This window comes from Neisseria perflava (genome assembly GCF_024170405.1).
GTDB lineage: Bacteria > Pseudomonadota > Gammaproteobacteria > Burkholderiales > Neisseriaceae > Neisseria > Neisseria perflava_B.
This window is the reverse complement of the sequence record NZ_JALJYC010000020.1, coordinates 1-50118: the sequence shown is the minus strand read 5'-3', so window position 1 is coordinate 50118 and position 50118 is coordinate 1. Positions and strand designations below refer to the sequence as shown.

The following is a 50118-nucleotide window of genomic DNA, read 5'->3' as shown; positions in this document are numbered from 1 at the left end:
TGGCGTTTTAACAACAGTGAAATAAAATCTCAAATTTCTATTTTGAAACAGTTAGTAAAAGGTAATTTGCTCTAATTATCTAGTACAGCCCCTAACCTTTTCCCACGGCACGGCCATGAACGGCGACATTACCTTATTCACATTATTTCTGCTCGGCTTTTTCGGCGGCGGACACTGCGTCGGCATGTGCGGCGGGCTCTCTAGTGCCTTCGCGCTGCAACTGCCGCCGCACATCAACCGATTCAGCCTGATTGTCTTGCTCAACCTCGGGCGTATCAGCAGCTATGTTTTGATTGGCGCACTGATGGGCTTGCTCGGACAAACGGGCATGCTGCTGGACAATACGCGCACGGTTCAGACGGCCTTGTTTACCTTTGCCAATATTCTCTTGCTGCTGCTGGGGCTGTATTTGGCCGGGCTTTCCAGCGCCGCCACCAAAATCGAGGCGCTGGGCAAACCGGTGTGGAAACGCTTGAATCCCTTGCTAAACAAATTATTGCCGATTAAATCCGTTCCGGCTTGCTTCGGCGTGGGTTTGCTGTGGGGCTGGCTGCCGTGCGGCTTGGTGTACAGCGCGTCGTTATACGCACTGGGCAGCGGCGGCGCACTCAAGGGTGGGTTGTATCTGCTGGCGTTTGCGCTGGGTACGTTGCCCAATCTGCTGGCAATGGGCTTTTTTGCGGCGCAGTTGAAAGGATTTTTGCAAAACCGCAAGGTCAGGTTGATCGCGGGATTATTGGTGGCGGCTTGGGCGCTGTGGCAGCTGTGGCGGATGTTTGGTTTGCACCATTGAGGGCGCGTTTTAGATTCTTGTAGAAATCACTGATTTTTTTGTATAAACGAAACTAATAAAGGCCGTCTGAAAATATTTCAGACGGCCTTGTCTATGATTATTCTGCATACATGCGCCATAGCAGGCGGATGGCGATAAACAGCAGCAGCAATCCGAAAGCGGTGGTCAGCTTTTTCGGCGGCAGTTTATGCGCCAGCTTCACGCCTAGGGGCGCAAACAAGACGGTGGCAATGCTCAAAATGACAACGGTGGGCAGATACCAAAAACCCCATGTTCCGGCGGGCAGGTCGTCGGTTTCCAAACCGGCAAGCAGATAGCCGATTGCACCGGTCACGGCAATCGGCCAAGTCAGGCCGGAAGACGTGCCAATGGCGCGGTGGACGGGAACATTGCAATACATCAGAAACGGTACCGACAGAGAACCGCCACCAATCCCAACCCAGCTGGAAATCATGCCGAACACGCCGCCGACGCCGGTTAATACCGTTCGGCCGGGTAAGGCGCGGGAGGGTTTGGGTTTGGCGTTGGTTAATACTTTAATTGCCATGATGACGGTAAAGGCGATAAAAAACAGCTGCAAACCTTGTTGCGGCAGATATTTCGATACCAGCGAGCCGAGGAGTGCGCCGCCAATCATGCCCGGCGCCATCAGGAGGACGACTTTCCAATCGACTGCCTGCTTTTTATGCTGCGCCCACATGCTGGATAGCGTGGTGAACATCATCACGGCAAAGGTTGTACCGATGGCCAAGTGCTGGTCGTAGGCGCTTTCCAAACCTTGCAGCTGCAAAATCCACAACATTGCCGGCACCAACACCAAGCCGCCGCCGACGCCGAACAAACCGGCAATCAGCCCCGACAGCGCCCCCACCGCCAGCATGGTCAAAATCACATCAGGCTGCCACATGTTTCAGACGGCCTTTCTACGCTTGCGGCGCCACCAGCGGCGTACTGCCATCACATAACCCGACAGGCTGTACCCGAAGAAAAATAAGAATAAAACCAGCGCCGGTTCCCAAGTTACCAGCAGCAGCACCAATACCGCCAACACCATGCCCATAAACGGCACTTTGCGCTGGATGTTGATTTCTTTGAAACTCCAAAACGGAATCTGCACAATCATCGACAAACCGGCAAACAGGGTAATGCCCAGCGCCCACCATTCGACATACGGAAAACGCTCGACACTGTGGTTAACCCAAATCAGGCCGACAATCAGTGCGGCGGCCGTCGGGCTGGGAATACCGATAAACCAGCGTTTATCCACCTTGCCGATAAGGGTGTTAAACAAAGCCAGGCGCAGCGCGGCGCAGGCGCAATAGATAAAGGCCACGGTATAACCGATTTTGCCAAATTGCCACAGCTGCCATTTGTAGGCAATCAGCGCGGGCGCTACGCCGAAGCTGACCATATCGGCCAAGCTGTCGAGCTGCTCGCCAAACGCGCTTTGGCTGTTGGTCAGGCGGGCGACGCGGCCGTCCATGCCATCGAGCAGCATGGAAATAAACACCGCAATTGCCGCCGTTTCGTAATGACCGTGCATGGATTGGGTAATGGCGTAAAACGCGCAAAACAGCGCGGCAATGGTAAACGAATTGGGCAGCAGATAAATGCTGTTGTGCCGCAGCGACGGGCGCGAACCCGGATTAGGTTGCGCATTCGGATTTTCAGGGGTGTGCATAAAACGTTCCTAAAAAGCGGCTGCCGACGGGCAGCGTGGATAATTGATTATACCTGCTTTGGGTCAAACCGTCTTGGTTGCGGCAAGGCCGTCTGAAAATGGGTTTGGTGGGCGGTAAAAATGCCGTCTGAAAATTTCAGACGGCATATACCCCAAGCGTTGGCTTGGCTTTGCGCCTGTTACGCCAAATCAAACAAATCCGCCTGCGCTTGCTCGCGGGTAACGCGCACGTCGGTTTCGCCGTCGGCAAAGGTAATGCTCAACTTCTGCCCCTGTTTTAAGGCTGCGGCCGAGCGCACCACCTGCCCGCGCGTGTTTTTGACCACGGCGAAACCGCGTTGCAAAATCTGCTGCGGCGACACAGCTTCCAGCAGGGCGGTTTGCTTTTCTAGGGTATGGCGGCGTTGTTGCAAAAGATTTTGGAACGACTGCGCCAAGGCCGTCTGAAATTGCGCCACTTCGCGCTTGGCTTGGCTGATGTCGGGGCGCAGGTGCTGCAAGACTTGTTGTTGCTGCTCAAGCTGTTGCGCGTGGAAGCGGCGGTTTTGCTGCATGGCAAAACGCAGGTTTTGGTTTAAGGTTTGCTGGTAAATGCGCTGTTCGCCCAGCTTTTGACGCGGGTGGCGGATTTGCCGTGCCAGCCAATCGACGCGCTGGCTGGCGTCGTAATAGCGCTGCTGTAACACCTCTTGCAGACGGCCTTGCACCTGCGAGAGCTTCGCCAGCGTTTCCATGCGGTTGGGGCTGACCAGCTCCGCCGCGCCGGTCGGTGTCGGCGCACGCACATCGGCGACAAAATCCGCCAGCGTAAAATCGGTTTCATGCCCCACGCCGCTGACCACCGGCATGGCGCAATGCTCGATGGCGCGTACCATCGGCGCTTCGTTAAACGCCCACAAATTCTCAATGCTGCCGCCGCCGCGACACACAATCAACACATCCGCCTCATTGCGCGCCGAGGCCGTCTGAATGGCTTGCGCAATCTGCAATTCGCTGCCTGCGCCCTGCACCGGCGTCGGATAGACGATAACCGGAATTTCCGGCGCACGCCGCCGCAAAGTTGTTACCACATCGCGCAAAGCCGCCGCCGCCAGGCTGGTAACAATGCCGATGGCGCGGGGACGCTCGGGCAGCGGCCGTTTGCGTTCCACCGCAAACACGCCCTCGGCCTGCAACTGCGCCTTCAGCCGCTCATACGCCTCATACAGCCGCCCCAAACCCATCAGCCGCACTTCGTTGACTGTAATCTGAAATTCGCCGCGCGCCTCGTAAATGCTGATTCTGCCCGATACCTCGATGTGATCGCCTTCTTTGAGTGGCGCGGCCAAACGCGAAGCCGTGCCCTTAAACATGGCGCAGCGCACCTGCGCACGGCTGTCTTTGAGCGAAAAATAATAATGCCCGCTGGCGGCGCGGGTCAGATTCGACACCTCGCCCGCCACCCACAGGCCGCTGAGGTGGTCTTCCAGCAGATTTTTAGCCAGCGCGTTGAGTTCGGAAACGGAAAGGGAAGAGGGGGAGAAAAGTTCGGTCATGATGGTTCGGTAAAAGTCGGAATATCGCGATTATAAAGGTTTTCAGACGGCCTTGGAGGTGGGCATATTTTCAGATAATGGTTTTAATGATATATTCATAATCCATTTTATGGCTATATTTTTATAAACAATACGGGGAGAAACCATGAAACATCTATTGATTGATTTTGAAAACGTCCAGCCCGATGCGGCGCAGTTTAACCAGTTGGATGAAAACGGCCATATTTGGCTGTTTTTAGGCGTATTGCAGCAAAAAACGCTACCGCTCGAGCTGTGCGAGGCTTTGTGCAGATTCGGCAAAAACGTGCATTTCGTGCGGATTGTCCGCAGCGGTAAAAATGCCTTGGATTTTTACCTGTCTTACTATTTGGGGCGGATTACCGAGCAGGATAAAGCGGCAGACATTTGCATATTGTCGCGGGACGGCGGCTATGATGTCTTGGTGGAGCATTTGACCCACAGCAAGCTGTGCCGTAGCGTTGCGCGGTATGCTGACATTCAGGAAATGAACGCGCTGGTTTCGGAGAAAAAAGCCGAAGCAGTTCAGGAAGAGAAGGGCGAAGCGGCGGCAACGCCCGTACCACTTTACCAAAGTACTGACTTCATCAACCGGTGTGCCCAAAAAGTGGTGCAAACATTTATCCAACCAAATGCTTTCCGCGCTGAATTGTGGCATAACTTTTACGGGCGGTTGTTCCGGCTGTTGCAAGAGGCGTTTGAAGAATTTGCGCATTTGGAATTGCCATACAAAAAAGAAGTGATTGAACAGGTATGGACGAAAATGGCCAATAAAGGCCTGATTTCCCGTGAAAACGGCGGATCACGCGTTTGCTATCATTTGGATGGCGACAGCATTTTAAAGCGCTTGAGCGAGACATTGGCGCAGGCAAAGCCTAAAAGCGTTACCGCAGCGCAGAATGTGGTGCGCTCGCAGGCGCGGATTTTTTGTTTGGAGGTAGAGGAATCTACCGTTCAGGATATTTTGGCCTATTGCCGCAAGCGAAATATCTTGCGCATTGAAAACGATAAAATCACGTATGCGCCGTTTCCGCAAAAAGAGGCGGCAGCGCCGGATAAAGCTGGGCAGAATAATGACGCGCAGGCGGTCAAACACGCCGCTGCTTTTTTCCAAAAATTTGCCAAAAACAAACCCGCCAGCCGCGAGCGCTTATTAAATTCCATGCAGAATTTTCTTAAAATAGACAAGACGCAGGCGGATAAAATGATTGACGCATTGGTGCGGCAAAATAAAATCAGTTTTAACCATACAGGCAAAGCGCAGTATCGTTTTTAGCGGACACGGAAACATTTTCAGACGGCCGTTTCTTGCATACAATAAGGCTTGATTGGGCATTTGCGTTGACACAACGAAAGAAGGATACCATGCAAATCAAGGCTTTCCCGGGTTATGAAGACCATCTTTACAGCTATCTGTCGGACGGCAGCGCAACAACGGCGGCGCATAAAGCCGCGCAAAGCAAAGCATTGCTGGATTTTACCCTGCCGCCGGGCATGAGCATGACCGATACGCTGATTGCGGGCGCAGAAGTCGGGCAAACGCTGAAATTGCGGATATTCAAACCCGCCGGTTTACCCGAATCTGCTCCATTTATTTTAGATATTCACGGCGGCGGCTTTGTGGCCGGTTCGCTGGATATTGATAATGCACGGTGTATTGCCTTGGCCGAACGGGTACCTGCGATTGTGGTTGCCGTTGAATACCGTTTGGCGGGAAAAGACGGCGTTCATTTTCCTGCGCCGCTGGAAGATTGCCATACCGCTTACCGCTATTTGCAGGCGCACGGGCATGAGTGGGGCGGCGACGGCAAGCGTATCGGCATACACGGCTCCAGCGCGGGCGGCAATTTGGCGGGCGGATTAGCGCTGTATCTGCGCGACAGAGGCGAGCAGCAACCGGCCTTAACGGTGATGAACTGCCCGACCGTGGATACCGCCATTGCCGAAAGCATGTCGTTCCAACAGCTTATCCGTTTCAAAATGGGCCCGGATGAAAAAGCGGCCGGTTCGGAAGCTGCTTATTTGGGCGGTTACAATGGGCAGCAGCCTTCATACTACGCCTTTCCCAAATTCTGTCACGATGTCGCCGGCTTGGGGGCAACCATGATTATCATGGCCGAATACGATACCTTGCGCGATTCTGCGCTGGAATACGGCCAACGGCTACTGCGGGCAGGCGTGCCGTGCGAGCTGTTTGTCGCGCCAAGAGTAGGGCATTGTTTTACCGCCGCGCCGCACCCCTATACCGATTTGGTACACGATATGATGGCTTGGTCGTTCCGCCGCGAATTCGGCATGTTGGACGGCTTGGTAAAAGAAACAACCGCAGCGCCGGAAGCCGACCATGCCTAAACTTCATGAAATCATCGAACGCCACTGGCAACAGCCCAATCACGTTTTAAGCTGTCTGTTGCGGCCTTTTTCCTGCCTGTTTGCCCGGATTGCCGCCAAACGGCGGCGCGATTTTTTGTCAGGCCGTCTGAAAAGCGAAAAATTGCCCGTGCCCGTGGTCGTGGTAGGCAATATCCATGCAGGCGGTACGGGCAAAACGCCAGTGGTGTCCGCGTTGGTGTCGGGCTTGCAGCAAAAAGGCATGAAGGTCGGCATTATCAGCCGGGGTTACGGGCGTGAAAGCAAAGATATACATGTTTTGACTGACCGCAGCACGGCGGCGCAGGCAGGGGACGAGCCTTTGCTGCTCTACCGCCAAACCGGTGCGCCCACCGCCGTGGGCAGCCGCCGCGCCGAAGCGGGCAGGGCGCTGCTGGCGGTGTTCCCCGACTTGGACATCATCGTCGCCGATGACGGTTTGCAGCATTACGCCTTACAGCGCGACTTGGAAATCGCCGTCTTTCCCGCCGCCGATACCGGACGGCAGGATTTGGATTTGCTGCCCAACGGCGGTTTGCGCGAACCTTTGTCGCGCTTGGCTTCGGTGGATGCAGTCGTTATCAGCGGCGGACGGGAAAACGCCGACGGCGCGTTTAGGTCGTCTGAAAACCTGTTTTACAGCAGCGTGGCGGCGGGGCAGATTTACCGTTTGAACCGGCCTGCCGAAAAATGGGATTCAGGCCGTCTGAATCATGCAAAGGCGACCATCGCCGCCGTCGCCGGTATCGCCAAGCCGGAGCGTTTTTTTAACACCTTGCGCGGCATGGGGCTGCCCTTGGCGCAAACCGTCGCACTGCCCGATCATGCCGATGTGAATCCGGAGGATTTTCCGCGTACTGACGCGGTCATTATTACCGAAAAAGACGCGGTAAAAATTTCAGACGGCCAAGATACGGAAAATGTGTGGGTGCTGCCTATTTGTGCGATAATCGAACCTGATTTGGCGGCGTTTGTGTTAGGCCGTCTGAAAAGCGGCATCAATACCCGAAACTGAAAGACCGAATATGGAAAAAAAATTCTTAGACATCCTCGTCTGCCCCGTTACCAAAGGCAAATTGGAATACCACCAAGACACGCAGGAATTGTGGAGCCGTCAGGCGAAATTGGCCTATCCCATCCGCGACGGCATTCCTTATATGTTGGAAAACGAAGCGCGCGCGCTGACTGAAGAGGAATTGCACGCATGACCGAATTCGTCGTATTGATTCCTGCCCGCCTGTCGTCTTCGCGCCTGCCGGGCAAGGCATTGGCCGACATCCACGGCAAGCCTATGGTGGTGCGCGTGGCGGAGCAGGCAGCCAAAAGCAAGGCGGCGCGTATCGTGGTGGCAACCGATCATGCCGATATTCAGACGGCCTGCGAAGCGCACGGCGTGGAAGTCGTGCTGACTTCTGATAAACACGAAAGCGGCAGCACCCGTCTGGCCGAAGCCGCCGCGAAGCTGAAACTGCCGCAACATCTGATTGTGGTCAACGTTCAGGGCGATGAGCCGCTAATTGATCCCGAACTCATCAACCGCACGGCGGAAACGCTGGTGGAAAACAATGTGCAGATGGCTACCGCCGCGCACGAATTGCATGATTTCGACGAGTTTATGAATCCGAATGTTGTCAAAGTCGTCTTGGATAAAAACCGCAACGCGCTGTATTTCAGCCGCGCTCCGATTGCCTATCCGCGCGATTCCATGCTCAAAGGCGAGCGCAAACTGCCCGAGGCTGCGCCGCTGCGCCATATCGGGATTTACGCCTACCGCGCCGGTTTCTTGCAACGCTACGCCGAAATGAGCGTGTCGCCCTTGGAAACCACCGAATCGCTGGAGCAGCTGCGCGTGTTGTGGCACGGCTTCCCGATTGCGGTGGAAATCACTGCCCAAGCCCCTGCCGCCGGTGTGGATACGCAGGAAGATTTGGATCGGGTACGGGCGGTGTTTCAAGCCAATTAGTCAAACTGTTTCCCATTAAACTTAACCACTCAAAGGAATGTTCATGAAAGTATTGTTATTAGGCGCACCGGGCGCAGGCAAAGGCACTCAGGCGCAATTTATTACCGCTGCGTTCGGTATTCCGCAAATTTCCACCGGCGACATGCTGCGTGCGGCGATTAAAGCCGGTACGCCGCTGGGTTTGGAAGCGAAAAAAATCATCGATGAAGGCGGCTTGGTGCGCGACGACATCATCATCGGTATGGTCAAAGAACGCATTGCGCAAGACGATTGCAAAGACGGCTTTTTGTTTGACGGTTTCCCGCGCACTTTGGCGCAAGCCGAAGCGATGGTGGAAGCGGGCGTGGACTTGGACGCCGTGGTGGAAATCGACGTGCCCGACAGCGTGATTGTTGACCGCATGAGCGGCCGCCGCGTGCACCTGCCTTCCGGCCGTACCTACCACATCAGCTACAATCCGCCCAAAGCGGAAGGTAAAGACGACGTAACCGGCGAAGATTTGATTCAGCGCGACGACGACAAAGAAGAAACCGTCAAAAAACGCTTGGCCGTGTATCACGACCAAACCGAAGTCTTGGTGGGTTTTTACAGCAAACTGACCGGCGAACACGCGCCCAAATACATCAAAGTGGACGGCACGCAAGCCGTTGACGCGGTGAAAGCTGAAGTATTGATGGCATTGGGCAAATAAGTTCCGGCTGATTCTCAGGCCGTCTGAAAAGGTGTGATAGAAATTTTCGGTTTCGTTTTAACACCTGTTCAGACGGCCTTTGTGTATGGCTTTTGCGCAAAAGCTGTTAAAATCAGGCCTAATGATAAACATGCGGCTGCGTGAGCGCACGGGTGTGGCAATGTGTGCCGCTGGCGTCTTGAAAACCCGTCAGAAAAACCCGTTAGGCCATCTGAAATACCGAATGGAAATGCGATGAACCCTTTGATTACCGACTTTCAAACTCCAGAGCAGCGCACGCCCGTGATTGTGGCGCTGGATTTTCCCAATGAGGCCGATACGCTGAAATTCGTGCGCACGCTCGATCCGGGCTTGTGCCAGCTCAAAATCGGCAAAGAGCTGTTTACCTCTACCGGCCGTAGATTGGCGGAAAGCCTGATTAATCAAGGTTTTAAGCTGTTTCTCGATTTGAAATACCATGATATTCCCAACACCGTGGCGCAGGCCTGCAAAGTGGCGGCCGACATGGGCGTATGGATGGTGGATTTGCACGCTTCAGGCGGCCGCCGTATGATGGAAGCCGCTGCCGAGGTGGTGGCTAATGCCGGCAACAAACCGCTGCTGATTGGCGTAACCGTGTTAACCAGTATGGAACAGAGCGAGCTGGCCGAAGTTGGCGTAACCGCCCCGATTGAAGAGCAGGTGTTGCGCTTGGCGACATTGGCGCAAAGCTCGGGTCTCGACGGCGTGGTCTGCTCCGCGCTGGAAGCCGCGCCGCTGCGCCGTGCTTTGGGCAGTGAATTTGTTTTGGTGACGCCGGGTATCCGCTTGGATATCGCCGGTAATAACGATGATCAGCGCCGCATTATGACCCCGGCGCAAGCGTTGGCGGCAGGTTCGACTTATTTGGTGATGGGGCGTCCGGTTACGCAAGCGGCCGACCCGATTGCGGTGTTGCGCGAAGTGAATGCGGTGGCGAACGCCTGATGTATGGTCATCTGCACCAAAGATAAATTTTCAGACGGCCTTGAATAAAGGAAACGGCTATGAACATCAGCAAAAAATGGTATAAACCGTTGCGGATTGTTTCCACTGTTTTTGCCATGTCGTTGTGTATGTCATTCAGCATGACGGCTGTGCGGCATGGTTTCGATTCGGCCTTTCTCGGCGAATGGTTGCGCAACTGGCGCGTGGCGGTGTTGATTGCGCTACCGACGGCTACGGTGATGGTCAGCTTGGTGGATGTATTGTTCAACCGCATTTTGCCGTTTAAATAAAGGCCGTCTGAAAATAATATGACGACAGCGGTTTTGCTGTTGCTAAAAATACTGAAAACAAAAGATAGAGAATATGTTTGCAAACCTGTCTTCTGAGGCTTTGAAAGCCCGTTTTGCCCAAGCTAAAGTATTGGTGGTCGGCGATGTCATGCTCGACCGCTATTGGTTTGGTGATGTTGCCCGCATTTCGCCGGAAGCGCCCGTACCCGTGGCGAAAATCAGCCAAATCGACCAACGTGCGGGCGGGGCGGCAAACGTGGCGCGTAATATCGCTTCATTGGGCGGTAAAGCGGGACTTTTGTCGGTAACGGGCAAAGACGAAGCGGCTGACGCGCTGGATAAATTGATGGCGCAAGACGGTGTGGCGGCTTATCTGATGCGCGATGCGGAAATCGCCACGACGGTCAAATTGCGCGTGGTGGCGCGTAACCAGCAGCTTATCCGTTTGGATTTTGAAGAGCTGCCGCATTATGAAGTGTTGGAGCAGGTCAAGGCGCAATACCGCGCCATTTTGCCCGATTACGATGTGGTGATTTTTTCCGATTACGGCAAAGGCGGGCTGACGCATATCGCGGATATGATTGACTGGGCGAAACACGCGGGCAAAGCTGTGCTGGTCGATCCCAAGGGCAGCGACTACGAAAAATACGCCGGTGCGACCCTGATTACCCCCAACCGCGCCGAGCTGAAAGAAGTTATCGGCAGTTGGAAAAGCGAAACGGAGTTGGCAGATAAAGCGCAATCGCTGCGCCGCCATTTGGATTTACACGCCATTTTGCTGACCCGCAGCGAAGAGGGCATGACCCTGTTTGGCGACGGCGAGCCACTGCACCAGCCGACCCGTGCGCAGGAAGTCTATGACGTGTCCGGCGCGGGCGATACCGTGATTGCCTGCATGGGCTTGGGTTTGGCGGTCGGTTTCGCCCCGTCGGAAGCCATGCACCTGGCCAATACCGCTGCCGGTGTGGTGGTGGCAAAAGTGGGTACGGCGGTCTGCTCGTTTGAGGAATTGGGAAAAGCCTTGGCAGAGCAATAAGTATTATCGTGTTATCACTTTTTCAGACGGCCACCATGCATAGAAGGCCGTCTGAACAAACAAAAAGGAAAAAGCATGACCATCATCGTGACCGGCGCAGCCGGCTTTATCGGCAGCAACATCGTCAAAGCCTTGAATGAGCGCGGCATTACCGACATTGTCGCCGTGGATAACCTCACCAAAGGCGAAAAATTCAAAAATCTGGCTGAGTGCGAAATCAGCCATTACCTCGACAAGCATGAATTTATCCGCCAAGTGCGCGCGCATATCCTGCCGTATGACGATATTCAAGCCGTGTTTCATGAAGGCGCGTGTTCCGACACCATGAACCACGACGGCCTGTATATGATGGACAACAACTACCAATACACGCTGGATTTGCTCGACTGGTGTCAGGATGAGCGCATTCCGTTTCTTTACGCCTCCAGCGCGGCGGTATACGGCAAGGGCAAAGTGTTTGAAGAAAAACGCGAATTGGAAAAACCGCTGAATGTCTATGGTTATTCCAAATTCCTGTTTGACCAAGTATTGCGCCGCCGCATGGCGCACGGCTTGACCGCGCAAGTGGTCGGTTTCCGCTATTTCAATGTGTACGGCCAAATGGAGCAGCACAAAGGCCGCATGGCGTCGGTGGCCTTCCACCATTTCAACCAATACCGCGAACACGGCTATGTCAACCTGTTTGGCGCGAACGGCGGCTACGGCAACGGCGAGCAGACCCGCGATTTTGTCAGCGTGGAAGACGTGGCCAAAGTGAACCTGTATTTCTTCGACAATCCGCAGTTATCCGGTATTTTCAATTTGGGTACCGGCCGCAGCCAGCAGTTTAACGACCTTGCCGCCGCCACCGTCAACGCCTGCCGCGCCGCCGAGGGCAAACCAGAAATGAGTTTGGAAGAGTTGGTAAAAGAAGAGCTGATTCGCTACATTCCCTTCCCCGACGCGCTTAAAGGCAAATACCAGAGCTTTACCCAAGCGGATATTACCAAGCTGCGCCAAGCAGGTTATACCGGTGAATTTTACGATGTGAAGCAGGGTGTCAGCCGTTATGTGAAATGGATGTTGGAGAATTTGGTGTAAGGTTTTTGAAACCCCCTAAAAAGGCCGTCTGAAAACGAATGCGCAATTTTGTTTTCAGACGGCCTTGTCAATAATGGCAACCCTCATACGGAGAAAGTGTAACCGGGTGTCATAGGGTAAGCACTTTTACGTCTCAAACAAAATGCCGTCTGAAAATTTCAGACGGCATTTTGTTTGCGTAAAGGCCGGATTATTTACCCAACACACCTTTCACAGTATTCACCACATGCTCAATGGTGAAGCCGAACAGTTCAAACAGTTGCTCTGCCGGAGCAGATTCGCCGAAACGGTCGATGCCGATAACCGCGCCGTTGCTGCCGACATATTTATACCAGCCGCCGGTAACGCCCGCTTCCACGGCGATTTTCGGCAGGTTGGCAGGCAATACGCTGGCTTGGTAATCCGGCGTTTGTTTGTCAAATACATTGGTGGACGGCATGGATACCACGTTGACGAACACGCCTTGTTCGGCCAATACGGTTTGCGCGTTCAAAGCCAGCTCGACTTCGGAGCCGGTGGCGATAATCACCGCTTGCACTTGGCCTTCTTTGGCGGCGCTGATGACGTAGCCGCCGCGTTTGATGTCGGCTAATTGCGCGTCGCTGCGTGGGATAAACGGCAGGTTTTGGCGGCTGAAAATCAGGCAGCTCGGATGGTCGGCTGCTTTGACCGCTTCAGACCAGGCTACCAGCGATTCGGCGGTGTCGCACGGGCGCCATACGGCCATGTTCGGAATCAGGCGCAGGGTGGAGGTTTGCTCGACCGGCTGGTGGGTCGAGCCGTCTTCGCCCAAGCCGATGGAGTCGTGGGTAAACACGAAAATTGGGTTGATTTTCATCAGCGCGGCCATGCGCAGGGCATTGCGCTCGTATTCGCTGAACATCAGGAAGGTTGCGCCGAAAGGTTTGACGCCACCATGCAGAGTCAGGCCGTTCATCATTGCGCCCATGGCAAATTCGCGCACGCCGTAGTGGATGTAATTGCCGCCGTGTTCGCGGGTAACGGAGACGCTGTTTGACCAGTCGGTCAGGTTGGAAGGCGTCAAATCGGCCGAGCCGCCAACAAATTCCGGCAATACTTTGGCCAAAACTTCAATGCTGTTTTGGCTGGCTTTGCGGGTGGCGATTTTTTCCGCTTTGGCGCACACTTCTTTTAAGGCTGTCTGAACATATTCATCGTAACCTTGCGGCAGTTCGCGGTTCATGCGGCGCACAAATTCGGCTGCTTCGCTTGGGAATTTGGCTTGGTATTGCGCAAACAATTCGTTCCATTCGGCTTCCAGTTTTGCACCTTTGGCTTTGGCGCTCCAAGCGTCGTAAATTTCCTGCGGAATTTCAAACGGGCCGTAATGCCAGTCTAAATGTTTGCGGGTGGCTTCCAGCTCTTCCACGCCCAACGGCGCACCGTGGGTTTTGTGGCTGCCTTCTTTGGTGGCGGCGCCTTTGCCGATTAAGGTTTTGCAGCAGATGATGGAAGGCTTGCCGGTTTCGGCTTTGGCTGCTTCGATGGCGGCTTGCAGCGCGGCGGTATCATGGCCGTTGACATTGGGAATAACATGCCAGCCGTAGCTTTCAAAGCGTTGCGGGATGTCTTCGGTAAACCAGCCGTCCACCTTGCCGTCGATGGAGATGTTGTTGTCGTCATACAAAACCACCAGTTTGCCCAAGCCCAGCGTACCGGCCAGTGAGCAGGCTTCGTGGGAAATGCCTTCCATCAGGCAGCCGTCGCCCAAGAAAACGTAGGTGTGGTGATCGACGATATTCAGGCCGTCTTTATTAAACTCTTCGGCGAGGATTTTTTCCGCCAAAGCCATGCCCACGGCATTGGCGATACCCTGACCCAAGGGGCCGGTGGTGGTTTCCACGCCGTCGGTGTAGCCGTATTCGGGATGGCCGGGGGTTTTGCTGTGCAGCTGACGGAATTGTTTCAAATCTTCAATCGACAGGTTGTAGCCGGTCAGGTGCAGCAGGCTGTACAGCAGGGCGGAGGCATGGCCGTTGGACAAAACGAAACGGTCGCGGTTGTAGAATTTCGGGTTGGCCGGATTGTGGTTGAGGAATTTTGTCCACAACACTTCCGCCATTTCAGCCATGCCCATCGGCGCACCGGGGTGGCCGGAGTTGGCTTTTTGAACGGCATCGGCGGAGAGGAAGCGGAGTGCATTGGCAAGCTGGGACATTGGGTACCTTTCTTGATGGGCGTTTGGGGGAATCAGACAACGCTTTCGATTATCGCTTTATTTGGCTGGGGTTTCAAGGATATTTGCAGGTTAAAAAGCGCAGAATGGGGGATTGGGGGAAATAGGGCAGAAAGGCCGCCTGAAAACCGGCGGATGGGTCGGTCTCTTTTCAGACGGCCTGATATATCTATCTTAAGCGTTGCTTGCTTTTAAAAAATATTCTGCTTGCTCACGGCCAGCGTTTCTGCAATATCATCCGCCAAGCGGCGGCAATCGTCCAGGCTTAAGTTGCTCACGGTAATGCGCACGGCCGGTTGCTTGCGGAAACTGAACGGGGCGCAGCTTTGCACCGCCCAGCCTTTGGCCGCAAGAAACTGGATTAATTGCGATTCGTTGGCAACAGGCAGCCAGATGTGCATGCCTTCGCCGTGTGCGCCGGGGAAACGAATACCGTGTTGTTGCAGGCATTCGGCGAGATAATCGCGGCGTTGCTGATAGCTGTCGGCAATGCGCTCGAGGCCGTCTGAACCGAATTTGCGCCAGATTTTGTAGGTCAGGTGTTGCAGCAGTTTGCTAATCCAGCGCGGGCCGAGGGTAAAGCGTTTGCGCATGGCTTGTAGGGTCGGGCCGTTGCCGGCGGCGATGGCGATACGCGCATCGGTGCCGAGGAATTTGCTGGTGGATGTGGAATAAATCCATTCGCAATCAAGCCCCGACAAACCGGGAAACGGTCGCTTGCTTAAAACGCCCCAGTGGTCGTCGATAATCAGCATGGCGTCGTGGCGGTTGAGAAGTTCTTGCCATTGCTGCCAGCGTGCGGCGCTGTAACAAATCCCAGTCGGACTGTGCGCACGCGGGGTCAGAATCACGGCGGCGACGTTTTCGTCTAAGTAGTCAGGTACGACAGCGCCTTCTTCATCTAAAGCAACAGGCACGGCTTCCAAGCGCAAGGCGGCCAGCAGCGCGGGCAGGGGCGGCCAGCAGGGATCTTCCACCAATACTTTGGCACCGCTCATGCAGCGCTGGGTAAGGGCGCGTTCGATGATGTCCAGCGTGCTGGAAAGCAACATGACATCGGTTTCAATGCCGATGTTGTTTTTTAGCCACGTCTTTACAAAAGCCATTAATTCTTTGTGGTCGCCGTTGCTGCCGACATCGGTGTGCAGGCGGTAGCCTTCAAACAAATCGGCGCTTAGCTCTGGCAGTAATGTGCGATCCACATTGCCGGAAGCCAAATCTACCAAGCCTTCGGGGATGGCGGTTTCGCTGTGCATGATTTCGGTTTTTTCCGGCACGAAGCTGCCGCGCCGCCCGTCGGTGTCGATAATGCCTACATTGCGCAGCTGGCGGTAAGCGGCGGAAACGGTGTTGGGATTGACGCCCAATTCTTCCGCCAGTTGGCGCACGGTCGGCAGGCGGTAGCCGGCCGGCCATGTTTTGTTGCGGATGAGGTGTTCAATTGATTGGGCGATATTGACAGCAGTTGTGCCTTTGGGTTTTAATTGCTCCATACAAAACCTTTTTTGTATTAATGCAAAAATTTTAGATGAAAATGAAATATTTTGCAAGCTGCTTTGGGCGACCCTGCCTGCAAAAAGTGCTATGATTCTGTTTGCAAAAAAGGCCGTCTGAAAATAATCGGTCAAAAAGATAAGATATAAAAGGAACACAAAATGTCAGCCGACACACAACCGCGCGAACCGGAAACGCCGCAAGAGCATGAGTCGCAAAACCATCAGGCTGCGCCCGAAGCGGCCGCCCAAGCCAAGGCCAAATCTGATGCGCCTAAAAAAACTGCCAAGCCCAAATCCAGCGTGATTCAAATCCATCCAGCGGGCGAGCGTATCCATCCGAAAAAAGCGGAAGGGCGCTTTGCCAAGCTGCGTATTGCAGCGGTGCTGGCTACGCAGTTTGTCTTTTTCGTGATTCCGTGGTTCAACTGGAACGGCCGTCAGGCAGTGTTGTTTGACATTCCTGAGCGCCATTTTTATATTTTCGGCCTGTCGCTGGGCATGGGCGATTTGATTTACATGGCGCTCCTGCTGATGATTTGCGCCTTCGGCCTGTTTTGGTGGACGACTATTGCCGGACGTTTGTGGTGCGGCTACTCCTGCCCGCAGACAGTTTACACCGAAGTCATGCTGTGGATTGACAATCTGGTCGAGGGCGACCGCAACAAGCGCCTGAAATTGGAAAAGTCTCCGTGGAATTTTACCAAAATCCGCATTAAAGCGACTAAATATCTGCTGATTTTCCTGTTTTGCGCATGGACGGGTATTACCTTTGCCGGTTGGTTTACCCCGATTCGCGAGCTGGTGCCCAATTTGCTGACTTTTAGTGCCGGCGGCGGTTCGATGTTTGCGGCGGCATTCTACGGCTTCATGACTTTCCTGTTGGCGCACATCATGCGCGAAAAAGTGTGCCTGCATATGTGTCCGTATGCGCGTTTCCAAAGCGCGATGTTCGACCACGATACGCTGATTATTTCCTACGATGCCGAACGCGGCGAGCCGCGCGGTGCGCGTAAGAAAACCGCCAGCAAAGAGGAAACCCATTTGGGCGACTGTATCAACTGCGCCATGTGCGTGCAGGTCTGCCCGGTCGGTATCGACATCCGCGACGGCTTGCAATACCAGTGTATCGGTTGCGCCGCCTGTATTGATGCCTGCGACGAAATCATGGATAAAATGAGTTATCCGCGCGGTTTGATTCGTTATACCACCGAGGGCGCGTTGCAGTACGATTACGCTGAAAAAGACATTAAAAAACGCCTGCTGCGTCCGCGTGTGGCCGGTTACGGCGCGGTGTTGCTGGTGGTGATTATCGCCTTCTTGGTCGGTTTGTCCATGCGGGCAACGATGGAAGTGGATATTTTGAAAGACCGTGGCGTGATGGTGCGCGAAAACAGCAAAGGCTGGCTGGAAAATGCTTATAATCTGCGCGTACTCAATTACAGCGAACACGACCAGTTGCTGACTGCCAAAGTCAAAGGCTTTGACGACATCGCGCTGACCGGTTTGCCCGAGGGCGGATTGCGCGTTCCGGCGCGGGAAACTATTACGGTGCCGGTGCAGGTATCCACCATTCCGGAATACGCCGACAAGGGCAGCCACCCGATTGAATTTGAATTTACCTACCGCGAGTTGAAAGAGGGCACCGAGCCGGAAACCTTGGTAGAAGAAGCAACCTTTATTGGAGAATAATGTGCCGGAACAAAGCAAGCGTGTAAAACCGTGGTATCAACATTTTTGGCCGTGGCTGCTGATGGTGGGGCCAATTTTTGTGGTCATCGCCAGCGTGTCGATGTTTTTCGTGGCCAAAGCAAACATGACCGATTTGGTAACGGACGACTATTATAAAGACGGCAAACACATCGACATCCAGCTGCACCGTGACGAAGAGGCGGTTAAACGCCATATTCAGGCGCAGGTGTTAATTAGTCCGGACATGAGCGCGGCGAAGGTATTTGTCAGCGGTGATTTTGATGCCAAGCAGCCGCTGAACCTGCTGCTGATGCACCCCGCGAAAAAAGCCGACGACCAAACCATCGTGTTGAAACCCGTATCTGCCGAGCCGACAGCCGGACGCATGGGATATGAAGCCGTATTCAAACCGTTGGCGCATGCCAACCACTGGTATGTACGTGTGGAAGATGCCGCCGGCGTTTGGCGCGTGGAAAACAAATGGTTTGTCAGTCAGGGCAACGCGATTAATCTGACGCCGATGGACAAATTGTTTGGTACGGCAGATAAAGAACAGCATTGATAACGAGACTGTTTGATGCAAGGCCGTCTGAAAGAATGGGTAAAATTCTTTCAGACGGCCTTTTAAAACGTCTTTAACGATAAGATATGAGAATATCGTTATTCGTTTATTTGGTTTTGGAACGCTATCGTTTAAGGGGCAAGCGTGTTGAAAAATATTAGCCAATGTAGGCTAGACGATTGTTGGCAAAGAAAGACGAAACATGGCTAAACATTGGCGGCATTTGACCGAGCTGGAAATAGCGGCTGCTCGCCGGATTTTTTCAGACGGCATTGATTATCCAAAGGTTAGGATTTATCGTGGCATTCCGTATCTTCCGAATCTGAGCGTTGCCGTATCACCTAACGGCCATATTTATTTCCCCCGCCGTAATTGTCCGCCGGATTTTGTATTGGAGAGTGCCAATCATCAAGTATGGCTGATACATGAGCTGACGCATGTATGGCAATATCAAAACGGTTATCGCACTTGGTTGGCCGGACTGCGTCTGTTTGCTCTAGGCGGTTATTTTCGGCGCAGGGCATACCGCTATCCGCAAATATCGTCAATTTGCCATTTCAGCGATTTGAATATGGAGCAGCAAGCGGATATGCTGGCGCATTATTACACTGCATGCTATTTACCCTGTTCCGCTTATGCGCCCAAACGGGCAGATTTTCAGACGGCCTTAAGTGGTTTTCTGGAAAATCCGTGCCAAAAAGCATGGTTGCCTAAAGGGTGGGCAAACGCATTATGGCAAACTGTGTTTCGGCGCAAACATCCATGAAATATAAAAACAACACTCATCATCGTAATCGCGGCATATATTTTCGGGCTGCCGGATAAATCCGCTATAATGACCCGTCAGGCAATCTTTTGCCGTTTTTGCCGATAATACAAAAGGTTCGTTACAATGCCTTGGAATATCCCGATATTTCTGACTTGGATGCGCGTCCTGCTCATCCCTGTTTTTACCATTTTATTTTACCTGCCTTCGTCTTGGATAGACCCGCAAACGGTCAACTGGACTGCGGCCTTTATCTTTGCCGCAGCCGCCGTAACCGATTGGTTTGACGGTTTTTTGGCACGACGTTGGAAACAAACTTCCGATTTCGGTGCCTTCTTGGATCCCGTTGCCGATAAGCTGATGGTGGCAGTAGCCTTATTACTGCTGGTTAGTTTGGGGCGTACTTATGTTATCTTCGCCATGATTATCATTGGGCGGGAAATTACTATTTCCGCTCTGCGCGAATGGATGGCGCAAATGGGTAAGCGCAGCAGCGTAGCGGTAGCGACAATCGGTAAATTTAAAACCGCCGCGCAAATGGCCGCCATTTTAATGCTGATTATTGGGTTAGAAGATTTTCACGGTTTCGATTTGATTTTTTTTGGTAACATCTTGATGTTTATCGCATCTGTATTAACGCTTTGGTCAATGTTCTACTATCTGAAGATGGCTTGGAAAGAAATTCGTTGAGAATTTTTAAAAAAATTGACACAAAATGCTTGACGGAATAAAACGAATCCATAATAATAGCGTCTTCTTTGCTACGGCATGTAGCAAATGAGATTAAATTTGGGCGGGAATAGCTCAGTTGGTAGAGCGCAACCTTGCCAAGGTTGAGGTCGCGAGTTCGAGACTCGTTTCCCGCTCCACTCAAATTTAATCATTCGCGGGAATAGCTCAGTTGGTAGAGCGCAACCTTGCCAAGGTTGAGGTCGCGAGTTCGAGACTCGTTTCCCGCTCCACAGTTTTATTTCAGATGTATCTCAAAGCGGGAATAGCTCAGTTGGTAGAGCGCAACCTTGCCAAGGTTGAGGTCGCGAGTTCGAGACTCGTTTCCCGCTCCATAAAGCGCAAGATACATATGATGATGCGGGAATAGCTCAGTTGGTAGAGCGCAACCTTGCCAAGGTTGAGGTCGCGAGTTCGAGACTCGTTTCCCGCTCCAAATAGAAAAGCTGTTTGACACCAAACAGCTTTCACAGTTTGGCGAGATAGCAAAGTGGTTATGCAGCGGATTGCAAATCCGTCTACGCCGGTTCGATTCCGACTCTCGCCTCCACTTCTCCCTTGGCGGGGTGGCAGAGTGTTTATGCCGTAAGGGGTGCAACCTTTATGCAGGCCGGTTCAAATCCGCGCCCCCGCCTCCAAGTTTGATGGTTCGGTAAATGCTGAGTCATAGCCCGGATGGTGAAATAGGTAGACACAACGGACTTAAAATCCGTCGGGGCTAAACACCCCGTGCCGGTTCGATTCCGGCTCCGGGCACCACGATTCATTTTAAAAATTTAGTTATTTAAGATATTATTATGAAGCAGCTTGTTTTCAAGCTGCTTTTTGTTTATTTAGTATGGTCGTATAGATATAGTTGTTTCACATAGTTTGGTACAGCGTTGCTGCTCCTTATTCGAGGAGGAAAATGGACTAAACGACTGAAACAGTAATTTCATCCGGCTCATATTATCTATACTGTTTTAGGCTTGCTGCCTTGTCTTAGGCTAATGAAACGACTATACAAAATGCCGTCTGAAAATTTCAGACGGCATTTTGTATATCTGTATTACATCAACGGGGAGCGACCATATTAGCCGGAACCACCAGCTCGTCAAATTCTTCGCCGGTTAACAAGCCTAAATCAATGGCGGTTTCGCGCAGGGATTTGTCGGTTTTGTAGGCGGTTTTGGCGACTTTGGCGGCGTTTTCGTAGCCGATTTTGCGGTTGAGCGCGGTTACCAGCATCAGCGAATGGTGCAGGAAATAGTCGATTTTTTCCGGTACGGGTTCGATACCGGCGGCGCAGTGTTCGTTGAAACTGTTGCAGGCATCGCCCAGCAAGCGAACGGATTGCAGCAGGTTGTAGGCGATGACCGGCATATACACGTTTAATTCGAAATTACCCGAAGCGCCGGCTATGCCGATGGTAACATCGTTGCCGAACACTTGGCAGCATACCATCGTCAGTGCCTCGCATTGGGTCGGGTTGACCTTGCCCGGCATAATGGACGAACCCGGCTCGTTTTCGGGGATTTTGATTTCACCCAAACCGCAGCGCGGGCCAGAGGCGAGCCAGCGGATGTCGTTGGCGATTTTGTTGAGGCTGGCGGCCAGCGTTTTCAGCGCACCGGAAGCGTAAACAGCGGCATCGCGTCCGGCCAGCGCTTCAAATTTGTTGGGTGCGGTCACAAAGGGCAGGCCGGAGAGTTCGGCCAGTTGCGCGGCGGATTGGACGGCGTAGTCGGGATGACTGTTGAGGCCGGTACCAACGGCAGTGCCGCCCAGAGGTAATTCGTATAAGCCTTTGAGCGCGTCGTTCAGACGGCCTAAGCCGTGGTCGAGTTGGGAAACGTAGCCGGAAAATTCTTGCCCCAGCGTCAGCGGGGTGGCGTCTTGCAGATGGGTACGGCCGATTTTGACGATGGGCGCAAAGGCTTCGGCTTTGGCGTTTAACGTGTCGCGCAGGGATTTGACCGCCGGAATCAGCAGGCGGTTAATCTCAATCGCGGCAGCCACATGGATGGCGGTTGGGAAAGAATCATTGGTGGATTGGGCGTGGTTGACATGGTCGTTGGGGTGAACCGGCTGATAGGCCGCCAGCCCTGTACCGGCGATTTCGTTGGCGCGGTTGGCGATGACCTCGTTCATGTTCATATTCGATTGAGTACCCGAGCCGGTCTGCCACACCACCAGCGGGAATTGGTCGTTCAGACGGCCTGCCAAGACATCATCTGCGGCCTGTACAATCAAATCGGCTTGTTCTTGTTTGATACGACCCAATCCGGCGTTGGTAAGTGCGGCGGCTTTTTTGACCAAGGCCATGGCGTGAATCAGCGGTTGAGGCAGGGTTTCGCCGCCGATTTTGAAATTTTGGAAACTGCGTTGGGTTTGCGCGCCCCAGTAGGCTTCTGCCGGGACTTGCACTTCGCCCATGGTGTCGTGTTCGGTACGGGTATTCATGGCTGCTCCTTTGAATTAAACAAAATAAGAATGATTCGTATCATTGATTATAGCAAGCGATGTCGAGGTTTGAAAAGGCCGTCTGAAAACGAAAACCACGTTATTTTGTTTATAAATAAATAATCTGATTTTTTGTTTTTCAGACGGCCTAGGTTTATCTTTGTTGCCGCACGCATTTACTGTTTGATTCCTATTGAAAAGCGGATTTATCCCGCCGGTAAAATCTTTTCTACCCGTGTAATGAAATAATTAGGGTAAAAACGTCTAAAAGTGCTTTCATTTTTTAGAAAAAAGCGTATCATGCGCAGCACTTGCCAGTACGCTACGGGTCTTTATCAAAAGATTCCGGGCGTTCTTTTCTTTGAGACGTCTTCACAAGACGCGTACTGCATGGGGTGTGCTGCCTGCGGGCGGTTAACACCCATTGTGGGGGCTTTGGCATTCTGCGCCTGAGCCTGTTCTTCAGAGCCGGATTTTTTCATACATCATTCACACGGCTCGCTAACCCTTATCCGAGATGGTAATCTGATAATGAGCGTTACTCCTGTACATCCTATTTCCCAAGCCAGCAACCAACACTACCTGACCCGTCAGGAAGAGATGGAATCCAATGTCCGCAGCTATCCGCGCAAACTGCCTTTGGCCATTGCCAAAGCGCAAGGCTGCTGGATTACCGACGTGGAAGGCAACGAATACCTCGACTGCTTGGCAGGCGCGGGTACTTTGGCTTTGGGTCACAACCACCCTGCAACCATTAAAGCGATTCAAGACACTTTGGCCAGTGGCTTGGCACTGCATACGCTGGACATCACCACGCCGCTGAAAGACGCGTTCTCCGAAGCGTTGCTGGAGCACTTCCCCGGCGGTAAAGAAAACTACCGCCTGCAGTTCTGCGGCCCGACCGGTGCCGACGCCACCGAAGCGGCGGTCAAACTGGCGAAAACCTTTACCGGACGCGGCAACGTCATCAGCTTCTCCGGCGGCTACCACGGCATGACCCAAGGTTCGCTGGCGTTGACCGGCAATCTGGGTGCGAAAAACAATGTGCAAAACTTAATGCCGGGCGTGCAGTTTCTGCCGTATCCGCACGAATACCGCTGCCCCTTGGGAATCGGCGGCGAAGCGGGTGTCAACGCGCTGACGTATTATTTTGAAAACTTTATCGAAGACGTGGAAAGCGGCGTGGTCAAACCGGCTGCCGTGATTTTGGAAGCGATTCAGGGCGAGGGCGGAGTAGTGGTCGGCCCGACCAAATGGCTGCAAAAAATCCGCGAAGTCACCGCCAAACACGGCATTGTTTTGATTGTGGACGAAGTACAGGCCGGTTTCTGCCGTTCGGGTAAGATGTTTGCCTTCCAACATGCCGGTATCGAGCCGGATATTGTGGTGATGTCCAAAGCGGTCGGCGGCAGCCTGCCTTTGGCGGTGTTGGCGATTAAAAAAGAATTCGACGCTTGGCAACCCGCCGGCCATACCGGCACGTTCCGGGGCAACCAGCTGGCGATGGCGACCGGCCACGCTTCTTTGCGCGTTATGCGTGAAGAAAAACTGGCCGACAATGCCCGTGAGCGCGGCGATTTTATCCAAGCCGAGCTGAAAAAAATGGCGCAGGAATTTCCGTGTATCGGCAACGTGCGCGGCCGCGGCCTGATGATTGGTATTGAGATTGTGGACGAGCGCCTGAGCGCCGACCATATGGGTTCGCTGCCTGCCGATCCGGTATTGTCGGCGGAAATCCAAAAAGCCTGCTTTGCCAACAAATTACTGCTGGAACGCGGCGGCCGCAACGGTACTGTGGTGCGTCTGCTGGCGCCGCTGATTATTACGCAGGAAGAGTGCGAAGAATTTATCCGCCGCTTCCGTCAATCTGTCGCCGACGCGCTGAAAACCGTAAGGGGCTGATATGGTGGATTTTACCCGACACAAACAAGCCTTGTTCTGTAACGACCCGCAATCGGTGGCCGATTATCAAAGCACCATGAATGAGGCAGTCAACGCCGTTTCTGACTGGTTGCAGCAAGGCAAAATGTACACCGGCGGCAGCATTAAGGAATTACGTTCGCAAATCGCCTTTATGCCGTCTGAAAACGGTATGGGTCTTCAGACGGCCTTGCAGCGTGCGGTGGATTTGTTTCTCAACAAAAGCCTGAAAGTGCACCATCCGCATTCGCTGGCGCACCTGCATTGCCCAACGATGGTCGCCAGCCAAGTGGCCGAAGTCTTGATTAACGCCACCAATCAGTCTATGGATTCTTGGGATCAAAGCCCGGCCGGTTCGCTGATGGAAGTGCAGATGATAGACTGGCTGCGTCAGAAAACCGGCTACGGCAAAGGCAGCGCGGGCGTGTTTACTTCCGGCGGCACGCAGTCCAATTTAATGGGCGTATTACTGGCGCGTGATGCCTGTGTTGCCAAACACTGGCAAAATTCAGACGGCCAAGCATGGTCGGTACAGCGCGACGGCCTACCAGCCGAAGCCTTGCAAAAAGTGAAAGTGTTGTGTTCGGAAAATGCGCATTTCTCGGTGCAGAAAAACATGGCCATGATGGGCATGGGTTTTCAATCCGTGATTACCGTGCCGTGCAACGCCAATATGCAGATGGACGTGGCCGCGCTAAATGCAACCATTGACGATTTGCAGTCGCAGGGCAAAATCATCGCCTGTATCGTTGCCACCGCCGGTACTACCGACGCGGGCGCGATTGACCCGCTGCGTGAAATCTGCGCCGCCGCCGACCGTTGCGGCGCGTGGCTGCACCTCGACGCCGCTTGGGGAGGGGCATTGCTGCTGTCCAATGAGTTCCGCGATATGCTGGACGGTATTGAGCTGACCGACTCGGTCACGCTGGATTTCCACAAGCATTTCTTCCAAAGCATTTCCTGCGGCGCGTTTTTGCTCAAAGACGAGGCGAACTACCGCTTTATGCATTTTGAGGCGGAATACCTCAATTCGGCCTACGACGAAGAACACGGCGTGCCCAATTTGGTGTCTAAATCGCTGCAAACCACGCGCCGCTTTGACGCGCTGAAACTGTGGCTGACCATTGAAGCGCTGGGCGAGCAGTGGTACGGCTCCATGATAGACCACGGTATCAAGCTGTCGCGCCAAGTGGCGCAATACATCAAGCAAACCGAAGGTTTGGAATTGCTGGTCGAGCCGCAGTTTGCATCGGTGTTGTTCCGCGTTAAGCCGCAGGGCTATCCGGCCGAGTTTATCGACAGCCTGAACCAAAACGTGGCCGACGAGCTGTTTGCACGCGGCGAAGCCAATATCGGCGTGACCAAAGTCGGCACTACGCAGTCGCTGAAAATGACCCTGCTCAGCCCGGTGGCGACGTTTGAAAACGTGCAAAACCTGCTGGACTTGGTGCTGGCGGAAGCGGCGCGGATTAAAGATTCGATTGCGGCGGGAACGTATATTCCACCGATTGATTGATTCGGTTTGATATGATTTTGGTATAAACGGCTCAGGCCGTCTGAAAAATTGAATTTTTCAGACGGCCTTTTATCCGACTTGGAGGACTAAATGAAAGCATTGCTGATTGGCGCAACCGGCGCAACGGGCAGGGAAGTTTTGGCGCGTTTGCTGGCGGATGACGATTATGAACGGGTGGATATTTTCGTGCGCAAGCCGGTGACGGCGGTTCACGATAAACTGCATGTGCACGTGGTGGATTTTAGCCGCCCCAACAGTTTTGCCGATAAGGTGCGCGGCGATGTGTTGTTTTCCTGTTTGGGCACGACCCTGAAAGCAGCGGGTAGCCAAGCTGCGCAATGGGCGGTGGATTATGATATGCAACTGGCGTTTGCGCAAATGGCCAAAGCCAACGGTGTGGATACGCTGGTGCTGGTGTCGTCCGGCTATGCCAGCTCGACGGCCAAGGCGTTTTATCCGCGAATGAAAGGCTGCTTGGAACAGGCGGTGGCCGCTTTGAATTTTGCCAACCTGCTGATTTTGCGCCCGCCCCTTCTGGTGCGGCAGGGCAGCGACCGTTTCGGCGAAGTGCTCGGGGTAAAAATATTAAACGGCTTGAACAAGCTGGGCTTGCTGAAAAACATGCGGCCGTTACCGACGGATGTATTGGCAAAAGTGATGGTGGCAGCGGCAAAAACGGTAAGGGGAACGCAGATTTGGGAGGCACAGGAGATTTGGCAGGCAGCGGGAAGCAGTAAGGCCATCTGAAAAAATAAATTTCGTTTTCAGACGGCCTTGCTGTATTTTTATTCAATCCATTGTACGATTTCGTCTAACGGTTTGCGTGATTTTGGTTTGATTTCTTTGGCACGGTAGCCGAATGTCGCCATCACCGAAACGCCCCATTCTTCTGGGTCAAACGCGCCTGCTTCCGCCAAAATGCGGTTGACTTCGGCGTATTCGAAGCCTTCAATCGGGCAGGAGTCAATACCGATTAAGGCCGCGCCGCTGAGCATGTTGGCCAGCGCGATATAGGTTTGCTTGCCCGCCCAGTCAAACAGGGCGCGGGGGCTGTCGATGGCGATGTCGTATTCTTGGAATTTTTTGTACACGGCCAGGGTTTTGGCCATTTGCTCGTCGGTCAGATTGCGTTTTTCCAAACCGGCTCGTAAAAAGGCCGAATCCCAAGTGGCGTTTTTTTTCGCCAGTAATACCACCAGATGGCTGCAATCCTCAACTTGAGTCGCCATGCCCCAGCTGACGGGCTTCAATTTGCAGCGTAAATCCATATTCTGCACCACCAAAAACCGCCACGGCTCAGAGCCTACCGAGCTGGGAGAGAGGCGGGCAAGTTCCAAAATATAGGCAAAATCTTCATCACTGATTTTCTTGGATGAATCATAAGCGCGGGTAGCGGCGCGGTGGCGGAAAGCGGCCAAAACGTCTTCTTTGCGGATGGCAGACATCGGATACTCCTTTAGATGTTAACGGTATGCGCAGATTATAGTACAGCAAAGGCCGTCTGAACATTCAGACGGCCTTTGCGTTACAATATCCAATCTGATTTTGAATGATGTAAAAAGCATATATGAATAAATGGGACGAGCGTTACGGCAGCAGCGAAGATTTTATCCTCGGCAGCGAGCCGCATGAATTTCTCCGAAGGATACAAAACCGCTTGCCGACGCAGGGGCGGGCGTTGGATTTGGCAACGGGCGAAGGGCGCAACGGCGTGTTTTTGGCGCAATGCGGTTTGCAGGCCGAAGGCGCGGATACTTCGGCGGTGGGCATTGCCAAAGCGCGTAAACTGGCGGCCTTAAAGGGCGTGGATTTCGTCGCGCAGGTGGCAGATATTACCGAAATGGCGATGCCGTCTGAAACCTATGCCGTTATCAGCATGGTGTATTGCCATTTCGCTGAACCCGTGCGCAGCCGCTTGGCGCAGAAGATTGTGAACGCATTGGCGGCGGGTGGCCTGTTTGTCGGCGTGTTTTACCATCCCGAGCAGGCGGCGTTGGCAAAAGGGACGAGGGATGTTTCTATCTTGGCCGATCTGCCTGCGCTTCAGACAGCCTTTGCCGGATTGGAATGGTTGGCGGCAGAGCATTATTGCGATGGCGAAGGCGAGGATAGGAAATCGGTGATTTGCTTGTTAGGGCAAAAGGCCGTCTGAAATAAGACGGATTATTTTGCGGTAAAATGTTGTAAGCCGAATGTGTACCTATTTATATTGAATAAGGGAAACGGTGGGTACATCTACTCCTACACATTAATCAATCCGGCTTTGGCCGTCTGAAAATCCGCTGTGTTTGGCTGCGCTTTTCAGACGGCCTTTTGTTATAATATTAACCAAATTTTATCCGGATACTTACTCATGACTGATTCTGCCGCTTCGCAAACGCCTGTTGCAAAAGATCCGCTCGGTTCGGGCTGGATGATTGTTGCCGCGCTGTGTTTTACCATCATGAATTTGTGTATCAAAGCGGCGGCGAAGGAATTTGATTTCGGTAGCGGCGAGCTGGTGTTTTGGCGCATGAGTTTTGCCGCCGTGTTTCTCGGTGTGGCGGCGAAAATGCGCGGCGATACGTTTGCCACGCCGCATTGGAAAACCCACCTCAACCGCAGCGTTATCGGCAGCGCGGCGATGTTGTGCCTGTTTTATGCGCTGACCCATCTGCCGCTGGCAACGGGGGTAACGCTCAGCTATACCTCGTCGATTTTTCTAGCGGTATTTTCGTTTGTGTTTTTTAAAGAACGGATTGCGCCTTATACGCAGGCGGTGCTGGTATTCGGCTTTATCGGCGTGATTCTGCTGCTCAATCCCTCGTTTCAGGGCGGGCAGGTAGTGGCGGCGCTGTTTGGTTTGGCGGGCGGCGCGATGTCGGGCTGGGCGTATTTGAAAGTGCGTGAGTTGTCGCTTTTGGGCGAACCGGGCTGGAAAGTGGTGTTTTATCTGTCGGTGGTCGGGATGGTGATGTCGGTGGTGTGGGCGAGCCTGACCGGTTGGCATGCGCTGACGTGGGCGGCGCTGCCGTATCTCGGCGCCATCGGCCTGAGCGCAATGGTTGCCCAGCTTTGCATGACCCGCGCGTATAAGGTCGGCAACAAGTTTACCGTGGCTTCGCTGTCGTATCTGACGGTGGTGTTTTCCGCCATCGCGGGCGAAATCATGTTGGGCGATAAAATCACTTGGCAGGAAGTATTGGGCATGGTTATTATTGTAGCCAGCGGCGTATTGAGCGGCATAACGCCCGCGCGGGTTAAGCAATTCTTCATCAAACTTTAATGATTGGAACCTGCCATTGATGGCGGTAGAATAAGGGCAACACAGAAGGTAGCGTCTTATGTGTCGTCCTGTGTGTTGAAACATCAAACAAGCGAAAAAGGATAAATCATGATTTCCATCAGAGAGCAGTCTTACGGCCTGAACGTGGCGCTGTATAACGAATTTACGCTGGAAGATTTTCATGAGCTGGAGCAGGCTTTATTGGCGGCCAAACAGAGAATCCATCTGCCGGATGTCTTGCTGGACATGAGCTTGGCTAAAGATTTCACCATCGACATGGCTATTGAGCAGGTCAAATTTTTGAGTGCGCACGAAAACGATTTTGGTCGGGTTGCTATTGTCACCGATGATATTTGGATTACGCTCGGCGCGCGCATTGCCGGCTGGATTACCAACCAGCGCCCGAAATATTTTGATACCGTGGCCGAGGCGCAGGCTTGGCTGCTGGCGCAAAATTCTAAATAATCCGTCTATGGCGTGATGACGAAATAAAGGCCGTCTGAAAACCACTTTATCGGTTTTCAGACGGCCTTTGCTTATATTGATTCCGGCACAATCCATCGACGGGATTTTTAATGATGGCTGTGGCCGATTTGGAAAGTCAGCGTGCTGTAAGACGCTTGCTTTTGGCACACTTTTGGGTCGGGGTAATCGGCTTTGTAATCCACGCTGGCTTTCCAGAAACCTTGGCGCAGCGGGATAATGCCGACTACGCCGTCATCGCCGGTGGTGTCGGAGAAGGCTTGCGCTTCGGTTTTGTGGGTTTTGCTGCGGTCGCTGGTGTCAAAGCCGTCAAACGTGGCGGTAAGCGTAGCGTTCGGTAACGGCTCGCCGTTGAGCAATACTTTGACTTTAAAGCGTTCGCTGACATGGATATTGGCCGGATTGTCCAGCGGCACAATTTCCAAGCGGTGTCCGACAGGGCGGGTAATCACGGCGGTTTCCGCGCTTTCGTGGCCGACGTTGACGATGTTTTTACCGTACATCGCCGATTCTTCGCAATAGGTCGCGTCAGGCATATCTTTCAGGCTTACTCGCTTCCAACCGGCGGCGTTTTTCGACCAGAAAGTCGGTTTGTATTCGGCGGTCACGATATAGCTGCCGTCTTTGACCGCGCTTTTGCTTTGGAATTGGTAATTTTCGCCGCCGCGCTGACGCACCAAATCTTCTTTGCCTTTGGCGGTAACCAGTTGCATGGGTTTGAACAGCGCCTCGCGGTCTTTGGCAATCGGTTCCAAATCGGGAAACTCGCCGTAGCCCAATTCGGCTTTCAATACTTCTCCGCCGTGGGTATGGCCGGTATCGACCCAAACGCGGTGGGCATGGGCGGCGGAGGCTAAGAATAAGGCGGAAGTGAGGAGGAGAGCGGTTTTTTTCATGTCTGCATTATCCGTTAAGGTTGAAAGATTTTGTTATGGTATAACATATTTTTTAAAAAGAAAAGTAAAATTTGTTACGATATAACAAAAGGCCGTCTGAAACATCAGTAAAGATGTTTCAGACGGCCTGTATCCAATAGGTTCACAGCGGCGGCAGCATATCAAAAAATTGCGCCAAAGCAGACAGTTGCAACACATCACGCCCCCAGCGGCGGTCATGCAAGCGGCGCATCCAATGCACCAGTCGGACGCTGTTGCCAACCATCTGTTGCACTTCTTGCGGTTGGCGCGTAAAGCAGCGCTGCCAGAGGGATAGGGCTTGGCCGGTCAGATTCTGCCGTTGCAATACCAGCAGGGTGGAATGCAGGTAACATAGCCAATCGCGGCTTTGGCATTGTGGCGTATTGAGTACGCTGCCGGGATTGTCTTCAAAATCAATAAAGCCAACGCGCGCACCATCAATGACCATATTGCGGGCAAAAGCTTGGCTGAGGAACTGCCCTTTGCGGTGTACTTGACCAATGGCCCAAATACCGTGCGTCCACGCATCCAATTTATGCTGTTTGGCTTCGCGGGTAATTTGTTCAAGCAGGTTGGTACCAGGCATATGGCTGAACATCAGGGCATCATCTTGCACGGCCAATAATTTTGGTACATATACGCCTGCTTTGGCTAAATCACGCAAGCGCTGCGCTTCGGTGGCAATGGCCGGTTTGCCGCCCAAATTTGGCACCGGCGTTAATACGTCGGCGTGCAGCAGTTTGACCGGAATATCCATCAAGCGGTAGCGCCAAGCAGCATTGTGTTTCCCCGCACAGCGTATCCATACGCTTTTGCCTCCGGGCAGGGTGTAGCGGGTGAAGTTATTACGTTGGCGGGCAGCCGCCCGTTTGAGCAGGCTGCGGTAAGTCAGGAGAAGGGGGCGGCAAGGTAAGCCGCTAAGGGCAGGCATCATCAAATCCAATCAGGCTTGCAGCGGTTTGAGCAGCAGATTCAGGTTTTGCGTTTTAACTTGAAACAGCAAATCAATGTTCGGGTGTTTGCCCGGGTTAGCCTCGGCGTCGGCAACGTGTTCGGCAAACAAAGCCAAGCCACGCTCGGCTGCGGCGGCGTTCAGACGGCCGTCAAATTCCTGCGCCAGCGCAGTGTAGAGTTTGAGCGAACCGAGCTTGCCCGGCGCGGCGGGAATGTGGTGCAGGGTTTCGCCTTGCACATTGCAGACGTCCAGACCTTGCAGGTGGTCGATGGCAGGCATGGCGGCGAGATTGTCTTGGAAACTCATAAGGGTTCTTTCAATATTTTGGAATATAAAGGAAAGCGACCAATAGGGCGCAATCAGCAGCAAACGGTGATAAGTGCATAAACCGTAGGAGGCCGTCTGAACGGCTGTCTCCTTTAAGGTTTATCGGTATGTCACCGAACCATTTAAAATGCAATTAACGCGTACCGAAAATCTTATCACCGGCATCGCCCAAACCCGGAATGATGTAGCCGTTTTCATTCAGATGGCTGTCGAGAGCGGCGGTGTAAATGGTAACGTCGGGGTGCGCGGCATTAACGGCTTTAACGCCTTCCGGCGCGGCCACCAATACCAAAGCTTTGATTTTTTTACAGCCTTTGGCTTTCAACAGGTCGATGGTGGCAATCATCGAGCCGCCGGTAGCCAGCATGGGGTCGATAATCAGCGCGGGGCGCGATTCCATGCAGTCCACAAATTTTTCAAAATAGGAGACCGGCTGGAGCGTTTCTTCGTCACGTTGCAGGCCGACCATGCTGATTTTGGCGGTAGGAATCAAATCTAATACGCCGTCGAGCATGCCCAAACCGGCACGCAGAATCGGTACGACGGTCAGGGTTTTGCCCTTAATACGGTCGCCTTCAATCCGGCCGCACCAGCCGTCGATGATGTATTTTTCCACTTCGAAATCGCGGCTGGCTTCGTAAGCCATCAGGCGGGCGAGCTCGGTGGTGAGGGTACGGAATTTATAGGTGCTGCAATCGGCTTCGCGCATTAAGGTCAGCTTGTGGCGCACCAAAGGGTGGTCGATAACGGTAATGTTCATGTTGTTCTCAATCAATACAGGCTAAGCGGACAGGCGCAATTATACGGCGTTTTGCATAAGGGGAAAACGGCAGGGCGGGGATTTTACCCGGGCGGCGTAAGCCAAATGCTTGCTTGATATGCGATATGCGCGGCGACGGGTTTTTCAGACGGCCTGTTGCGAGTAATGCTAAAATGCGCCTTTCTCTTTCAATCATTTTTTGATAGTGTAGGTATGGCGGCAGAAGCAGGAAATGGCTTAATACAGGTAGTGGCATTATTGGGCGCGGCGGTGGTGGCGGTGCCGCTTTTTAAGCGTTTGGGTCTAGGGTCGATTTTGGGGTATCTGGTGGCCGGTGTGGTCATCGGCCCTTTTGGGGTCGGCCTATTTCAAGATTCGCAGGCCATTTTGCACACCGCTGAGCTAGGGGTGGTGATTTTCCTGTTTGTTATTGGCTTGGAAATGAAACCGGCGCATTTGTGGCATTTGCGCAAACAGATTTTTGGTGTCGGCGCCTTGCAGGTCGGTGTGTTGCTGGCGGCATTGACGGCGGTAATAATGGCGGCAGGCTACCCGTGGCAGGTGGCGTTTGTCGGTGCGGCGGGTTTTGTGATGACTTCGACGGCGATTGTGATGTCGGTATTGGATGAACGCAATCTGACCGCCTCGCCCAACGGTCAAAATATGTTGTCGGTGTTGCTGTTTGAAGATTTGATGATTGTACCGCTTTTGGCGGTGATTCCCATGTTGGCGCCGCAACATACCGATTCAGGCCAACCTTTGTGGCAGAGCATTGCTATGCCGTTGGGATGTTTGGCGCTAATTGTGATAGCCGGACGCTACTTGCTCAATCCGCTGTTCCGCTTGTTGTCGCGGTTTAAGGCGCGCGAAGTGATGACGGCGGCAGCGCTGTTGGTGGTGTTGGGTTCGGGCTTGCTGATGGAAGCGGGTGGCTTGTCGATGGCGATGGGCGCATTTGTGGCTGGTGTGTTGCTGTCGGAATCTAGTTTCCGCCATCAGCTTGAGGCGGATGTTGAGCCGTTTCGCGGTTTGCTGTTGGGATTGTTTTTCTTGGCCGTCGGCATGTCGCTGGATTTGCAGGTGGTGTGGCAAAACTGGCAGACGATTTTAATCGGCGTGGTGGTGTTGGTGGATGTGGCCTTTATCTGCATTTATGCGGTGGCTCGTTGCGTAAAAGCCAATCACCGTGATGCGTTGGAACGCGCGGGTATGATGGCTTTGGGCGGTGAGTTTGCTTTTGTATTGTATGGCGCGGCGGCGGCTCAAGGTGTAATCAGCAATGAGTTTAATGCGCAGATGACGGCAGTGGTGGTGTTGTCGATGGCGCTGAATCCGCTGGTGTTGAAGCTGGTGCAAATGATGTTGCCGCCGGATGCGGAACGCCCGGACGATGAAATCGCGGAACAATATCCGGTGATTTTGGTTGGGATGGGGCGCTACGGGCAGATTGTGCATCAGGTGTTGGCCGCCTCTGGCTATCACCTGACCCTGATTGATTTGGATGAAGAAATTGTCAGCGGGTTTAGCGATGTATTGGGGATTAAAACTTATTTTGGTGACGCTTCCCGCCCGGAATTGCTGATAAATGCGGGTATTGAAAGCGCTAAAATGTTGGTGGTTGCGATTGATAATCCGGAAAAAGCGCTGCAAATCGTTGAGTTTGCCCAAAAATTGAACCCCGATATTAAAATTGTCGCTCGTGCTTACGATCGCGTGGAAACCTACAAGTTATATCGGGTGGGCGTGCAGGAAATTGTGCGCAAGACTTTTGATTCGGCGGTGCGCAGCAGTAAGGCGGCCTTGCGCGGACTAGGCATGCCGTCTGAATTGGCAGAAGAAGTATGTGCACTGTATTTCCAACTTAACCGCAAGGGCATGGAGCGCGGTGCAGTATTATATGACCCCGATATGCCATCGTTTACCAATCAGGCCTTGATTGACGAAGTCAAACTGCAAAACCGCCTGACGCATGATTCGGTGCAGGAATTGATTGAGCGCTACCGCATGATGGATGGGAAAGAGGCTTAACAGGATAGATATATAAAAATGAAAATGCCGTCTGAAAAATAATTTTCAGACGGCATTTTATATCAAATACGCAGGATTTACGCGTTCAGCAATTCTTTCAGCTCGCCCGCTTCATACATTTCCATCATGATGTCGGAACCGCCGACAAATTCGCCGTTGACATACAGTTGCGGAATGGTCGGCCAGTCGCTGTATTCTTTAATGCCTTGGCGCACTTCGTCGTTTTCCAATACATTAACGGTCACGTAATCGTCGCAGCCGACGGCGTTCAGAATCTGCACGGCGCGGGAAGAGAAGCCGCATTGCGGGAATTGTTTGGTACCTTTCATAAACAATACCACGTGGTGGGTGGTGACAACTTCTTTGATTTGGTCTTGAATGCTCATGTGTGTTCCTGAAAAAAGTAAGGTTGAAACAGGCGTTTATTATACCCGTTTTGCGAGAATATGAAATGATTGTTTTAGGCCGTTTGAAAAAACGCGCAAGGCGTGGTTTTCAGACAGCCTGAATACCGGAAAAATCAGGCTTTGCGTTGGAATACCGCCGCAAAGAAACCGTCGGTTTGGTGCGCCGCCGAATCCAAGCGCAGGTATTTGCCGGTGTTTAAGTCCACTTTCAAGGCAGCCAGCAGTTCGCCGCAATCGAGCAATTCAAATTCAGGGTGTTCTACCAAAAAACGCTCCGCTTGCAATTCGTTTTCCTCCGGCAAAACCGAGCAGGTGGCATACACCAAACGCCCGCCGTCTTTCACCAGCTTGGACGCGGCGTCGAGAATGCTGTGTTGCTGCTGCAATAAATTGGCCACGGTCTCGGCTGACTGGCGGTATTTCAAATCAGGATTGCGCCGCAGCGTGCCGAGGCCGGAGCAGGGCGCATCCACCAACACGCGGTCGGCTTTGCCGTTTAAGCGGGCAATGCGCGGATCGTGTTCGCTGCCGATGCGCTCGGGATGGATATTGGTGAGTCCGGCGCGGGTCATGCGCGGTTTGAGGTTGGCAAGGCGTTTTTCAGCAATGTCAAAGGCGTAAATGCGGCCTTTGTTGGCCATTTGCGCACCAATAGCCAGCGTTTTGCCGCCCGCACCGGCGCAGAAATCCACCACGATTTCGCCGCGTTTGGCACCCAGCAGCAAGGCCAAAAGCTGGCTGCCTTCGTCTTGCACTTCCAGCGAGCCGTCTAAGAACAAGGGATGTTTGTTGAGGGCGATTTTTTCCTGCAAACGGATACCCCACGGCGAATACGGCGTGGCTTCTGCGGCCATGCCTTCGGCCTGCAACTGCGCAAGCGCCTTATCGCGTTTGAGGTTTAAGGTGTTGACGCGGATATCGAGCGGCGCGGCTTGGTTAACGCTGCGGCCGAAGCGCAAAATTTCGGCGTCGTCAAAATGAGCGCGTAATTGGTCGATTAACCATTCGGGCAGCTCGGCGGCGGTACTCAGGCCGTCTGAAAATTCGTTTTTGCGCGCTTTTAGATTGCTTAAAAATGCTTTTTCTTCGTCATCGAGCAAATCCTGGATTTTGCCGATGTTGACGCTGCGGCCGAGTACCAGCGCGGCCAGCGCCGCTTTGCGAGGCTGAACATGCGGACGGCGCAGCGCGGCGGAAATTTTTTGGAAATGGCGCAAGGCGGCAAACGCGGTTTCGGCGATTTCGTGGCGGTCTTGGCGGCCGAGCTTTTTGTGTTCGCGAAAATAGGCGGATAAAACCGCGTCGGCCGGCTGCTTAAAGGTCAGCATATCGGCGAGGACGGCGGCGGTGTGGTCGAGTTGGGTGGGGGTCATCGGTGCGTTTCTTAAAAAATCAATGGGCGGATTATACGGGATTTTGTCGCGTTCAGACGGCCTTTCGGCAGCGGTATGCAACGGCGGTATGGGATAGGCGCGGCGGAGCGGTTGGAGGCCGTCTGAAAAATGTTTTCAGACGGCATGAGTTTTAACCGGCCTGCCGTTTCATGATTCGTTCCACTTCGTGCCAAAACCCGTCGGGGCGTTGCTGCAATACCGCAATCAGGCCGCTGTCGGTTTGGCGGATTTCGGCGGCGGACTGGGTTTCAGATTCGGTAACGCGGGCGGGCGCGAGATAGGTCATGCGGTCGAGCAGGTAATAGCGCCGGCCGTCTGAAAAATCGTGCTCAGCCCAATTTTCCAAGTAAGAGCCGCGCCAAGCGTAAGGGTTGACCGGCGCTTGGAAGGTGTGCGCACTGTTTGGCGAAAAGGCGATACCGCGCACAATCGAAGCGGAGCGTAGCTCGCTTGGCAAGCCGTGCGCCTGCAAAGCGGCTTGGCCGTCTGAAAATTTCAACAACATCAGTTGCTGCGGCAGTTTGGCGGCTTTATCGCGCAGGCGATCTTGGCGGTTGAGGCCGCACAAATCATCGCTTTGACCGCTGGCGCAGCCGTAATATTTGCAGGTCAGCTCGATGTGGTAAGCCGTATCGTTCAGGCGCACGATAAAATCCGCTGCGCCGAGGGTGAGGCCGTCTGAAACCACCGGCAGATTATGCGCCAGCAATTCGGCGTGCGGCGCACGGGCAAACCAAAAGGCCAACAAATGCTCGGCATACAGCCCCAAACGGCGGCCGAACGGCGCGTGTTGCGTCAGATAGTCTTGCAAAGGCTGCGGGTCTTGGTCTAAGGCCAATAAATAGCGGAAACCGCCCTCGCCCAATAATTCGCGCACGGGTAATTCGCAGCCGCTGTGCCACAAAGGAGGGGCGGTCAGCAGCGCGGCCAAATCGCGCACGGCGGGGGCGGTCAGTTTCCACCAGATGGCATCGAGGGAATAGTTCATGGCGAACCTGTTTCGACAGAGTCTTGATAACAATATATAGTAAAATTATTTAAAAACCAAACCATAAGTACCGTGTAGATTGGGTTGTAAACCCAACATTTGTTCGAACTTCCGTTGGGATTTCATCCCAACCTACTCGGTTTGGTTTTTTTAGTGATTTTACTATAAATGAAAATAAAGGCGGCAGGCAAAAGGCCGACCGCCGTTATTATAAAGCGTTTCAGACGGCCTTTGCCGTTATTTCAAATAGGCTTCGGTAATGGCGCACCAGTAGGCGGCAGCGGGTACGAGGATTTCGTCGTTGAAATCATACAGCGGATGATGAACCATGTAGGCGTTTTCGCCGCCGCCGTTGCCGATAAAGCAATAATTGCCGTTGGGGTTGGCTTCCAGCATAAAGGAGAAGTCTTCGCTGCCCATCAGCGGCGGCTGGTCGGTGTGGACTTTGTCCGCGCCGAAGGTTTCTTGCGCCACTTTTGCCGCAAAACGGGTCATCTCAATGCTGTTGAGCAGAGGAGGGCAGCCGATAATGCGTTCGACGGTGGCCGTAGCGCCGAAACTTTGCGCCTGCGCCTGCGCCACTTCTTCGATACGGCGCAGCAGGCGGGCGCGTGTTTCGGGTTTGAGCGCACGCACGCTCAGTTTCATCAGCGCCTTGCCGTTGACGACGTTCGCCGCATCGCCCGATTGGATGCAGCCGACGGTAATCACGGCCTGATCGAGCGGACTGACGTTGCGGGAAACAATGCTTTGCAGGGCGATGGCGATGTGGCAGGCGGTCAGCGTGGCGTCAACGCCGTGTTCCGGCATGGCGCCGTGGCTGCCCACGCCTTGCACGTGGATATGCAGGGTGTCGGAAGAAGCCATTGCCGGTTCTTCGCAGAAATAAAATTCGCCTTTGTTGAGCTTGGGCATATTGTGCATGCCGAAGATGGCATCGCAGGGAAACTGCTCAAACAGGCCGTCTGCAATCATCACTTGTCCGCCGGAGAGCAATTCTTCGGCCGGTTGGAAAATGACGTGCAGCGTGCCGTTGAAGTTGCGCGTTTGCGCCAGACGCTCGGCGGCGGCGAGCAGGGCGGTGGTGTGGCCGTCGTGACCGCAGCCGTGGAATTTGCCGTCGGTTTGGCTGCGCCATTCGCTATGGTTTTCTTCTTGAATCGGCAATGCGTCCAAATCGGCGCGCAGGCCGATGCTTTTGCCGCCATCGCCGCATTTGAGCGTACCGACCACGCCGGTTTTCGCCAACCCGCGATGGACTTCGTAGCCCCATTCGGCCAGCAGTTTGGCAACCAAATCGCTAGTATTTTGCTCTTCATGCCCTAATTCGGGATGGCGGTGGATTTGGCGGCGGATGTCGGTGAAAAATGCGGCGCGTTGTTGCAGGGCTTCGAGATGGGTGGGCATGCGGTCTCCTTTTTTGTTGTGATTAATCGGTTAACAGCTTAATGGTATCATAATCAAAACCACAAATAAGGCCGTCTGAAAAATTTTCAGACGGCCTTTGCATTCGAGCGGGAAGGTTACATCGCTTTCAAGCGGGCAATGCGGTTATCCAAGGAAGGATGGGTGCTCAGCAGCGAATCGCGGGTGTCGCTGGCAATGCCCATAGCGGTCATTTCCTGCGGCAAGTCGCTGGGGTTGCCTTTCAAGCGTTGCAGGGCGGCAATCATTTTGGGCGCACCCACCAGCTTGGCCGCACCCGCGTCGGCGCGGTATTCGCGCTGGCGGCTGAACCACATCACGATAATGCTGGCGAGGAAGCCGAAGACCACTTGCAATACCATGCTGACGAGGAAATATGTGCCTTGCGAGGTCGAGCCGTCGTCGTTTTTCGCCACTATGCCGGAGATAATGCGGGCAAGGAAGACGACGAAGGTGTTGACCACGCCTTGAATCAGCGTCAGCGTGACCATGTCGCCGTTGCCGACGTGCGCCATTTCGTGCGCCAAGACTGCTTCGACTTCGTCGCGGTTCATGTTGTCCAAGAGGCCGGTGCTGACGGCAACCAGAGAGCTGTTTTTGCTGGCGCCGGTGGCGAAGGCGTTGGGCTCAGGCGAATGGTAAATCGCCACTTCGGGCGTTTTCAAATTCCATTGGCGCGCCTGCGCTTCGACGGTGGAGAGCAGCCAAGCTTCTTCTTCGCTGCGCGGCTGGGTAATCACTTCGGCGCCGACGGAATTTTTGGCGACGGTTTTGGACATCAAAAGCGAGATAATCGAGCCGCTGAAGCCGACAACGGCGGAGTAGGTCAGCAGGCTGCCGATTTGATCGGTGCTGCGAATCCCGAGAATGGCCAACACGATGCGGATAACGACCAAGACCGCGATGTTGGTGGCTAAGAATAAGAAAATGCGTTTCACCGGTGTTCCTTAAAAAATGAGTATGTATGAATGTGTGCGGTTTGTTTGTTGTGGTTTCAGACGGCCTGAGCCGACGTTCGTTATTGTCGCAAAACAGCGGCATAGGGTGAATACCTGTATCGGCAAAGGTGTGCAAAGGTTTGGGCGCAGGAATTGCAAAGTTGCGGCAAATTATGCGCTTGGCGCTTGAAAATACGGGGAAATTTTTAGGGCGAAAAGGCCGTCTGAAACCGTTTTTCACACCATGTGAAACGGTTTCAGACGGCCTTTGTTTGGCGAATTAACGGTTGCGTTGTTTTTCCGCCATCAATTCGTGCAGCGTTTTCTTGGCGGGTTTCATCGGCACATGGTTGTCCGTCCAGCCCATCTGCTTGCTCGGTGTCAGAGCGCGGAATTTGGAGGCTGCCCAGCCGAAAACGCGGTAGGCTTTTTTACCGCTGAAAATGCCGTCAAAGGTACGCCAGGCAAGCTGTTCGCCGAAGCTGTGCGACGCGCCTTGTCCGCGAATCGGGTGGGCGACTTTTTCGCCCGGGTCACGCTGGGCTTCCACGCGCAGGCGCTGCATTTGCTCGGTAATCGGAATGCGCACGGGGCAGACTTCCACGCAGGCGCCGCACATGGTGCAGGCGGTGGGCAGGTCGCGGGTGGCATCCAAACCCAGCAGGTGCGGCGACAGGATTTCCCCAATCGGGCCGGGATAGGTCGTGCCGTAGGCTTCACCGCCGATACGGGTGTAAACGGGGCAATGGTTCATGCACGCGCCGCAGCGGATGCATTGCAGGGTGCGGCGCATTTGGTCTTCGACATAAGCTTGACTGCGGCCGTTGTCGAGCAAGACCAAGTGCATTTCCTGCGGGCCGTCCAGCTCTTGGCTGCGGCGCGGGCCGGTAATCATGTTGAAATAGGTGGTGATGTTCTGACCGATGGCCGAACGCGGCAGCAGGCTGTACAGCGGCGGAATGTCCGACAGCTTGGCAACCACTTTTTCAATGCCGGTAATGGCGATGTGCACGGGCGGTACGGTGGTGGACAGGCGGCCGTTGCCCTCGTTTTCCACCAGACACAGCGTGCCGGTTTCGGCCACGGCGAAATTGACGCCGCTCATGCCGACATCGGCGGTGCGGTACACGTCGCGCAGGGCTTGGCGGGCAATGCCGGTCAGCTCGTCCACATCGTCGGTGAGCGGCGTGCCCAGATTTTTGTGGAACAGCTCGCTGACCTGATCTTTGGTTTTGTGAATCGCGGGCATCACGATATGGGTCGGCTTTTCGCCTGCCATTTGCACGATGTATTCGCCCAAATCGCTTTCAATCGCCTGAATGCCTTGGTGTTCAAGGTAATGGTTCAGCTCGATTTCCTCGCTGACCATAGACTTGCCTTTGACCATCAGCTTGCCCTTGTGGGACGTGATGATGTTGTGAATAATCTGGCAGGCTTCGGTGGGCGTTTCCGCCCAATGCACTTTTACGCCTAATTTGGTTAAATTGTCTTCCAACTGCTCCAATAACTGCGGCAGCTTCGAAAGCGAACGCTGGCGCACGTGTTCGCACAAATCGCGCAAGGTTTGCAGCTCTTCTTCATCGCTCAACACCCCTTTGCGGCGCGTCATCAGCATATCCATCGCTGTGCGCAGGCTTTTGCGCAGAGGCTGGTCTTGCAGCGAAGCGGCGGTGTTTTGCTTGAAGGTTTCCGGTTTCATATGAAAATGAATGGTTTGCGTGTTCATGCGTTTTCCTCCAAGTCGGCAGGGGTGATGTGCGGCGGCAACACGGCCAACACGACCAAATCGCGCGGGCCGTGGGCGCCGTAGGCCAGCGTTAATTGAATATCGGCGGTTTTCGAGGGGCCGGAAATCAAAATCACATTGGTCGGCATGCCGTTTTCCAGCAGTTTTTCGCCGGCCACGGCGTGATGAAATTCGTTGTACATCTTGCCTGCGTCAAACAGGCAGAAATGTACCGGCGGCACCAGGCTCAGGCTGCGCGGCTCTTCGGGGTTGGAAAACAGCATAATCGTGCCGGTACGGGCAATGCCGCATTGCGAGGCGGTAAAACCGGCTTCGACTTCGGCAAACAATTCGTCTTTCCACTCGTCAATTACCCTGTCGAAACCAAGCGGGGCTATGGCGGTATCGGCCAGCGCCTGTTTGGCTTTTTGACCGTGCGGCGTATCCAGCGGCAGCAGCATGTTTTTCAAACCTTTTTGCTGCGCCACTTGGCGCATAACTTGCGGCCAAGTCTCTTCCGTTACCCAAAAAATCTCGGTTTTCACCCCGCGCATGGCCGCCGCCCAATGTTTCAGACGGCTGATGTCGTCCGGCCAGGTCATTTCGTGTTGCGCGTAATAGCCGTCGGTGTTCGGCTCCATCATCGGGTAGGCATCGGCTTTTTTCAGCTTGTTCAAAATATTTTCGCGCGCGCTCATGCTTTGCCTCCGGTGCGTTCCAATAAGAAGGTGGCGATGTGTTTGGGCGCGGGCATGCCCGGCTCGTCTTTGGCGATTTTGCCGCCGATGTTGAGCATGCAGCCGCAGTCGGCGCTGATGATTTCAGTGGCGCGGGTGTCTTTTAAGGCGTTGACTTTATCGGTAACCATCGCGCCGGAAATGTCGGGATGTTTTACGGAAAACGTACCGCCGAAACCGCAACATTCGCTTTCGTGGTCATGTACGATACGCTCGACGTTGGTCAAACCATCGACCAACTGCCAGCCGGAAAGGTGGACATTCATCTCGCGGCGGGCGGCGCAGGAGGTGTGCACCGCCACTTTTACCGGCGCACCTTGGTCTTCGGGATGGTAGCCGATGGCGAGCAGAAAATGGGTAAATTCAATCACGCGCGCGGCGATGTCATTGGCTTTTTGCTCGTATTCACTGCCCTTAAACAGCTTCGGCCAATGGTGCTTCATCATGCCGCCGCACGAGCCGGAGGGGACGACAATCGGCCAGTTTTCCGGAAATAAATCCAACTGCTCTTTAGCCACATTGAAGGCTTCTTCAGGATGACCTGAAGAGTAGGCCGGTTGGCCGCAGCAGCTTTGCCCCATCGGGAAATGGGTGCGGATGCCTTGCTGCTCGATCAGGGTCATGGCGTCCATACCGGCTTCGGGCATGAAAATATCCAAGACGCAGGTGCCGAAGAAATAAGCGTCGGTCGGCATGCTGTCAAAACGGGTAATCGGGGTGGGAGTGGATGTGCTCATGATGTTTTGGATTGGTTAAACCAATTTTTATAAGGACGGGCGTTACTTTAAGTAATTGCATGTAGTTGGTCAAGTCGGATTTTTTGAAATGATATTTGGATTGAAGATATGTTGTGGAACAATAGGCATGATAAGAATCCTATAATATAACTAATAAAAATCATTCTTATTTTGATTTTATTATTTATGTTTGAATGAATGGTAAGTAGGGCGGAGGCCGTCTGAAAAGAGGGAAGCGGGAAAAACAGATATTTGAGTTAAAATGGTGGCGATATTGGCAATGTTGCGGCAGATTTTTTTGTTTGGCGTTTGTTAATATCTGTCAATGTTTTGTTGGGTGATGGTCGTCTTTCAGACGGCCTGGGCGGAATTGCGTTACAATAGAGGCTGCAAAATCCGATATAACGTCAAGAATTTTAATAGCAAATATCAATGAATGAAGTGGAAAATACTTCTGTTAAGCCTTCCCGCTGGCTGCCTGTGTTGTTGGCTGTGGCCATCTTTATGCAGATGTTGGATGCTACTATCCTCAACACTGCTTTGCCTGCCATCGCCAAAGATCTGAACGAATCGCCGCTGAACATGCAATCGGCGGTGATTGTGTATTCGCTGACCGTGGCGCTGCTGATTCCTTTAAGCGGCTATTTGGTGGATAGATTTGGCACGAAAAAAGTGTTTCTGTATGCGATTGCGGTGTTTATGGCCGGGTCGCTGCTGTGCGCGGTGGCGCCGAATCTAACGGCGCTGGTGGTGGCGCGGGCGGTGCAGGGTGTCGGCGGCTCGATGTTGGTGCCGGTGCCGCGCCTGACGATTTTGCGGGTGTACGACAAATCGCAGCTTTTGAACGCGATTAATTATGCCGTTATGCCGGCTTTAATCGGGCCGGTGTTAGGGCCGCTGGTCGGCGGCTATCTGGTGGAATACGCGACGTGGCACGGGATTTTCCTGCTGAACTTGCCCATCGGCTTAATCGGTCTGCTGCTGGGGCTGAAAATCATGCCCGATGTGCGCGGCGAACGCTCTGTCCTTGATTTGGGCGGTTTTTTGCTGTTTGCTTCGGCCGCCTGCGCCTTAACTTTGGCGGTGGATATTATTTCCCATCCGAATTCGGCTAAATTTTCCCTGCTGATGGCTTGCGGCGGTGCGGCGCTGTTGTGGCTGTATGCCCGTCATGCCAAAACCCATCCGAATCCGCTGTATGCGGGCAATCTGTTTCAGGTGCGCACGTTTCGTTTGGGCTTGAGCGGCAATCTGTTCAGCCGCTTGGGGATTAGCTCGGTGCCGTTTTTGCTGCCGCTGCTGTTTCAGGTGGCCTTCGGCTACAATGCCAGTTTGTCGGGTTGGCTGCTGGTGCCGATTGCGCTGGCCTCGCTGCTGGTCAAACCGGCCATCAAGCCGATGATGGCGCGTTTCGGCTACCGCCGGGTATTGGTGTGGAATACGCGCTTATTGGCGGTATTGATTATTTTATTGGCCGCACCCGGGGCGCAGACGCCGGCATGGTTGTGGGTGGTTTTACTGTTTGCCATGGGTACGTGCAACTCGGTGCAGTTTTCCGCCATGAATACTTTAACGCTGGCGGATTTGCGCGGTTATCAAACGGGCAGCGGCAATAGTTTGATGGCGGTCAATCAGCAGCTGGCCATCGGCTTGGGCATTGCCGTCGGCGCGCTGATGTTGCAGCTGTGGACAAAAAGCAGTATCGGTCAAGCCAATCTGCATACCGCGTTCCGCCTGACTTTTCTCGGTATCGGCCTGATTACGCTGGCTTCCAGCTTTATTTTCAGCAGGCTGCATACATCGGACGGCAATAATCTGACGGTAAAATCCAAGTCTGCCTAAGCTATTCTATATAATAGGCCGTCTGAAAAAATCATTTTTCAGACGGCCTGACTAAAAAGCGTTTGACGCCGGTGGGCAATGATTGAACACCAGAAGCAAACCATTTGGAAAACAGTGGGAATGAATAAAAAATACTTAGCCTGCATACTGCCTGCCTTCCTGCTCGGCTGCGCCGCCTTGCCGCCCTTGGAAAACCGCACGCAAAGCCATTATTTGAAAGTACCTTCCGCGCCGCGTTTGGAAGCCATTTTAAAACCGGCCAACGGCCAAAATATCAAAGCCGACCCCGATACTTCTGGCATTTACCTGCTTTCAGACGGCCATGAAGCGTTTGTGGCGCGTTTGGCTCTAATTGAAGCGGCGGATTACACGCTGGACATCCAATATTATATCTGGCACAACGACATCTCCGGCCGTTTGCTGTTTAATTTGGTGCACCGCGCCGCCGAGCGCGGTGTGCGCGTGCGCCTGCTGCTGGACGACAACAATACCAACGGCTTGGATAATGTGCTGCTGGCGCTCGACAGCCACCCGAATATCGAAGTGCGCCTGTTCAACCCCTTCGTTTCGCGCAAATGGCGCGCGCTCGGCTACATTGCCGATTTTCCACGCCTCAACCGCCGCATGCACAATAAATCCCTAACCGCCGACAATCGCGCCACCATTGTCGGCGGGCGCAACATCGGCGACGAATATTTCAAAGTCGGCAGCGATAATGCCTTTGCCGATTTGGATGTCTTGGCCACCGGCCGCGTGGTGACGGATGTATCTGAAGATTTCGACCGTTATTGGACCAGCCAGTCGGCTTACAACGCCACCGATGTGATTAAAAAAGGCAGCATAGACAAAGGCTTTGCTGAACTGAATTACAGCGACGACGATAAAAACAATGTCTTGGACCGTTACCGCAAAGAAATCGAAGATTCCGATTTGTATCTGGCCATGCAGAGTAACAGCATTGAATGGTACAACGTACAAACGAGGCTGATTAGCGACGACCCGGCCAAAGGGTTGAACCGCGACCGTTCCAAAACACCGATTTTGCAGCGGCTTTTGGTGGCACTGCAGAAGCCGGAAAAAAACATGTATCTGGTATCGCCGTATTTTGTGCCGACCAAATACGGTACGGAGGCTTTGCAAAAGCTGGCCGCAGACGGAACGGATATTACTGTGTTAACCAATTCGCTGCAGGCGACCGATGTGGCGGCGGTGCATTCGGGTTATGCCCGCTATCGCAAACCGCTGCTGAAAGCCGGTATCAAGCTGTATGAGCTGCAACCCAACCACGCCATGCCCAAAACCAAAGACCGTGGTCTGACGGGTAGTTCCGCCACCAGTCTGCATGCGAAAACCTTTATTATTGATGAAAAGCGCGTGTTTATCGGCTCGTTCAACCTCGACCCGCGCTCCGCTCGCCTGAATACCGAAATGGGAGTGGTCATCGAAAGCCCGCAAGTGGCTGGGGTTATGCAGCGTTCGCTGGAAACCACTACGCCCGAATATGCCTATCAGGTAACGCTCAACCGACACGGCAAACTGCGCTGGTACAATCCTTCAGACGGCAAGACCTACTCCAAAGAGCCGGAAGCCGGATTCTGGAAGCGTGTTACGGCTAAGGTGTTGTCGTTTTTGCCGATTGAAAGTTTGTTGTAGTATTGATAGCAGCTTAAACAGCTGTTTCATGCTTTTGCCGGTCAAATATTACCTCCCGTCAGGCCGTCTGAACCGCCATTGTTTTCAGACGGCCTTTTTACAGAAAGCTATCTTAAATATGACAAACCTTACGGCCGAATCTCAAGATTTAAACCAAGCTGCCGCGCAAGCTGCCGCTGCGTTTTTGGCTTACCACGCGCCGGATGAGGCAGAACTTGTGCAGCCGTATATCGTGCGCCTGTTTGCCGCCTTGCAAAACGGCCATGCCTTTATTTGGCTGGATGAGGCTGAAACCGCCGCGTTAAAGCAGGCGGTGCAAACGGTAGGCAGTCGCGGGGAAACACCGCTGGTGTTGTCCGGCAACCGGCTGTTTCTCGGTCGCATGTGGCAGTTGGAGCGCGACTTGGCGGCGGAAATCAAGCGGATTGCCACGGCGGGCGCTGAAGAGGTGGATTGGATGCAGGCGGCGCAGAATCTGGCCGACTGGTTTGACCAAGCCGGTAGCGAAGGGCAGCGCGACGCGGCGGCTTTGGCTTTGTTGCAGCCGTTTATGCTGATTATCGGCGGGCCAGGGACGGGTAAAACCACCACCGTGGCGAAACTGTTGGGATTGATTTGCGCCAATAATCCGCGCCGCCTGCCGCGTATCGCTTTAGCCGCGCCGACCGGCAAGGCTGCCGCGCATATGGCTAAAGCGCTGCACAGAGCGGCGGAGGGTTTCAGTCTTTCAGACGGCCTCCGCCGTCATCTGCATACTTTGGAAGGACAAACCGTACACCGTCTGCTGAAACTGCGTCCGCCGCAGATGCAGCCCGTGTTTGGCAGAGACAATCCGCTGCCGCTGGATGTGTTGGTGGTGGACGAGGCTTCCATGCTGGATATCGGCTTGCTGCTGCAATTATTGCGGGCAGTGCCGGACGGTTGCCGGGTGATTTTTTTGGGCGACCCCTACCAACTGCCGTCAGTAGGTGTCGGCGCGGTATTGGCGGCCTTGACACAGCCGACCGTATTGGATGAAACGACCCATCGGCAGCTCAGCCTGTATTTGCCGCAGCACGGTTTTACCGTCAGCAGTGACGCGCCGCCGTTGGCAGGAAATACGGCGCAGTTGACCGTCAGCCACCGTTTCGGCGCAAACAGCGGTATCGGCTGCTTGGCGCGTGCCGTGGTATCGGGCGAGGCAGATAAGGCTTGGGCGCAGTTTGCCCTGTTCCCCGATGAATTAACGGCTTCTCAGGGCAGCATACAGCAGCAGGCCGAGCAGCTTTACCACAAACACCGCGCCTATTGGCAGGCCGTAGCAGACGGCGATGTGGCGCTGGCTTTCGGCCATGCTGCCGATGTGGTGGTGTTGACCGCGTGGCGCAAGGACGCGGAAGATTTTAACGCGGCCTATCGGCGCACGTTGCAACGCCACGGGCATGTGTCGGAAAGCGACGCTTGGTATGCCGGACAGCTGGTTATGATTATGCGTAACGACTATGCGCTGGATGTGTTTAACGGCGACATCGGGATTATCATGCCGTCTGAAACCGACACCGGTACGCTGGCGGCGTATTTTCCCGTATCAGACGGCGGATTCCGCCCCATCGCCGTCAGCCGCCTGCCCGCGCATGAACCGGCCTTTGCCATGACCGTACACAAAAGCCAAGGTTCGGAATACCGCGAAGTATGGCTGCTGCCACCCAGTGGAGGCTTGGAGGCGCTGGAAAAAGACGGCGATGTGTTGTCCAGATTAAATAATGCACTGTTGTACACAGGTATCACCCGCGCCCGCAATCATTTCGTTTTTTGGGGCGGGCAAAACGAGCTGGTAGAGGCGGTAAACAATCGGAAAACCCGCTTGACAGCTTTGAGGGATATGGTTAACTCAATGTTTTGAAATAAATTAAATAAAACTACAAAACATACAAATTTGTATGTTTCTAAGTAATTTTATATAAATGAAATAGCAACAGCGGTCATGAAATATCCGATTTGAACTTGATTTTCGTCAAATTCAATGTTTATTTTTTTAATTCATGTAAAAAATTCTTGACGGGGTACAACAAACTACATAGCATGTCGGTAAATTAGTTACAAAAATTAATGAATCTTCAGCCTCTCGGCGGATTTATTTTTTATGGCTGATGACACCGATGTCATGCTATATCGGTTTGGGTATTTTTGATTGAAACTGCTGCACCGCGAATACGCGCCAAGACTGTATCACCGGGCAGACAGTAAAACCTGACAGTTTACCTCTTGATTATCCGGAGCTTTACATGAAAATCCAACAAAACCTCGCTTTCGTATTGGCTGCTTTGGCCGCTGTTCCCGCAATGGCCGCCGATAATGTGTCTCCTTCCATCGCTGACGTGCATGTCGGCGGCGCTTCTCTAGCGACTACCGACGACTATACCAATGCAGGCAGCATTATCCGCAAAGACGACAAACAAATCAGCCTGATTAATGATTTGATTACCGTCAACGGCGAATTGCGCGTGCGTATCGACAGCGAAGACACCGGTGCCAGTTACGCGGCAACCCAACCGAAAGACAATACCCACAGCGAGCTGAACATGAATATTTGGCTGCGCTTGAAACTGTATAAAGACTGGAAACTGGTTACCCAAATCGAGCCGAACATCGACTTGGAAACCGGTAAATTCCGTGGCGACCACGATGTTCCGCTGGTGAAACTGTATGGAGAAGGCACGGTTTACGACTTCGGCAACAATTTGGGCAAAGTACAAGCCCGCTTGGGTCGTTTCGGCGCATTCTCTTCATACGGCCGTATTTGGGATACCGAGGTTACCGGCGGCGAATTGTTCTGGGACAATAAAGTATTACCGGCTAAATTGATGGTCGGCCGCCGCACTGGTGGTTTGAACGACAATACTTGGGGCAGCGGCATCAACGGCAAAACCGAAGGCATCGGTGGCCGCCGTAAAAAATTCGCTTCTTTGCAAGCTACTTACCCGATTAACGATAAAATCCATGTCGGCGCAACCGTCAGCTACATGAAAGATTTGGATATGTACGACTTCCAAACCGGTACTGTGCGCATGAATGCCAAAGACGCGGTATTCGGCGAACTGGGTATGGACGTGCAGTTTAACGACGATTGGCGCTGGATGATTGCAGGCAGCAAATCCAACATCAAAGCCTACAACGATTACGGCACCAAAATTAAAAACGACAGTTTGTTTACCGAAATCCGCTATAAATTGGCCGACTGGAACCAGCGCAACTCTTACCATGTGGCCTTGAACTACCGCCGTGTCGGTGCCTTGTCCGGCGTATCTTCCGTAGAAGATTACAGCAAGAACGTACAAGGCGTACAAATTGCCGCAGCTTATATTCCGTGGAAAAACTGGAAACTGAGCGGCTTCTATCTGCACGGCAAACAGCTGACTGCCGTCGGCCCGGAAAAATTGGACGTCAACGTGATTCGCGGCCAGTTGGAATACAAATTCTAATCGGATAATGCAAAAAACAGGCAGGGATTCCTGCCTGTTTTTATTTTTTATGCCGGAGAAAATAGCTGTTTTTTCAGACGGCATAGGCCGTCTGAAAAAACATATAGTAACGTGAGTTCGGGATAGGCAGATAGAATATCTTTTTAAATTTCAGAAACGTGTTTCTTTTGGCAGACAGAATCCGCGAGGATTCGTCATTCCCGCGCAGGCGGGAATCCAGGCGTTTGAGTTTCTGATACCTTGAAAACATGACAGAAATGTCGGGCTTCTGGATTCCCGCCTGCGCGGGAATGACGAAAATCTGGCGATTTTCTGTCTGCCGGGATTTCGTATGG

At 53.4% G+C, this 50118-nt stretch carries 46 protein-coding genes, 7 tRNA genes and 1 pseudogene; 34 read left to right on the top strand and 20 right to left on the bottom strand.

The features are described 5' to 3' along the window. Both J2T37_RS08385 and J2T37_RS08380 read left to right on the top strand, forming a co-directional pair. Positions 1-75: pseudogene (locus J2T37_RS08385) on the top strand (IS1595 family transposase); the annotation flags it as partial. A 40-nt stretch (positions 76-115) separates the two neighbouring features. Further along, complete coding sequence (locus J2T37_RS08380; protein WP_253355149.1) at positions 116-793, top strand: sulfite exporter TauE/SafE family protein; 678 nt, start codon at positions 116-118, stop codon at positions 791-793. Between the two features lie 97 nt (positions 794-890). Here the strand turns inward: J2T37_RS08380 and J2T37_RS08375 are convergent, their stop codons facing one another. The 3 genes from J2T37_RS08375 to xseA form a co-directional block, all read right to left on the bottom strand. Beyond that, positions 891-1700 (bottom strand): sulfite exporter TauE/SafE family protein, encoded by an 810-nt coding sequence (locus J2T37_RS08375; RefSeq protein ID WP_253355148.1) that lies wholly within the window; start codon positions 1698-1700, stop codon positions 891-893. Positions 1701-1703: 3 nt separating this feature from the next. Further along, positions 1704-2474: a CDP-diacylglycerol--serine O-phosphatidyltransferase gene (gene pssA, locus J2T37_RS08370; RefSeq protein ID WP_253355147.1), complete on the bottom strand. Its 771-nt coding sequence runs from the start codon at positions 2472-2474 to the stop codon at positions 1704-1706. Between the two features lie 179 nt (positions 2475-2653). Beyond that, entirely contained in the window at positions 2654-4009 is a 1356-nt protein-coding gene (xseA, locus tag J2T37_RS08365) for an exodeoxyribonuclease VII large subunit (protein WP_253355146.1), read from the bottom strand. 145 nt (positions 4010-4154) lie between these two features. Between xseA and J2T37_RS08360 the strand changes: the two genes are divergently transcribed. From J2T37_RS08360 to rfaD, 10 genes are all read left to right on the top strand, one after another. Continuing rightward, positions 4155-5303: a PIN domain-containing protein gene (locus J2T37_RS08360; protein ID WP_253355145.1), complete on the top strand. Its 1149-nt coding sequence runs from the start codon at positions 4155-4157 to the stop codon at positions 5301-5303. A gap of 89 nt (positions 5304-5392) precedes the next feature. Then, positions 5393-6379: an alpha/beta hydrolase gene (locus J2T37_RS08355; RefSeq protein ID WP_253355144.1), complete on the top strand. Its 987-nt coding sequence runs from the start codon at positions 5393-5395 to the stop codon at positions 6377-6379. Then, a complete protein-coding gene (gene lpxK / locus J2T37_RS08350; protein WP_253355143.1) occupies positions 6372-7412 on the top strand; it encodes a tetraacyldisaccharide 4'-kinase in 1041 nt (346 codons plus the stop codon). The genes J2T37_RS08355 and lpxK overlap by 8 nt, the downstream gene beginning before the upstream one ends. A gap of 10 nt (positions 7413-7422) precedes the next feature. Then, a complete protein-coding gene (locus J2T37_RS08345; RefSeq protein WP_253355142.1) occupies positions 7423-7605 on the top strand; it encodes a Trm112 family protein in 183 nt (60 codons plus the stop codon). After that, complete coding sequence (gene kdsB, locus J2T37_RS08340; protein WP_253355141.1) at positions 7602-8360, top strand: 3-deoxy-manno-octulosonate cytidylyltransferase; 759 nt, start codon at positions 7602-7604, stop codon at positions 8358-8360. Before J2T37_RS08345 ends, kdsB begins: the two co-directional genes overlap by 4 nt. Before the next feature lie 43 nt (positions 8361-8403). Beyond that, on the top strand, positions 8404-9051 hold the full coding sequence (adk, locus tag J2T37_RS08335) for an adenylate kinase (RefSeq protein WP_253355140.1): 648 nt from the start codon (positions 8404-8406) through the stop codon (positions 9049-9051). 234 nt (positions 9052-9285) lie between these two features. After that, positions 9286-10017, top strand: coding sequence for an orotidine-5'-phosphate decarboxylase (gene pyrF, locus J2T37_RS08330; RefSeq protein ID WP_253355139.1), 732 nt, complete (start codon positions 9286-9288; stop codon positions 10015-10017). Positions 10018-10076: 59 nt separating this feature from the next. After that, on the top strand, positions 10077-10307 hold the full coding sequence (locus J2T37_RS08325) for a DUF2798 domain-containing protein (RefSeq protein WP_253355138.1): 231 nt from the start codon (positions 10077-10079) through the stop codon (positions 10305-10307). A 73-nt stretch (positions 10308-10380) separates the two neighbouring features. After that, on the top strand, positions 10381-11343 hold the full coding sequence (rfaE1, locus tag J2T37_RS08320) for a D-glycero-beta-D-manno-heptose-7-phosphate kinase (protein ID WP_253355137.1): 963 nt from the start codon (positions 10381-10383) through the stop codon (positions 11341-11343). A gap of 75 nt (positions 11344-11418) precedes the next feature. After that, the gene (gene rfaD / locus J2T37_RS08315; protein WP_253355136.1) at positions 11419-12423 is read left to right on the top strand and encodes an ADP-glyceromanno-heptose 6-epimerase; all 1005 of its coding nucleotides are present in this window, start codon (positions 11419-11421) and stop codon (positions 12421-12423) included. 190 nt (positions 12424-12613) lie between these two features. Here the strand turns inward: rfaD and tkt are convergent, their stop codons facing one another. Continuing rightward, positions 12614-14602 (bottom strand): transketolase, encoded by a 1989-nt coding sequence (tkt, locus tag J2T37_RS08310; RefSeq protein WP_253355135.1) that lies wholly within the window; start codon positions 14600-14602, stop codon positions 12614-12616. A 209-nt stretch (positions 14603-14811) separates the two neighbouring features. Beyond that, positions 14812-16113 (bottom strand): aminotransferase class I/II-fold pyridoxal phosphate-dependent enzyme, encoded by a 1302-nt coding sequence (locus J2T37_RS08305; protein ID WP_253355134.1) that lies wholly within the window; start codon positions 16111-16113, stop codon positions 14812-14814. A gap of 162 nt (positions 16114-16275) precedes the next feature. Between J2T37_RS08305 and ccoG the strand changes: the two genes are divergently transcribed. The 11 genes from ccoG (at position 16276) to J2T37_RS08250 (ending at position 20621) form a co-directional block, all read left to right on the top strand. Then, the gene (gene ccoG / locus J2T37_RS08300) at positions 16276-17805 is read left to right on the top strand and encodes a cytochrome c oxidase accessory protein CcoG (RefSeq protein WP_253355133.1); all 1530 of its coding nucleotides are present in this window, start codon (positions 16276-16278) and stop codon (positions 17803-17805) included. A gap of 1 nt (position 17806) precedes the next feature. Further along, positions 17807-18367, top strand: coding sequence for a FixH family protein (locus tag J2T37_RS08295; protein ID WP_367398810.1), 561 nt, complete (start codon positions 17807-17809; stop codon positions 18365-18367). Positions 18368-18569: 202 nt separating this feature from the next. After that, on the top strand, positions 18570-19133 hold the full coding sequence (locus J2T37_RS08290) for a type IV secretion protein Rhs (RefSeq protein WP_253355132.1): 564 nt from the start codon (positions 18570-18572) through the stop codon (positions 19131-19133). 126 nt (positions 19134-19259) lie between these two features. Further along, complete coding sequence (pgsA, locus tag J2T37_RS08285; RefSeq protein ID WP_253355131.1) at positions 19260-19823, top strand: CDP-diacylglycerol--glycerol-3-phosphate 3-phosphatidyltransferase; 564 nt, start codon at positions 19260-19262, stop codon at positions 19821-19823. 103 nt (positions 19824-19926) lie between these two features. After that, a tRNA-Gly gene (locus J2T37_RS08280) sits at positions 19927-20002 on the top strand. A gap of 17 nt (positions 20003-20019) precedes the next feature. Continuing rightward, positions 20020-20095 (top strand) — tRNA-Gly (locus tag J2T37_RS08275). Between the two features lie 26 nt (positions 20096-20121). Next, positions 20122-20197, top strand: a tRNA-Gly gene (locus J2T37_RS08270). Positions 20198-20222: 25 nt separating this feature from the next. Then, positions 20223-20298 (top strand) — tRNA-Gly (locus tag J2T37_RS08265). Between the two features lie 40 nt (positions 20299-20338). Further along, positions 20339-20412, top strand: a tRNA-Cys gene (locus tag J2T37_RS08260). Between the two features lie 10 nt (positions 20413-20422). Continuing rightward, positions 20423-20500, top strand: a tRNA-Cys gene (locus tag J2T37_RS08255). Between the two features lie 31 nt (positions 20501-20531). After that, a tRNA-Leu gene (locus J2T37_RS08250) sits at positions 20532-20621 on the top strand. A 294-nt stretch (positions 20622-20915) separates the two neighbouring features. Here J2T37_RS08250 and fumC read toward each other — a convergent pair. Further along, positions 20916-22304: a class II fumarate hydratase gene (gene fumC / locus J2T37_RS08245; protein WP_253355130.1), complete on the bottom strand. Its 1389-nt coding sequence runs from the start codon at positions 22302-22304 to the stop codon at positions 20916-20918. 531 nt (positions 22305-22835) lie between these two features. Between fumC and J2T37_RS08240 the strand changes: the two genes are divergently transcribed. From J2T37_RS08240 to J2T37_RS08230, 3 genes are all read left to right on the top strand, one after another. After that, positions 22836-24206, top strand: coding sequence for a diaminobutyrate--2-oxoglutarate transaminase (locus J2T37_RS08240; RefSeq protein WP_253355129.1), 1371 nt, complete (start codon positions 22836-22838; stop codon positions 24204-24206). A gap of 1 nt (position 24207) precedes the next feature. Further along, on the top strand, positions 24208-25740 hold the full coding sequence (locus J2T37_RS08235) for a pyridoxal phosphate-dependent decarboxylase family protein (protein ID WP_253355128.1): 1533 nt from the start codon (positions 24208-24210) through the stop codon (positions 25738-25740). 90 nt (positions 25741-25830) lie between these two features. After that, positions 25831-26487: an NAD(P)H-binding protein gene (locus J2T37_RS08230; RefSeq protein WP_253355127.1), complete on the top strand. Its 657-nt coding sequence runs from the start codon at positions 25831-25833 to the stop codon at positions 26485-26487. Between the two features lie 38 nt (positions 26488-26525). On the opposite strand, the gene J2T37_RS08225 is transcribed toward J2T37_RS08230, so the two are convergent. Continuing rightward, entirely contained in the window at positions 26526-27185 is a 660-nt protein-coding gene (locus tag J2T37_RS08225) for an NAD(P)H-dependent oxidoreductase (RefSeq protein ID WP_253355126.1), read from the bottom strand. Positions 27186-27307: 122 nt separating this feature from the next. Here J2T37_RS08225 and J2T37_RS08220 point away from each other — a divergent pair, with 122 nt between their 5' ends. The 3 genes from J2T37_RS08220 (at position 27308) to J2T37_RS08210 (ending at position 29470) form a co-directional block, all read left to right on the top strand. Beyond that, on the top strand, positions 27308-27892 hold the full coding sequence (locus tag J2T37_RS08220) for a class I SAM-dependent methyltransferase (protein WP_253355125.1): 585 nt from the start codon (positions 27308-27310) through the stop codon (positions 27890-27892). Between the two features lie 201 nt (positions 27893-28093). Beyond that, on the top strand, positions 28094-29005 hold the full coding sequence (locus J2T37_RS08215; protein ID WP_253355124.1) for a DMT family transporter: 912 nt from the start codon (positions 28094-28096) through the stop codon (positions 29003-29005). 108 nt (positions 29006-29113) lie between these two features. Continuing rightward, positions 29114-29470, top strand: a complete 357-nt coding sequence (locus J2T37_RS08210; protein ID WP_253355123.1) for an STAS/SEC14 domain-containing protein — start codon at positions 29114-29116, stop codon at positions 29468-29470. A gap of 107 nt (positions 29471-29577) precedes the next feature. Here the strand turns inward: J2T37_RS08210 and J2T37_RS08205 are convergent, their stop codons facing one another. The 4 genes from J2T37_RS08205 to upp form a co-directional block, all read right to left on the bottom strand. Then, the gene (locus J2T37_RS08205) at positions 29578-30384 is read right to left on the bottom strand and encodes a DUF4198 domain-containing protein (protein ID WP_253355122.1); all 807 of its coding nucleotides are present in this window, start codon (positions 30382-30384) and stop codon (positions 29578-29580) included. A 142-nt stretch (positions 30385-30526) separates the two neighbouring features. After that, positions 30527-31336, bottom strand: a complete 810-nt coding sequence (locus tag J2T37_RS08200; RefSeq protein ID WP_253355121.1) for a hypothetical protein — start codon at positions 31334-31336, stop codon at positions 30527-30529. 12 nt (positions 31337-31348) lie between these two features. Then, positions 31349-31666: a DUF2322 family protein gene (locus J2T37_RS08195; protein WP_253355120.1), complete on the bottom strand. Its 318-nt coding sequence runs from the start codon at positions 31664-31666 to the stop codon at positions 31349-31351. Between the two features lie 154 nt (positions 31667-31820). Further along, positions 31821-32447 carry a uracil phosphoribosyltransferase gene (gene upp, locus J2T37_RS08190; RefSeq protein ID WP_253355119.1) on the bottom strand — a complete coding sequence of 209 codons (627 nt, stop codon included), beginning with the start codon at positions 32445-32447 and terminating at the stop codon, positions 31821-31823. Positions 32448-32660: 213 nt separating this feature from the next. Here upp and J2T37_RS08185 point away from each other — a divergent pair, with 213 nt between their 5' ends. Further along, the gene (locus J2T37_RS08185) at positions 32661-34475 is read left to right on the top strand and encodes a monovalent cation:proton antiporter-2 (CPA2) family protein (protein WP_253355118.1); all 1815 of its coding nucleotides are present in this window, start codon (positions 32661-32663) and stop codon (positions 34473-34475) included. A gap of 77 nt (positions 34476-34552) precedes the next feature. On the opposite strand, the gene grxD is transcribed toward J2T37_RS08185, so the two are convergent. The 8 genes from grxD to J2T37_RS08145 form a co-directional block, all read right to left on the bottom strand. Next, positions 34553-34861, bottom strand: a complete 309-nt coding sequence (gene grxD, locus J2T37_RS08180) for a Grx4 family monothiol glutaredoxin (protein WP_253355117.1) — start codon at positions 34859-34861, stop codon at positions 34553-34555. A 134-nt stretch (positions 34862-34995) separates the two neighbouring features. Further along, positions 34996-36255 (bottom strand): RsmB/NOP family class I SAM-dependent RNA methyltransferase, encoded by a 1260-nt coding sequence (locus J2T37_RS08175; protein ID WP_253355116.1) that lies wholly within the window; start codon positions 36253-36255, stop codon positions 34996-34998. Between the two features lie 151 nt (positions 36256-36406). After that, a complete protein-coding gene (locus tag J2T37_RS08170; RefSeq protein ID WP_253355115.1) occupies positions 36407-37264 on the bottom strand; it encodes a DUF1853 family protein in 858 nt (285 codons plus the stop codon). Between the two features lie 237 nt (positions 37265-37501). Then, entirely contained in the window at positions 37502-38671 is a 1170-nt protein-coding gene (locus J2T37_RS08165) for a M20 aminoacylase family protein (protein WP_253355114.1), read from the bottom strand. Positions 38672-38787: 116 nt separating this feature from the next. Then, entirely contained in the window at positions 38788-39627 is an 840-nt protein-coding gene (gene htpX / locus J2T37_RS08160; protein WP_253355113.1) for a protease HtpX, read from the bottom strand. A 280-nt stretch (positions 39628-39907) separates the two neighbouring features. Further along, positions 39908-41353, bottom strand: coding sequence for a LutB/LldF family L-lactate oxidation iron-sulfur protein (locus J2T37_RS08155; RefSeq protein WP_253355112.1), 1446 nt, complete (start codon positions 41351-41353; stop codon positions 39908-39910). After that, positions 41350-42051, bottom strand: a complete 702-nt coding sequence (locus J2T37_RS08150) for a LutC/YkgG family protein (protein ID WP_253355111.1) — start codon at positions 42049-42051, stop codon at positions 41350-41352. Before J2T37_RS08150 ends, J2T37_RS08155 begins: the two co-directional genes overlap by 4 nt. Further along, a complete protein-coding gene (locus J2T37_RS08145) occupies positions 42048-42827 on the bottom strand; it encodes a (Fe-S)-binding protein (RefSeq protein ID WP_253355110.1) in 780 nt (259 codons plus the stop codon). Before J2T37_RS08145 ends, J2T37_RS08150 begins: the two co-directional genes overlap by 4 nt. Before the next feature lie 432 nt (positions 42828-43259). Here J2T37_RS08145 and J2T37_RS08140 point away from each other — a divergent pair, with 432 nt between their 5' ends. From J2T37_RS08140 to J2T37_RS08125, 4 genes are all read left to right on the top strand, one after another. Next, on the top strand, positions 43260-44669 hold the full coding sequence (locus J2T37_RS08140; protein ID WP_253355109.1) for an MFS transporter: 1410 nt from the start codon (positions 43260-43262) through the stop codon (positions 44667-44669). Between the two features lie 120 nt (positions 44670-44789). Further along, positions 44790-46322 carry a phospholipase D family protein gene (locus J2T37_RS08135; protein WP_253355108.1) on the top strand — a complete coding sequence of 511 codons (1533 nt, stop codon included), beginning with the start codon at positions 44790-44792 and terminating at the stop codon, positions 46320-46322. A gap of 118 nt (positions 46323-46440) precedes the next feature. Further along, positions 46441-48204 (top strand): exodeoxyribonuclease V subunit alpha, encoded by a 1764-nt coding sequence (recD, locus tag J2T37_RS08130; RefSeq protein ID WP_253355107.1) that lies wholly within the window; start codon positions 46441-46443, stop codon positions 48202-48204. Positions 48205-48586: 382 nt separating this feature from the next. Further along, positions 48587-49783, top strand: a complete 1197-nt coding sequence (locus tag J2T37_RS08125) for a hypothetical protein (protein ID WP_253355106.1) — start codon at positions 48587-48589, stop codon at positions 49781-49783. A 73-nt stretch (positions 49784-49856) separates the two neighbouring features. Here J2T37_RS08125 and J2T37_RS08120 read toward each other — a convergent pair. Continuing rightward, positions 49857-50118 (bottom strand): hypothetical protein (locus J2T37_RS08120; RefSeq protein ID WP_253355105.1); only part of this gene is annotated, 262 nt, incomplete at its 5' end.

Bases quoted from the DNA above. Each gene is read 5' to 3' on its own strand.
- J2T37_RS08380 (WP_253355149.1), top strand. From the start codon at position 116: ATGAACGGCGACATTACCTTATTCACATTATTTCTGCTCGGCTTTTTC.
- J2T37_RS08375 (WP_253355148.1), bottom strand. From the start codon at position 1,700: ATGTGGCAGCCTGATGTGATTTTGACCATGCTGGCGGTGGGGGCGCTG.
- pssA (WP_253355147.1), bottom strand. From the start codon at position 2,474: ATGCACACCCCTGAAAATCCGAATGCGCAACCTAATCCGGGTTCGCGC.
- xseA (WP_253355146.1), bottom strand. From the start codon at position 4,009: ATGACCGAACTTTTCTCCCCCTCTTCCCTTTCCGTTTCCGAACTCAAC.
- J2T37_RS08360 (WP_253355145.1), top strand. From the start codon at position 4,155: ATGAAACATCTATTGATTGATTTTGAAAACGTCCAGCCCGATGCGGCG.
- J2T37_RS08355 (WP_253355144.1), top strand. From the start codon at position 5,393: ATGCAAATCAAGGCTTTCCCGGGTTATGAAGACCATCTTTACAGCTAT.
- lpxK (WP_253355143.1), top strand. From the start codon at position 6,372: ATGCCTAAACTTCATGAAATCATCGAACGCCACTGGCAACAGCCCAAT.
- J2T37_RS08345 (WP_253355142.1), top strand. From the start codon at position 7,423: ATGGAAAAAAAATTCTTAGACATCCTCGTCTGCCCCGTTACCAAAGGC.
- kdsB (WP_253355141.1), top strand. From the start codon at position 7,602: ATGACCGAATTCGTCGTATTGATTCCTGCCCGCCTGTCGTCTTCGCGC.
- adk (WP_253355140.1), top strand. From the start codon at position 8,404: ATGAAAGTATTGTTATTAGGCGCACCGGGCGCAGGCAAAGGCACTCAG.
- pyrF (WP_253355139.1), top strand. From the start codon at position 9,286: ATGAACCCTTTGATTACCGACTTTCAAACTCCAGAGCAGCGCACGCCC.
- J2T37_RS08325 (WP_253355138.1), top strand. From the start codon at position 10,077: ATGAACATCAGCAAAAAATGGTATAAACCGTTGCGGATTGTTTCCACT.
- rfaE1 (WP_253355137.1), top strand. From the start codon at position 10,381: ATGTTTGCAAACCTGTCTTCTGAGGCTTTGAAAGCCCGTTTTGCCCAA.
- rfaD (WP_253355136.1), top strand. From the start codon at position 11,419: ATGACCATCATCGTGACCGGCGCAGCCGGCTTTATCGGCAGCAACATC.
- tkt (WP_253355135.1), bottom strand. From the start codon at position 14,602: ATGTCCCAGCTTGCCAATGCACTCCGCTTCCTCTCCGCCGATGCCGTT.
- J2T37_RS08305 (WP_253355134.1), bottom strand. From the start codon at position 16,113: ATGGAGCAATTAAAACCCAAAGGCACAACTGCTGTCAATATCGCCCAA.
- ccoG (WP_253355133.1), top strand. From the start codon at position 16,276: ATGTCAGCCGACACACAACCGCGCGAACCGGAAACGCCGCAAGAGCAT.
- J2T37_RS08290 (WP_253355132.1), top strand. From the start codon at position 18,570: ATGGCTAAACATTGGCGGCATTTGACCGAGCTGGAAATAGCGGCTGCT.
- pgsA (WP_253355131.1), top strand. From the start codon at position 19,260: ATGCCTTGGAATATCCCGATATTTCTGACTTGGATGCGCGTCCTGCTC.
- fumC (WP_253355130.1), bottom strand. From the start codon at position 22,304: ATGAATACCCGTACCGAACACGACACCATGGGCGAAGTGCAAGTCCCG.
- J2T37_RS08240 (WP_253355129.1), top strand. From the start codon at position 22,836: ATGAGCGTTACTCCTGTACATCCTATTTCCCAAGCCAGCAACCAACAC.
- J2T37_RS08235 (WP_253355128.1), top strand. From the start codon at position 24,208: ATGGTGGATTTTACCCGACACAAACAAGCCTTGTTCTGTAACGACCCG.
- J2T37_RS08230 (WP_253355127.1), top strand. From the start codon at position 25,831: ATGAAAGCATTGCTGATTGGCGCAACCGGCGCAACGGGCAGGGAAGTT.
- J2T37_RS08225 (WP_253355126.1), bottom strand. From the start codon at position 27,185: ATGTCTGCCATCCGCAAAGAAGACGTTTTGGCCGCTTTCCGCCACCGC.
- J2T37_RS08220 (WP_253355125.1), top strand. From the start codon at position 27,308: ATGAATAAATGGGACGAGCGTTACGGCAGCAGCGAAGATTTTATCCTC.
- J2T37_RS08215 (WP_253355124.1), top strand. From the start codon at position 28,094: ATGACTGATTCTGCCGCTTCGCAAACGCCTGTTGCAAAAGATCCGCTC.
- J2T37_RS08210 (WP_253355123.1), top strand. From the start codon at position 29,114: ATGATTTCCATCAGAGAGCAGTCTTACGGCCTGAACGTGGCGCTGTAT.
- J2T37_RS08205 (WP_253355122.1), bottom strand. From the start codon at position 30,384: ATGAAAAAAACCGCTCTCCTCCTCACTTCCGCCTTATTCTTAGCCTCC.
- J2T37_RS08200 (WP_253355121.1), bottom strand. From the start codon at position 31,336: ATGCCTGCCCTTAGCGGCTTACCTTGCCGCCCCCTTCTCCTGACTTAC.
- J2T37_RS08195 (WP_253355120.1), bottom strand. From the start codon at position 31,666: ATGAGTTTCCAAGACAATCTCGCCGCCATGCCTGCCATCGACCACCTG.
- upp (WP_253355119.1), bottom strand. From the start codon at position 32,447: ATGAACATTACCGTTATCGACCACCCTTTGGTGCGCCACAAGCTGACC.
- J2T37_RS08185 (WP_253355118.1), top strand. From the start codon at position 32,661: ATGGCGGCAGAAGCAGGAAATGGCTTAATACAGGTAGTGGCATTATTG.
- grxD (WP_253355117.1), bottom strand. From the start codon at position 34,861: ATGAGCATTCAAGACCAAATCAAAGAAGTTGTCACCACCCACCACGTG.
- J2T37_RS08175 (WP_253355116.1), bottom strand. From the start codon at position 36,255: ATGACCCCCACCCAACTCGACCACACCGCCGCCGTCCTCGCCGATATG.
- J2T37_RS08170 (WP_253355115.1), bottom strand. From the start codon at position 37,264: ATGAACTATTCCCTCGATGCCATCTGGTGGAAACTGACCGCCCCCGCC.
- J2T37_RS08165 (WP_253355114.1), bottom strand. From the start codon at position 38,671: ATGCCCACCCATCTCGAAGCCCTGCAACAACGCGCCGCATTTTTCACC.
- J2T37_RS08155 (WP_253355112.1), bottom strand. From the start codon at position 41,353: ATGAACACGCAAACCATTCATTTTCATATGAAACCGGAAACCTTCAAG.
- J2T37_RS08150 (WP_253355111.1), bottom strand. From the start codon at position 42,051: ATGAGCGCGCGCGAAAATATTTTGAACAAGCTGAAAAAAGCCGATGCC.
- J2T37_RS08145 (WP_253355110.1), bottom strand. From the start codon at position 42,827: ATGAGCACATCCACTCCCACCCCGATTACCCGTTTTGACAGCATGCCG.
- J2T37_RS08140 (WP_253355109.1), top strand. From the start codon at position 43,260: ATGAATGAAGTGGAAAATACTTCTGTTAAGCCTTCCCGCTGGCTGCCT.
- J2T37_RS08135 (WP_253355108.1), top strand. From the start codon at position 44,790: ATGAATAAAAAATACTTAGCCTGCATACTGCCTGCCTTCCTGCTCGGC.
- recD (WP_253355107.1), top strand. From the start codon at position 46,441: ATGACAAACCTTACGGCCGAATCTCAAGATTTAAACCAAGCTGCCGCG.
- J2T37_RS08125 (WP_253355106.1), top strand. From the start codon at position 48,587: ATGAAAATCCAACAAAACCTCGCTTTCGTATTGGCTGCTTTGGCCGCT.